Consider the following 47,055-nt stretch of genomic DNA (forward strand, 5'->3'; position numbering starts at 1 on the left):
CGACGCGCTGTCCATGGCCGACAACGTGATGACCTTCCGCTACCTCATCAAGGAAGTGGCCATCGACGAGGGTGTGCGCGCGACGTTCATGCCCAAGCCATTCGCCCAGTACCCGGGCTCGGCGATGCACACGCACATGAGCCTGTTCGAGGGCGAGGCGAACGCCTTCCACGATCCCGACGACCCGATCAACCTGTCGGAGACGGCGCGGGCGTTCATCGCGGGCATCCTCGAGCACGCACCCGAGATCAGCGCGATCACCAACCAGTGGGTGAACTCCTACAAGCGGCTCATCCACGGCGGCGAGGCGCCGACCGCCGCCTCGTGGGGCCGGTCCAACCGCTCGGCGCTGGTGCGCGTCCCGATGTACACCCCGAACAAGTCCTCCTCGCGTCGTGTCGAGATCCGCAGCCCAGATTCGGCATGCAACCCGTACCTGACCTTCGCGGTGCTGCTCGCCGCCGGTCTGCGGGGTATCGAGAAGGGCTACACGCTGCCTCCAGAGGCCGAGGACGACGTCTGGTCGCTCACCGCCGCTGAGCGGCGCGCCATGGGCTTCCGTGAACTGCCCGGCACCCTGGACGAGGCGCTGCAGGCGATGGAGCGCTCCGAGCTGGTCGCCGAGACGCTCGGTGAGCACGTGTTCGACTTCTTCCTGCGCAACAAGCGCAGGGAATGGGCGGACTACCGCAGCCAGGTGACGCCGTTCGAGCTGAAGGAATACCTCGGTTTGTGACCCGGTGTCGCGAACAGGCCGATAACGGCTACGTTTGCGCGTCTTTCCACCCGCCCGTGTGGGAAGACATGGGCGGCGAACTAAGTTGGACATATGGTCCGTCCGCCGACTGCTCGTTCAGCTGTTCCCGGTGTCGGTCGGCTCGGGTTGCTCGAGCCGACCGCCGCCCAGTCCTTGCGAGAGTTGGCGTGGGATAACGTCGACAGCATTCCGGTGCTGTGGGCCCTTTCGCGATCGCCGGATGCCGATCTGGCGTTGCTGACACTGATTCGGTTGCGCGCGGCGCTGGGTACGGGCTGGGCGGAACTGGATTCGCTGGTGCGGGCCGACACGTCGTTGCGCGGCAGGCTGTTCGCGTTGATCGGTTCGTCGAGTGCGTTCGCCGATCACCTGGTCGCCGATCCGGATGCGTGGCGGATCTTGCGGTGTGACAAATTGCCGAGTCGCGAGGAACTGATCGCGGATCTGCTTGCTTCGGTCGAAGCCGTGCCTACCGAAGGCCCGGATGCCACCGCCACGCTGTACCGGGCCACCATCTCCGGTCCGGATGCGATGGCCTTGCTGCGCAAGCGGTATCGCGATCAGCTGATGGTGCTCGCCGCGCTCGATCTCGCCGCTACGGTGGAGAACGAACCGGTCTTGCCGTATCAGGTTGTCGGTCGCCATCTCACCGACTTGGCCGACGCCGCGCTGACCGCAGCGCTGTCGGTCGCGGTGGCGCGGGTGTGCAAAGACGGGCCGGTGCCGGTGCGGCTCGCGGTCATTGCCATGGGCAAAAGCGGTGCGCGCGAACTGAATTACGTCAGCGATGTCGACGTGGTGTTCGTCGCCGAGCCCGCCGACGCCACCGCGACCAGGCTGGCGGCCGAGCTGATGAGCGTGGGCAGCGCGGCCTTCTTCGAGGTCGATGCGGCGCTGCGGCCGGAGGGCAAGGCGGGTGCCTTGGTGCGCACGCTGGACTCGCACATCGCGTATTACAAGCGGTGGGCGCGGACCTGGGAGTTCCAGGCACTGCTCAAGGCCAGGCCGATGACCGGCGACCTGGAGTTGGGGGAGCAGTATCGCGCCGCGCTGATGCCGATGGTCTGGACCGCGTCGGAGCGGCCGGATTTCGTGGCCGACGTGCAGGCGATGCGGCGCCGGGTGGAGGATCTGGTGCCCGCCGATCTGCGCGAGCGTGAGCTGAAGCTCGGGCGCGGTAGTCTGCGCGACGTCGAATTCGCTGTGCAGCTCCTGCAATTAGTGCACGGGCGCGTGGATGAAGCGCTGCATGCGCAGGGCACCGTCGAGGCGTTGACGGCGCTGGCCGCGGGCGGCTACGTCGGTCGCGACGACGCGGCCAATCTCACCGCCTCCTACGAATTCCTGCGGTTGCTCGAGCATCGCCTGCAACTGCAGCGACTCAAGCGAACGCACACCCTGCCCGCCGTCGACGACGAGGAAGGCATGCGCTGGCTGGCGCGCGCCGCGCATATCCGGCCCGACGGCAGGCAGGATGCGGTAGGCGTGCTCGGCAATGAAATTCGGCGTAATTCGGTGCGGGTGCGGCGATTACACGCCAAACTCTTCTACCGTCCGCTGCTGGAGTCGGTGGTCAAACTCGATCCCGACGCGCTGCGGCTGAGTCCGGACGCGGCGATTCGGCAGCTGGCCGCACTGGGTTACGTGGCCCCCGAACACGCGCTCGGACACCTGAAGGCGCTGACCGGCGGGATCTCACGCAAGGGCCGCATCCAGGCGCTGCTGCTGCCGACTCTGCTCGAATGGCTCGGCGACACACCGAATCCGGACGCCGGACTACTGGCCTACCGACGGGTGTCGGAGGGTCTCGCCGATCAGATCTGGTTCTTGCGCGAGCTGCGCGACGAAGGGGCGATCGCGCAACGGCTGATGATCGTGCTCGGTTCGTCGGAATATCTACCCGATCTGCTGATCAATGCGCCGGACACGATCCGGATGTACGCCGACGGTCCGGGTGGTCCGCTGCTGCTCAGTACGCAACCGGACGATGTCGCACGCGGAATTCTGACGGCGGCGGCACGTTACGACGATCCGAAACGGGCAGTGGCCGCGGCGCGTTCGCTGCGGCGGCACGAACTGGCCAGGGTGGCCTCGGCGGACCTGCTCGGCATGCTCGACGTACCGCAGGTGTGCCGCGCGCTGTCTTCGGTGTGGGTCGCGGTGCTGGAAGCCGCACTGCGCGCGGTGATTCGGGCCAGCGAGGCCGAAATCGGCGAGCCCGCGCCCGCCGATTTCGCGGTGATCGGCATGGGCAGGCTCGGCGGTCTGGAGCTGGGCTACGGCTCCGACGCGGATGTGCTGTTCGTCTGTGATCCGCGTCCCGGCCAGGACGAGACCAAGGCCGTGAAGTGGGCGATCGGTATCGCCGAGCGGGTGCAGCGGATGCTCGGCGCGCCGAGCACCGATCCGCCGCTGCAGGTGGATGCCGGGTTGCGGCCGGAGGGTCGCAACGGTGCACTGGTGCGCACCCTGGCCGCCTACGCCGCCTACTACGAGCAGTGGGCGCAGCCGTGGGAGGTACAGGCGCTGCTGCGCGCGCACCAGGTGGCGGGTGACGAGGCGCTCGGGGTGCGGTTCCTGCACATCATCGACAAGGTGCGCTATCCGGATGGCGGGGTGTCCTCGGAGGCGGTGCGCGAGATCCGGCGGATCAAGGCACGGGTGGATTCCGAGCGGCTGCCGCGCGGCGCCAACCCTGCCACCCACACCAAGCTCGGCCGCGGTGGACTGGCCGATATCGAATGGACAGTGCAGCTGATGCAACTGCGCTTCGCCCATGACGTGCTCGGTCTGCACAACACCTCGACGCTGCAATCGCTCGAGGTCATCGAGCAGACCAAGCTGCTCGACGCCGAGGATGTGGCGCTGCTGCGGGATGCCTGGCTCACCGCGACGAAGGCGCGTAACGCCCTTGTCCTGGTGCGCGGTAAGCCTGCCGATCAGCTGCCCGGTCCTGGCCGTCTACTATCGGCCGTCGCGCGGGTGGCGGGTTGGCCGAACGATGACGGCAGCGAATTCCTGGACAACTACATGCGGGTCACACGTCGTGCCAAGGCCGTCGTGGAGCGGGTGTTCGGCGGGTAGGTCGCGGCCGGCGGGAACGGTTGCTCAGCGGGGCAGTTCGATGTGCACGCGATCGGCGCGCTTGCGGCCCCACTCGTACAACGCCGTCAGCACGGGCACCAGGGTCCAGCCTTCCTCGGTCAAGCGGTACTCGACCTGGGGTGGGACGGTGTCGAAGACGGTGCGCTCGACCAGATTGTCGGCCTCGAGCTCCCGCAGCTGTTGGACCAGCATTTTCTCACTGGTGGAAGGCATCAACCGGCGCAGCTCGCCGTAGCGGTGTACACCTTTCTTGAGCTGGGCGAGAATCACCGGCTTCCATTTGCCGCCGATCAAGTCGACGGTCACCTCCACCGCACAGTTGTAGCGCTTCTGCACACCCATCTCTCGCCTCCGGTACTCACTAAAAAGTGCGTTCTTGTAACACTGTAATCATCCGGCTTTCATAGATGTCGTACCCGCGGCCCGCCGCATCAGCTACTACAGACATGGAGTCCAAATCCTATGAAGGTCATCGTTTTCGACCGTTTCAAGCCCGGTGTGACGATGGAGACCATCAACCCGTACCTGCCCGAAGAGGTCGCCAATGTGTGGCGGCTGTGGAAGGCGGGCATCGTGCGGGAGAACTACGCGCGCGCCGACGAGCCGGGCGTGGTCATCGTGTTCGAGGTCGACAGCGTCGAGGAAGCGCAGAAGTACGTCAACGACTTCCCGCTGACCAAGGCGGGGTATCTGGAATGGACCTACGTTCCGGTGCAGGCGCCGCTGCCGCTCGAGGCCTTGATGGACCCGAAGGTCGACGTCGACGAGCCCTACGACCGGACGAACTGAGTCCGTCATGAGACACGCATTCGGTCTCGATATCCCGCAAACCCTCGACGATGCCTGCGACCCCCGTCGCATGGCGTTGATCATCTACGACATGCAGGTCGGCATCGTCAGCCAGATCCCGGACGGCGACAAGATCGTCCAGGCCTGCGTGCAGCTGCGTGATGCGGCGCGGGCCAAAGGATTCCGGGTGTTCTACACTCGGCACATGTCGATGCCGTCGGCGGTCACCGGCGTATCCCAGTTGCGCATGGCGATGGCATGGCAGCGGCTGGACGATCCCGCCGAGGTGCGTTCGAGCTTCCCGCAGGGCTCGCCCCAATTCCAGCTCGTACCGGAGCTCACCCCCGGGCCCGACGAGATGGTCTTCGACAAGATCACCATGTCCGCTTTCGCCGCGACGCCGTTGGATATCGCATTGCGCGACTGCGGAATCGACACCTACGCGATTGCCGGCATCGCCATGGAGGTCGGCATCGAACCCACGGTCCGGCACAGCCTGGACCTGGGCTACTTCCCCGTTGTCGTGACCGACGCCTGCGGTGCGGGACACCCCGACGCCGCCGAACGTTCGCACACGACACTCGAATTCGCCGGAGGCTTGCTCAGTACCGATACCGCCACGTTCACGGCGGCATTGAGTCGACCTCGCGATTGACGCCGGGCAGGGCGAGACGCCGCCGTGCTGGGTTCGGCCACCAGTGGTCGGCCAGCACGGCGGCGTCGTGGCACGAGGGCTATCGCTGCGCGGTGTTCGAGGTCGGCGACCGAAAGCGGGAGACGAAATCGCGGATGGCGCGGCGGTCTTCGGAGTCGGGCGGTCGGTAACCGCTGTCGGCGGTAACCGAGATGGTGGACCCGGCGACTATTCGTAGGTCGGTCCAACAGTATGGCAGGACGAGCGCCTGGACAGTGTGGCCGTTGCTGCTCACCGTGATTCGCGTGGTGTAGCGCCCCGCGACCGCCGCGAGGTCTTCGGCGGTGTCGGCCGTCATGGCACCGACGGCGACGAATTCTTCGACGTACACAGCTGCATTCTCCACACAGAACCTCCACAAAGTCGACACCCTGCCCGCGCCGAGCGTACGTAGGGTTCGAGGCATGCGTACATGGATGGATCGGGCGCTACTCGGTGCGGGGTGGTGCGCGGTGTCGGCCGGAGTCGTCGGGGTGGCTCTGCACTTCGGAACGTGGCAGCGGCGCTCGGTGGTGCTCATTGCTTCCGGTGCGTCGTATCTGATGATCGGGGCCGTCGTCGGGCTGGTGCTGTTCTTGATCGCGCGCGGCTGGCGCAGTGCTGCTGCTGCGGGGGTGCTCGTCGCCACGGTGGCGTGGACCCAGCTGCCGATCTTCGTGCCGGACGGTCGGGCGGCCGGCGGGCCGGAAGTCGTGGTGATGCAGTCGAATCTGCTGTTCGGCGCGGCCGATGCCGACACCGTGGTGCGGGCGGTGCGCGACAATCGGGTCGATGTGCTGACCACCGAGGAGCTGACCGCGGACATGGTCGCGCGGCTTGCCGCGGCGGGACTCGCGCAGGACCTGCCGTATCAGTACCTGGAGCCGACTTCCGGTGGTGGCGGGACGGGGATCTACAGCCGATACCCGTTGCGCGACACCAAGAAATACGTCGGCTTCGTGCTCAACCAGGTGTCGGCGACGATGGATCATCCGCAGGCCGGAGCGGTCGCGGTGTTCGCGTTCCATCCGATTCCGCCGACGGTGGACTTTCCCGCCTGGAGTTCGGAGCTGCACAGCATCCGCGACATCCTCGACGCACAGCAGGGTCCGGCGATCGTCGGCGCGGATTTCAATGCGACGCGCGATCATTCGGCCTTTCGCGACTTGTTGCGCGGGCGCTTCGCCGCGGCCGCCGAGCAGGCAGGTGCGGGCCCGCTGCCCACCTATCCGACCGATTACCGGTGGGGCCCGGTGATCGGCATCGACCACATCCTGGTCGCCGACGCAGCTGCCGAGGAGTTGCACACACTCACCGTGCCGGGCTCCGACCACCGGGCCATGATCGCCACGATCCGGCTGAACGGCTAACGGCGCGTAGTGTTCTCGCCCGCGCGACGTATACACAGGGCGCGCTTGCGGCGATTATCATGTGAACGCTCGATGGCCGCGCGTCTGCGACACCGGCCGGAGGGGCGGGCTCGGCGGACGAGCCCCAGGATTCGGGGAGGAACCTGATGAAGACAACACGGCTGCGTTTCGGGGCGGTCGCCGTGCTGATGGTGGTCGGCGTCGCGCTGACCGGATGCGGCAGCGACACGGTCGGCGGCGCCGACATCGCGGCGAGCAGCGCCGACAACCCATGGGAGCTGGTCGGGTCGGCCTCTTCCTCGGGACCGAACGGACCGCGCACCGGTGTGCCGGACGCGCCGCTGACCGCGGTGAACGGCGACGGGGGAGCCATCGACAAGCTTGCTCTCAACACCATCGCCGACCTGGAGGACTACTGGAAGACCGAGTACGGCAAGACCTTTCCCGGCACCTTCACGCCGGTGAGCCGCTATCTCTCGTGGGATGCCAAGGCGCCCAAGGAGCAGGCGATCACGTTCTGCAAGTCCAGCACCTTTCACGTGGTCAACGCCGCCTACTGCGGCCTCGACCACACCATCGGCTGGGACCGCGGCGTGCTGCTGCCGAAGCTGAAGGAGAAGTTCAGTGAGATGGCGGTGGTGATGGTGCTCGCGCACGAGTACGGCCACGCCATCCAGGGACAGGCCACGATCGCGGGCTTCCTCACCTCTGCCATCGTCAAGGAGCAGCAGGCGGACTGCTTGGCGGGAGTGTTCCTACGTCATGTGGCGGAAGGCAATTCGGCCCACTTCACGCTGAACACGACCGATGGGCTCAACGCGGTGCTCGGCGCGACGGTCGCGGTGCGCGACCAGGATCCGGATAATCCGAAGAACGTGCACGGTTCCGCGTTCGAGCGCGTGACCGCCGTGCAGATCGGCTACACCGACGGGGCGTCGGCCTGCAAGAAGATCAACAAGGGTGAGATCAACGAGCGTCGCGGGAATCTGCCGAAGTCCTTCGAGGAGGACGAAGAGAACCATCAGCTTCCGGTCGACGTGGATTCGCTGACCAGCCTGAGTCAGGCGCTCGGCAAGATCTTCCCGCTCCCGAAGCCGCCCCAGTTCGATTACGCGGGTGTGGTGCGCACCTGCTCGAAGGTCACCACCACCGAACCGGTGTCCTACTGCCCGAGCTCCGGGAAGATCGGCACCGATGTGCCCGCTCTCGCCGCGCGCGGCGGCCCGATGACGGGGACAGGCGAACCGCTCTCGGCGGTCGTGGACGGTGACTACAACGCCTTCGCGATGTTCATCTCCCGCTATGTTCTTGCGGTGCAACAGGATCGCAAGCTCACGCTGACCGGCGCAGGCACCGCTGGACTGCGTACCGCGTGCCTGACCGGCGTGGTGACAACCAAGCTGAGTGAGCCGACCAGCGATCCGCACCTGTCGGCCAACGACCTCGACGAGGCGGTCTCCGGGCTGCTGGCCGACGGCTCGGTCGCCGCCGACGTGGACGGCAAAGTCGTGGCAGGCGGCTTCCAGCGGCTGGAAGCGTTCCGGATGGGCGTCCTCGACGGTGAGTCCGCCTGCCTGACGCACTACAGGTAGGTCCTAGCCGGAGGTCACTGCGCAGCGGCAGGCAGTGCACGCAGGGAGCTGAGGGTGTTCGCCATCGCGCGAGCGGCCTCGGCTCCCTTCGTCACGAAATGCTCGGTGAAGTAGGTGACGTGCTCGCTGTGCTCGTGGAAGTGGTGCGGGGTGAGCACCACCGAGAAGACCGGCACGTCGGTGTCGAGCTGCACCCGCATCAGGCCGTCGATCACGGCGGAGGCAACGAAATCGTGCCGGTAGATGCCGCCGTCGACGACCAACGCCGCCGCCACGATCGCCGCGTACTTGCCGCTCTGTGCCAAGCGTTTGGCGTGCAGTGGGATCTCGAACGCGCCCGGGACCTCGAAGACATCGACGGTGGCGGGATCGAAGCCGAGATCGGCGTACTCGGCGGCGAAGCCCTCGTATGCCTTGCCGACGATCGAGCTGTGCCACATGGCGCGAATGAACGCGATGGATCCGGTGCTAGTGCCCATAGTCGGATCCTACTTCCCGGTAACGTGCGCTTCCAGCCAGTCCACGACATCGCCGAGCACCTTGTCCTGCTCGGGCTCGTTGAAGATTTCGTGATACAGCCCGTCGTAGCGGATCACGGTGAGATCCTTCGAGGCCGCGCCTTCCTCGATGAGGGTGGAGCTGGACGGCGCGGCGATGGCGTCCGCGGTGCCGTGCAGCACGAGCAGCGGTACGGTGAGCTTGTCCAACCGCCCCTTGACCAGGGTCGTCGTGGTCAGGATCTCGGTGCCGGTGCGGGCCGGGAGTTTGCCTCGGAACACCAGCGGATCATTGTCATAGGCCCGGATCACCTCGGGGTCACGGCTGATCATCGACGAATCCAGCTTCAGCACACCGAGATTCGGCGTCAATCGAGACAGCACCGGGGCGAGCACGCGCTGCAGCGGATTGCCGATCGGGATGTCCAGCGGCGGCGCCGACAGCACGATACCCGCAACATCGATCGGTGCGCGGGTGGCCAGGTACAGCACGATGAGGCTGCCCATCGAATGGCCGATCAGGAAGCGCGGTACGTCGGGATGCTCGCTCCCGGCGAGGTCGAGCATGAAGGCGACATTATCGGCGGAGCCGTCCATCGAGCCGATGTTCGCATTGCTGCCCGCGGACTTGCCGTGCCCGATGTGGTCGAGCGCGTAGACGGCGAAACCGGAGGCCGCGAGCCGCTTTCCGACATGCGCGTAGCGGCCGGAGTGTTCGGCGACCCCGTGCACGAGCACGATCACAGCCTGTGTGACGGTGTCGGGCAACCAGGCGCGCCACGCGACCCGGCTGCCGCGTCCTTCGAATTCACCGGTGGCGGACTCGAGGCTGTCGGATGTCATGCGTCGGCTCCTGACGTCTGCGGCGGCGCGGTGATCGATGTGTGCGCGAAATGGTCGATCAGCCGCCGATTGAACTCGATGAGCCGAGCGTAGTTCACGTGGGAGATGCGTTCGTCGGTTCCATGGATCGTCGCGAGGTCGGCCTTGGTCAGCACGATGGGCGCGAAATTGCAGCGCGCGATGGCGAGATCGTTGTAATGCCTGGCGTCGGTGGCGCCGGGGACGATGCCGGTGGTCACCGCGATGCCGGGCACCACGTCCTCGGCCAGTCGGGCAATCAGTTCGAACCCCGCGCCGGGCACACCAGGCCTGGTCGGCTCCGAGGTCATGCCGACCAGATCGATGTGGACCCCGGCGTCATTCACCACCGTCCGGCAGTGTTCGAGCACCGACGCGACCGAATCTCCGGGCAGGATACGGAAATTCACCAGGGCCTCGGCCCGTTGCGGCAGCACGTTGGCCTTCACACCGCCGCTGATCACCGTGGGCGCGGTGGTGGTACGCACCAGCGCCTCGGTCTGCGGCGCCGCCGCCATCACCCGGGTGATCAGCGGCGTGGCAAGTCGGGCGAGGCCGAGCAGGCGGCGCCGGGAATCGGGCATGACATGCCGCAGCCTGGCCAGCATGTCGGACACCAACGGAATCAGGCGCAACGGCATCGGATGGTCCTGGACCCGGCTCACCGCGCGGGCGATGCGGCCGACCGCGGTCTGGCGGCCCGGCATGGACGAATGCCCGCCCACTTCCGACACCGACAACCGGATGGTGGCATAGCCCTTCTCGCCCAACATGATCGAGGCGACCGGACAATCCACGCCGTCGGCGACGCCGTCGGTGATCACGCCGCCTTCGTCGAGCAGCAGGTCCGCGCGCACGCCCGCGTCACGCAGCCGCTGCGCCATCCGCACCGCGCCCTGGTCGCCGAACACCTCCTCGTCGTGCCCGAAGGCCAGATATACGGTGTGTTCGGGCCGGATGCCCGCCGCAAGCGCGGATTCGACGGCCTCCAGGATGGCCATCAGGCGGCTCTTGTCGTCGATGGCACCGCGACCCCAGATGAACTCGTCGTCGACAACGCCCGCGAACGGCGGATGGGTCCAGCGCGCCGGGTCGTCGACGGGCACCACATCCTGGTGGGCGAGCAGGATCGCCGCCACGGTGTCCGGCGCGGTGCCCGCCCATCGGTAGAGCCTGCTGTGCCCGAACCGCTCCAGCTCCAATTCGTCGTGCACGAGCGGGAAGGACCGCTCCAGATGCTCGCCCAGTCGGGTGAACTCCGGGTCGTCGTCGGCGGGTTCGTCAGCGGACACCGTCACACAACGCAGGGCTTGCGCCAAGCGCTCGGCAACCAGCGCATCGACCGCGGTCGGGTTGATGGACGCGGCATCTTCGGTCATCGATCACCGGTCTCGTACAGCGGCAGGTTCATGGGCACCGTTGCATTGTTCAACAGACCGGGGGCGAGTGTGATCGTCTTCTCGGCGCGCCACTTGATCAGGGCCTCACTGACCCCGCCCGTCAGGTCGGGTCGCCGAGGCGCGCCGAGCAGCGGCAGGTCGAGCCGGGCCGCGGTCACCGTGACCGTGGTGTTCGCCGGGGTGTGCGACCACACATCGTCGACGACATCGGTGATCATCGCTCCGATTCGGTGACCCGCGGGCAGCGGCCAATCCTGGGCCAACATCCGGACCTCGGCGGTCTCCGACACCGGCGCGATGCCGCGGGTGATGATGGTGGCGCGCCCGTCCGGGGCGATGTCGTACAGCTCGACGGTGACAGTGGCCGCAGGCGGACCGACCAGCCGCAACGATGCCGTCGGCGCGCCGGCAAGGTGTTGGTCCTGGGCGAGCGGTTCGGAGACCGACCAGATCTCTCGATCGGGCCCCGGAATAATCCCACGGTCGGTGTAGACGCCGGGTCGCAGATCCACCGAGACCCGTCGCATGTCCTTCGGTGGCCACGCGGATTCCGAGCGCCAACCTCCGTCGTACTGGCCGACCCTGACGCGCGGACCCGGTACCTCGACGTCGCGGCCCGCGACATGCCTGTCGAAGAACGCGAGCAGTTCGGCGTCGAAATTCGGGGTGCCGCACTTCTCGTGGCAATCGCTGTGACTCCACTGGCCGAACCAGGCCCGGTGCTCGCCGGGGCCGAGCGCATCCCACACATCGAACACGCGGTAGGCCCTGGTGTTGTAGTCGAGGAACCCTTGGGCGAGAAAGAGCGGAATCGTGTTGCCGCGCAACTTGTCGACCAGATTGCGGTCGCGCCAGAACTCGGAGTTCACATTGTGGTCGGCGGTGTTCGCGGCGTACTGCGCGTAGCACTGCGGCGACAACTGCACGGCGTTGGCCTGATACTCGGGAGAGTCGTCCCAGCGGCCCGGCGTAGAGGCGACGAGCAGGTGTTCCAGGCCCACCTGGTCGGCCGGGCGGATGCCTCTGTCGAGGACCGGCTTACCGCTGAACTTCCACGACACACCCTGCATGTACAGGTAGGTGTACGGATCGACCGCAGACGCGAACGAGCCCACCGCGGCAAGGCCCTTCGGCTTGCCGGCAAGGCCCATCATGGCGGTCCACCCCTCATAGGAGACGCCGACCATGCCGACCTTGCCGGTCGACCACGGCTGGCTCGCCGCCCACTCCACCGCGCTGGTGACATCCGAACGTTCCCCTGGCCCACCGTAATCCGGGCATCCCGACGATCCGCCGAACCCACGCAGATCGACGATCACGTAGGTGTAGCCGGCGCGCAGGAACATGTCGACGGGGAGGAAGTCGATCGAGGGACCGTCCGTCAGGTGCGGGATGCTCAGATAGGCCAGGTGCGAACGATACGGGCTCACAGTGAGTACCACCGGGGTACGCGTGTCCTCGGAGATCCCGACCGGGCGCATGATGTCCGCGTGCAACCGGGTGCCGTCCGGCGCGGTGATATAGCTCTGCGTCCACGTGAACGGCAACCCGGCCGGATCGGCGGCCGACACCGGCGCCACCACCCCGAGTAGCAACAGCACCCCGACCAACACTCGCGACAACGCAGCGCCCACATTCACCTGAGCACTATCGACCGCTCCCGGGCGAGGTGTCCAGCCCCTGGAAGCAGGGTGCCGGTCACGCGGTCACGGCTGCAGCAGGCCCAGGACATTGCCGTCGGCATCGGTGACCGTGGCGATCAGCTTCCCGCCGCCTACGTCGGTGGGCTCCTCGCGCGCTTCGGCACCCGCCTCGACCAGGGCCGCGAGGTGCTTGTGGATGTCCGCGACGTGCCAGTAGCCGATCGGTCCCGTCATGCCCTTCTGCGCGCCGTTCGGATCGAGGCCGATGTCCTGGCCTGCCACCCGATAGCCGACGTAGTACGGGGTGTCGGCGATCGGCTGCGCGCCGAATAGCGCACTGAATAGGCTCTTCGCCTTGACGAGGTCGGTGACGGGGTACACGATGGTCTGCAGTCCTGCGATCATGATCGGCTCCTTGTGTTCGCTTGCCAGCGGATTTCCCGGTGTTCACTCCGGTTCGTCTACTTGACCGACCGAATCGGGAGAATGTGACATGGACGAGAATTTTCTTGCCGAGCGCTTCGAAGAGCATCGGACGCACCTGCTCGCGGTGGCCTACCGAATGCTCGGCTCGGGAAGCGAAGCCGACGATGCGCTCCAGGAAGCGTGGCTGCGGCTGAGTCGTTCGGACGCCGACGAGATCGACAATTTGGGTGGCTGGCTGACCACCGTGGTGGCGCGGGTCTGCCTGAACATGCTCCAGTCCCGCAAGACGCGGCGCGAGGAACCACTCGACGACCTGGAGCCGGTGCCGTCCGCCGACGGTCCGGAACAGCAAGCGGTGCTCGGTGATTCGATCGGACTCGCACTGCTGGTGGTGCTCGACACACTGGCGCCCCCGGAGCGGTTGTCCTTCGTCCTGCACGACATGTTCGCGGTGCCATTCGATGAGATCGCCCCGATCGTCGGCAAGAGTCCGGCGGCGGCACGGCAATTGGCCAGCCGGGCGCGGCGGCGGGTCCAGGGTGCGCGGGCGGCCGCCGACCGCGATCGGCAGCGCGAGGTCGTCGACGCGTTTCTGGCGGCGTCGCGCAGCGGAGAGTTCGAGCGGTTGCTGACACTGCTCGATCCGGATGTGGTGCTGCGCGTGGATGCCGCCGCCATGGCGACGGGCGCGGTGGCGGCGCTCGGTGCCGGCGCCGTGGCCGAAACCTTCTCCGGCCGGGCCGAAGCGGCGCGACTGGCGCTCATCGACGGTCGAGCGGGCGCGGTGTGGGCGGTGGGCGGGACACCGCGGGTGGTCTTCGACTTCACCGTGTCCGACGGTCGGATCGTCGCGATCGACCTGCTGGCCGATACGGAGACGCTCGGACTGATGGAGCTCGAAGTCCAGTAGGACTGGACTCGGCTGTGACCTGCGCTGTCACATCCGGGCCGTGCGAACGGTCAGGGGTGTGACGGCGCAGCACACTCGCGCCGCAGGAGCGAGGCGAGGAGAGCCGCTGTGCGCAATGCGCGATCGATCGGATACTGGACCACGACCGCGGTGACGGTCTTCATTCTGGCGTCGGGCGGTGTCGCCGACCTGGTGCACCGTGCCGACACCGCGAGTGGCATGACCGAACTGGGGTACCCGACCTACGTCATGACCATTCTGGGTGTGTGGAAAGTGCTCGGTGCCTTGACAATTGCCGCGCCGCGATTCCCACTGGTGAAGGAATGGGCGTACGCGGGCACATTCTTCGATCTGACCGGAGCGTTCGCCTCGCACATCGCGCACGGCTCCGGCGCGAACCACCTGTTCTACACCGGCTTCTTCGCACTGTGCGCAGTGGCGTCGTGGGGGCTGCGGCCCTCGAGTCGTAAGCTAGCGGTACCGGTCTTCCGCGGATTCGGACGGGTTGCCCAGACGCAGGCAAGGGACGCGCGGACAGCGGCGACGGGACAGCTGCCCCTGGTCGCGTAGCAGAGAGTTCGTCCGCGCGCGAAAATGGCCCGCCGTTCGATAGGACGGCGGGCCATTCTGTTGTTACGACATCTCAAGAATATCAGCCGACGAGGTTCTTGCGCAGTTGCAGGATGGTCCTGGCGTCGAGGCCGAGCCCCTGGGTCAGAAACTTCCCGAAGTCTCCGTAGTCCGCTTCCAGTTTGTCGACCGCCGTTTCCAGATAGGCGGCACGAACTTCCTGCAACGGAATCAGCAGATCGGGATTCTGCATCAGACCGGCTCGTTTCACGTCATCGCGCAGCTTCGCATCGGCCGCGGCCCGGAACTGATTCGACAGCAAATAGTCTTGGCGCGCAGTCTGTTCCGGCACGCCGACCGCCCGCAGGACCACGTAGGTCACCCAGCCGGTTCGGTCCTTGCCTGCGGTGCAGTGATAGAGCGTGGCCTTGTCGGTTGCCGCGAGATCCTTGATCGTCTGCCCGAATTTGGCCAGCGAGTCGGTATTGAAGAAGCTCCGATAGACCCCTGCCATGATCTCCTCGGCCCGTCCGTTGCCGAGCAATTCCTCCTGCCGCTGCGGATCGCGAGACTGGATCGCCTGCAGCATCTGCTGGAAAAGCCCGGTGTCATCGATCGGCCGCGGCACCTGCTGCACACCCGCCGGCAGCTTGTCGGGCCCCGAGAACTGGATCTCCGCGGGCGTCCGCAGATCGATGGCCGCCTTCAGGTTCAGGCTGCCCAGCTTCTGCACATCCGCAGGGGTCAGCTTGTCCAATGAATCGGCTCGAAAAGCTGTGCCTGACTTGACTATCGCCCCGTCATAGGTGCGATATCCGCCGATATCCCGAACATTTACCGCCCCCTGCAACTCGATCCGCGCCGCCGCCGCATCGACGGCGGGATCGGCAATCGCGGTAGGCGGCGAACCGGTTGCGGTCAGCGCGAATGTTGCCATGGCGGCGGTAATGAAAGAAACAATAGAAATCTTCATGGCGCGGGACAGTAGAACCAAGGCCGAGGTGTCTGCAGCTGTTCTCTCCGGTTTCGCCGCAACTGTCGCGCTCACCGAGATTCTGTTCCCGCTCAACAGGATTCCCATTCCAATCAACGGGATTCGTCCTGTCGCCGGAAGATTGAGCGCGCGTACGCGGAATATCCGTCACCTCTTGCGCTTTCGACCGGGCTTCCGGCCGACCGACTGCTGCTGTGTCGGCAGGACGGCGGCCGGCTTCGTCTTGGTTTGTCGTCGATGCAGCAGCCCGCCGGCCGGGGTTGCGCGCGCATCCAAGCCTAGAAACCCCTGCTCGGTGGTCAGACCAACCACCCGTTCTGTCGGTGGTGCTGGTAGTAGTCGCCCTCGTCGTCCAGATCATGCGGGGTGTGTAGCGCATCCCGATTAGGCTTGCGTGTTCCTGGAATGACGTGGCCAGTGGGACCCGCGGGAGCGGGCCGGGGCTGTGCTGGTTCGGGCGTGAACGTATGTGTCTGGGGCGCAGGAGGTTCGACTGCGTCGGGAACCGGGTAGAGCGCGTCCAGATCGGGGGCCTGTGGCGCCGTCTCGGATTCTCGAAGGTCTGGCTCCAGCGCATCGGATCGGGATTCGAACAGTGCCCGCGCCGCTCTTTGCGTCGCCTGAACGATCGCGGTCTCCAGTCGCATGACGGTGCTTCCACGAAAGACGCTCGGCGAAATATCAATGGTGGTAACGATTCCCATCGAATTCACCGTTGCCCGGACCGTTCGGTCGTTCGAAGCCCCATAGCCGCCGACCTCGCCACGAAGGGTGTCAGGACGTGATGCAGGAATCAGGGTCGCGGGCGACAGTTCCGGGTTCGCCTCCGCCAGGTCCGAGAAGTCCCTGCGGATCGCGGCGCTCGGCGCCGTCGCCTGTTTTCTGGACGGAGCTACCTTGCGGGTGGCTTGCTGGATGGCCGCAACCAGCGAGCCGGCGAGGTATTGCGGACTGCTACGTCGAAAGACTTCTGGAGCGAGGCGCACTGTCTTCACCGCCCCGGTCGCACTGACCACGACTTCGACCAAGCCGTCCTGGGATTGTGCTGTCGCGGAAATAGCAGACAGTTGTCTGTTTGCCTCTTCCAGTTCGGCCTTCCGTCGATCGATCTCGGCCAGCAGGGCCTGAGGGTTGAACTCGTCCACGTCGCACTCCCGCACCCGCATCTGTTGCCGTCGATGGTAGCCGTTGCTTGTGGCGTCTTACGCACCGTCCCTTGGGGATTGAGCGCGGTCGGATAGCATGTCTTGTTCTGCAACAAGATTGGGAGGGGCTAGTGGCCGACGTACTGAACGTGCCAGTGACCGAGGACTTCACGGCCTTCAACGCATTGCTGGCCGAACAGGCCGAGCACTTCGCGCCGATGATCGCCTGGGCCGGCAAGGAGTGCACGGAATCCGTTGGCTTAGATGGCCTATTATCGCTCTTGAAGCCGCATGTGCATGAGCCTGCGGATTTCTTCGCGGAAAAACTGAAACAATGTCAGTCCGGTATGGGGACAATCCAAGGGAAGATCACCATTGTCGACGATCGATTCGGCGCTCAGGATAGGGCCGGAGCCGCTGATATCGCGAAGCTTTTTCCCGATGACAGCTCTTCTTTTCCGGATATCTCCGCGGTACCGGGAGCGTCGTCACTAGGCAACTTCAATGACGAGAATGTCACGCTGAAGGTGCCCGAGAAGCCGGACTCGATCAACAAGGGCCTGCTCGGGCATCTGGTGGAGTACCGTAATCCCCTCAAGGCTGAGGGCATCGGTGGAAAATGGTCAGCGGTAATGGGTGGTAATCATCTATGGATCGCGGACAAGGCGTACAAGATGGTGACCGGGGACAGCCTCATAGATAAACTGTTCAAGCCCTTGGCCGGCGACTGGGATCGTCTCATGTATCTGCACGACGCATATGACACGCTGGGTGACGCGTGCTACACCGTCGCGGCGACATTGCGCAAGGGATCCTGGAAGCTAGGTGGGGAATGGCAAGGCGAGACAGGCAAGGCTTTCGACTCGTACATGTTCCGCTGGACTAGTGGCATCGGTGGCATAGGGGATGGGGCGAAGGTGGTTGCAAATGCTTATAAAGCGGGTTATGAGGCAATTGTAAATCTGGTGAGGGTCGTCGTATCCGCGATCGACCGAGCCATCAGTACCGCCATCAAGGCGCTGGCTGAAGAAGCTCTGAAAATGATCGCCGGCGACGCGGCAATCATCGCCGTCGGCGGCGGCCCGGAAGATCCGCTCGCGGATATTGTGGCCGCAGCATGGACTGCCTGGCGAATGGTCAAGATATATGAGAAAGTCAAGTTGGTGGTCGGTATCGTGGCGACGATATACCAGACTTATCAATTGATCGAGACGGAAGCCGCAAAGATTTGGGATGAAGCGAAGCATTCCATCGAAGGTTTAACCACCAACATAAGTATCGGCAGCGTGGTCGAGTATGTCGAACAGCGCGGGTTTGCGTTCGAAAAGAACGCTGCGTGGACGCCGATGCTCGGCGTCGGCCGGATGACGATGCTGCCTTCGGCGACGGGATAAAAGGTGCTGGAAAATATTTCCGAGTTCACAGTGGTCGCCAGACTTGGATTCCGCGAAACCACTTTTGACGTCATGGTCCCCGGATCCAGTAGGCCGGTGGCTCGAATTCATCGACGCGACAAGTTGTCATCATTGGTCTGGGGTGATGATCTGGATTGTGACCTGGGTGTGTATACCGGGCCGAATCTCGATTATCGGGTCGGTTCGATCAACTCCCGCTCCGCATACGACGCGGACGGTAGAAGTGTCGGATATGTCAATTCTAGGAAGACCCGTTTGGGTAGCCTCGGTCGTATTCGAGAATTGTGCCAGGACGGGTTTGGCACACTTGTCGGGAAAGAAGTCGGCGCCAGCGCGAAGTTTATGAGTCGGCGCGGATTGGATTTTGTTCCACTAGCTGGTCTCGCAACCACGATCGCCAAGGTTGATGTTCATTTTCGCGGCGATTCAAGCCCTGGCTTCGATATGGTGAAGCCCTTCGGCCGGGCGGGGACCAACTACTTTTCTGTGCACGATGCCCGCATCAATCGGCTCCTGATGCTCTGCTGTATTTTCGCGGAATAGGCGAGCGTCAGCGGGGCGGGGTTGATCCACGGACCACCGCAGGTGGTGAACACCTTCTCCAGCTCGGCCGTGAGCTCGGCGGCGGTGATCTACCGCGCGACGAGGTGCAGCGGCGATTCGCGAGCATGTTCATCGATCATCGACGCGATCTTCACCGCCTTCCCGTCGACGGTGGAGTCGAACTGGAAATCCAACGCCCACAACACCTTCGGTGCATCGGCGTCGATGCGTCCCTGCTCATCGCGAACGGCGCCGACATCGAGGTGGTGTAGGCACGGATGCACATGCGATCGCCTAGACCACATTGGACACCCACGGTCATCTGTGGCCGGATACAGGCGAGTCCACCCGCCGGGTGATCGCGGATGTGATCACCGAGCGGATGGACTCGATACTGTCTTCTGCGTACCGAACGCCCGAATCCGGCGCAACACGCAGTCGAGGCCTACACGTCGAAGTAGAGCTCGAACTCGTACGGGTGCGGGCGGAGGTTCACCGGGGCGATTTCCTGCTCGCGCTTGATGGAGATCCAGGTCTCGATCAGGTCCTCGGTGAAGACGTTGCCTTCGGTGAGGTAGTCGTGGTCCTGCTCGAGCTTGTCGATGACCGACGCCAGGCTGGTGGGGGCCTGAGGGATGTTCTTGGCCTCCTCCGGCGGGAGCTCGTAGAGGTCCTTGTCGACCGGAGCCAGCGGCTCGAGCTTGCGCTTGATGCCGTCCAGGCCTGCCATCATCATGGCGGCGAAGGCCAGGTACGGGTTGCCCGAGGAGTCCGGCGCGCGGAACTCGATGCGCTTGGCCTTCGGGTTGTTGCCGGTGACCGGGATACGCACGGCGGCGGAGCGGTTGCGCTGCGAGTACACCAGGTTGATGGGGGCCTCGTAGCCGGGAACCAGACGGTGGTAGGAGTTCACCGTCGGGTTGGTGAAGGCGAGCAGCGACGGCGCGTGGTGCAGGATGCCGCCGATGTAGTGGCGCGCCAGATCCGAAAGGCCCGCGTAGCCGGCCTCGTCGTGGAACAGCGGCTTGCCGTCCTTCCACAGCGACTGGTGCACGTGCATGCCCGAGCCGTTGTCACCGAAGAGCGGCTTCGGCATGAAGGTGACGGTCTTGCCTTCCTGCCACGCGGTGTTCTTCACGATGTACTTGAACAGCTGCAGGTCGTCGGCAGCCGAAAGCAGGGTGCCGAACTTGTAGTTGATCTCGGCCTGACCGGCGGTGCCGACCTCATGGTGGCCGCGCTCCAGCTCGAAGCCCGCTTCCTGCAGGTTGGTCGAGATCTTGTCGCGCAGGTCGACGTAGTGGTCGTACGGGGCGACCGGGAAGTAACCACCCTTGTTGCGAACCTTGTAACCGCGGTTGCGGGTGCCGTCCGGGTTGAACTCCGCGCCGGTGTTCCACGAACCCGAGATCGAGTCGATCTCGTAGAACGCGCCGTTCATCCCCGATTCGTAGCGGACCGAGTCGAAGATGTAGAACTCCGCTTCGGCGCCGAAGTAGGCAGTGTCGGCGATACCGGTCGAACGCAGGTACTCCTCGGCCTTGCGCGCGATGTTGCGCGGGTCGCGGCTGTAGGCCTCGCGGGTGAACGGGTCGTGCACGAAGAAGTTGAGGTTCAGGGTCTTCGCGGCGCGGAACGGGTCCAGTCGCGCGGTGCTGAAGTCGGGGAGAAGGAGCATGTCCGACTCGTCGATCGACTGGAAGCCACGGACGGAGGAGCCGTCGAACGCGAGCCCTTCCTCTGCGAGGTCGGTGGTGAACGCCTTCGCGGGGATCGAGAAGTGCTGCTGTACACCAGGAAGGTCGCTGAAGCGGATGTCGACATACTCGACTTCCTCGTCAGCGAGAAATTTGATGACCTCGTCGGCCGTGCTGAACGTCACTTGTACTCCTTACGGATCGGTTCCCAGCCCGTGTCGATTGCATGGGTTCGTCGCGACCAGACGCTATGGATGCGGTGTTTCCCGGCAGTCAAGGCTGTGTTTCGCCAGTGTTACACGTGCGGCTGGCCGGGTGGCGCTGACCACCCGGGCTCGAACAGCATGGTAATCCTCCCATCCCTGGCAACACTCACCGACCTGAACTCTGCTTATGCGGTGCCGGACGGTCGGCTGGGCGCGCTTATTGTGGGGGTATGGCACGCAGCACCGGATCATGGCTCTCGGGACCCCCGACAGACCCGGATGACCCGGCAACCCCTGAGTTCCCCGGTCAGCACCTCGGTCTGCCACAGTCTGGCCCCGCCTCGTTGCCCGGTATGGGACGTCGCATCGCCGCCCTGTTCGTGGACTGGATGATCGCGCTCGGGATCTCGCTGTTGATCGTGCGCGGCGGCTCGGCCTCCAGCCTCACCCTGCTGATCTGGTTCGTGATCGGTGTGGGTGCGGTCACATTGTTCGGTTACACACCGGGGCAGTACTTCCTTCGGCTGCGGGTGATCCGGGTCGATGCGCCGGTAGGTGTCGGTTTCGTGCGTGCGCTGGCTCGGCAGGCGCTGCTGGTGTTCGTGGTGCCCGCCCTGTTCACCGACGCCGACGGTCGCGGCATGCACGACCGCGCCACCGGGACCGCGGTCGCGCGCGCTCGCTGACGCGGCGTCACGTTACGACCCGCCCGCCGGGTGTCGAGACCCTCCGTCCGCGAGGTGATCGAGATGCTGCGTCGACGCGGCGGACTGCAGATGTCCGAAACCGCCGGGCAATGGCGGCCCCACGTCGTTAGGCTCCGCGGGTGTCACTGAATCCGGCCTTACTTGCCGTTCGTCTATTGCTCGAACTCACCGCCATCGCTTCCTTCGGGGTGTCCGGCTGGCTGGCCTTCGATTCGCCCTGGCGGTTCATCCTGGTGGTGGCGCTGCCGATCGTGGCCGCCGCGCTGTGGGGCACCTTTGCCGTTCCCGGCGACCCGAGTCGAAGTGGGGCGGCGCCGGTCGCGGTGGCTGGTCCGGTTCGCCTCGCGGTCGAGCTTGCTGTGCTGTTCGGCGGCGCCGCCCTCCTGTGGGCCGCGGGACTGCCGCGGTGGGCACTGGTTTCGGCAGCGGTGCTCGTGGTCTATCACCTGCTCGCCTACGACCGGATCACCTGGCTACTCACCAGAGAACAGTCGGCGTAACGGCGTCGGATAACCGAAGGGCCCGCGTCCGGATTCCCCGGACGCGGGCCTTTCGACATTCTTGCCGCTGGATCAGCGCCTGCGGATGCTGCGCTGCACGCCGCGCATCTTGGCGCCCGCGGGCATCGGGCCCTTCGGCAGTGCCGGGCCGCTGCGCGCGTTGAGGGCGCTGAGCCTGCCCTCGATGAGGTCCATGCGCTTGACGTCGATATTGCGAGGCAGCTTGGTGAGGTGGCGCTGCAGCTCCTTCAGCGATACCTGGCCCTCGTCGTTACCGATGATGATGTCGTAGATCGGCGTGTCGCCGATGAGTCGCGCGGTGCGTTTCTTCTCCTGCGCGATGAGCGATTTCAGCCGCTGTGGGGAACCCTCGCCGATCAGGATCACTCCGGGCAGGCCGATCACCCGGTGCACGGCGTCGAGCTGGGTGGTCGCGGCGATGCCGTTGCTGACCCGCCACTTGCCCTGCAGGTTCTCCAGCACCCACGCCCCGGCGCCCGCCTGGCCCTCGGCCTTGGCGTAGACGTTCTTCTGCACGCGCCGCCCGAAGATGATGAACGCCACGAGCACACCGAGCAGCAGACCGAGCGGCAGCAGGAACCACTGCAATCCGAAGATCAGGCCGATCACCAGGAACACGGCGGTGATGCCGACCACGGCGCCGATCATCAAGGGCAGCAGCAGCTTGTCTTCCTTGCGCTGCATCTGGAACGCCTGCCACAGTTGCCGGCGACGTTCTTTCGACTGCTGCTTGCGCGCCGCTTTCGCCGCGGCCTTCGCTTCCTTCGACGGTGTGCCGCCCTTGCCTACTGCCATGTGTCTCAGGATAGTGGCTGCGTACAGCCCGGTCGGCGGCGGGACGGGCGTGGTTGGAGTGATCGCGATGCGGCCTGCTCGCCGACACGAGATGATCGAGATCACAGAGGCCCGACCATCGGGCATTGCCCATGTGGTACGACGACGCATGCGGAGGCGCCTTCGCTGCCGTGGGTCACCGAGGCGCGGATCGCGCGAACAGTCCACCGGGGTTCGAAGGCGATGCACAAGGGTCGCTCCAGATCTGCGCCTGAACTGCGGCGTCGGAACCGGCGAGTGATCGCATTCGTCCGCCGCGGTGGCGTATGCCTGCCCTTGCGCCGCCAATACCCTGCTCTTGCAGTGCCTTTCGAATTTCCATTGAGCTTCGCATCGAATATCTTTGAGCGGTCGATAGCGTGGACGCGATGAAGGGTGGCCATCGATGCGGGTCATCAACGAGCGAACGGCGATACCAGGATCCGAGCAGCGCGTGCTCGAATGGATGCGAACCTGGACCGGGCATCGCATCATTGTGGGACTGGCGATTCCTGGGTGTGCTGTCCCGGAGCCCGGCGCGGGCCACGCGGCGGAAGCCGGCCTGGTGGTGATCACCCCGCAGGCAGTGGTCGTGGTCGGAGCGAAGGCGGCCGTCCCCGTCGCAGCCACCATCGGCTCGCTGACGCCCGCCGATAGGCGACAGCCCGGGTTCGAGGACGATCCGATCCAGGTGCGTGCGGACAGCAGCCGGTTCGATCAGATGACGAATGCCGTCTCCAGGCTGAAAGAACTGGTTCGCGAGCGCCATGCCGACGCCCATGTCGACGGGCTGATGGTCGTGGTGCCGCCCGAGGAAGCGGACATCACCTCGACTGTCGAATCGCGGCAGGGCGAATTCCCGGTGGTGCTGGGGTCGACTCCCGGCCAGCTGCGTGCGTGGTTCATCCGCACCGCGAACCGAAGGCTGATCTGGTCCGCCGAGGACGTGCACGCATTACTCGGTGACTTGCACATGTCCGATCTGGTCACCCGCGAAGACCTGGTCGCGGAGGGCTTTCCGTCACAGACCCGACCGGACGGGAGTTCGAGCGCAGCGCCGTTGCTGATCGCAGCCGATCCGGACAGCTCGCCGACCTCGCCGCTGCCCGCAACGGCGGCGGCCTCATCCGGCTCGGTGCGGTCGGCCGAACTCGACGACGTACCGGAGGAAGATCAGCCGGTGCCTGCCGCGGACCACTCGGAGTTGTCGCGGGAGGCGACCCTCCTGCGGGTGCGACCGGATGAATCGGAGCAGGTGACGCGGTTCGGGCCCCCGGTGCGACCGCTCGGCGATCAGAGCGCGCGCCGCTCCCTGTCCGCCCGCGTGGATCGCCGGACCGACGATGTATCCGACGACGCGGAGGCGGTGGTGTCGCATTCCGGTGCGAGTGCTCCGGCGGCGAGCTGCACGGACACGCAACTCGTCACCGAAGCACCCGGCGCGTGGTCGACCGTGGAGGGTCGACGTGCTCCGGACTCGAGTGGGCAGCAACGAGGGGCGCCCGCCGTGGTGCCGCCGCCATGGATCACGCCGGACACCGGGACGGAGCCGTCAGGGCGATCGTCGCTGATCGATGGTCAGCCGCCGTTGATCGTGCCCGATTCCGAGGTCGAGCCGCCGTCGCCGAGCACATTCGGTGCGGATCATCGCGTGTCGTCGACCGTCCACGATCTCGATGCGGATATGCCGCAGTCCTACCGAGCCCAGGTACCGGACCGGGACTGGCGTTACGAGAGGGAAGTCGATGCGGGCGATGTCGAGTCGCCGGAATCCGGCGGTCCGGAGTCGTCCTTCACCGGCCAATGGTCGTCGTGGATCGATGCCGATGCCGATGCCGATGCCGATGCCGATGCGTATGCCGATGCCGATACTCATGCCGATGGCTACGACTACGACTACGACGACGAATATGACGACGAATATGACGACGTGCTGCGCCCGGTCAGCGCACAGGCACCCTCCGAGAATTGGTTACCGCCACAAACCGCACCGGGACTGTTGCCAGGTCGAGCCAAGCCGGTCGTCAACGAACGTCGGCTCCGCATGCCATCGCTTCGACCTGCACTGACCATCCGTCGGCTTTTCCCAGCCCAGGCGACCGGCCCTGTGCGAGTCAACCGGCATCTTCCCCAGCAGCTGGCGGCGGTGGCTGTCATCGTGGGTGCCTTCGTCGCGCTGTGGTTCTTGGCATCCGCGTGTTCGTCGTCGCATCAGAACGCAGTAGTGCCGCCCCAGCCCACACCGACCACCGAGGCCGCCGTACCACCCGGACCCGTCGTCGAGACGGCAGAACCAGCACCTTTGCTCATGCCGCCGCTGTGCTTTCCGTACCCACCAGAGTGCTGACGCTGCCACCCGGCCGAGAGAGCATGGCGGCCGCCGCCGTTCGGGGCATTGAGCCTGTTGCTGATGGCCCGTCGGGGAGATCGGCTGCCGAGCTGCATGCGGGCGAGGCGCACGATGGACGGCCGCAAGAAATCGCAGCAGCGGGCTAGGTCAATTCGCAGCAGCGGGCTAGGTCCCGACCGTCGCCCGCCCGCGGACCGCGGTGGCAATCGACCGGGGCATTTGCTCGTGCCGAGTGTAGGTGCGGCTGAAGTCGCCGGTGCCGTGTGAGAGGGAACGCAGATCGATGGCATAGCGGCTGAGCTCGAGTTCCGGGACCTCGGCGTGGATGCGGGTGCGGCCGATGCCGTGCGGTTCGGTGCCCAGGACACGGCCGCGGCGGCTGGACAAATCGGTGAGGACCGGGCCGACATAGTCGTCGGTGACGACAACCCAGACCTCGTCGAGCGGTTCGAGCAGCGCGATGCCCGCCGCGCTCGCCGCCTCGCGCAGGGCGAGCGCACCCGCGGTTTGGAAGGCGGCATCGGAGGAATCGACCGAGTGGGCCTTGCCGTCGAAGAGCGTGACCCGCACATCGACAAGGGGATAGCCTGCCGCCACACCGCGCAACGCCTGTGCGCGGACGCCCTTTTCCACCGACGGAATGAATTGGCGTGGAACGACACCGCCGACCACTTTGTCGACGAATTCGATGCCGGACCCGCCGGGCAGCGGCTCCACCTCGATCTCGCAGACGGCGTATTGGCCGTGGCCGCCCGACTGTTTGACGTGCCTGCCGCGCGCGGTTGTCTTGCCCGCGAACGTCTCTCGCAGCGCGACCTTGTGATCGATCACATCGACCTGCACCCCGAATCGGGTGCGCAACCGTTCCAGCGCGACATCGCGGTGCGCCTCGCCGAGACACCACAGCACGATCTGGTGGGTGTCGGCGTTCTGCTCCAGCCGCACCGCGGGATCCTCGGCTACCAGGCGCGCGAGGCCGGAGGAGAGCTTGTCCTCATCGGCCTTGCTGCGGGCCTGAATGGCAATGGGGAGTAGCGGATCCGGCATCGGCCACGGTTCGATGAGCAGCGGCGCCGCCGTGCCGGACAGGGTGTCGCCGGTCTCGGCGCTGCTGAGTTTGGTGACGTAGGCGATATCGCCCGCGATCGCCTGCCCAAGCGGGCGCTGCTGTTTGCCGAACGGTGCGGTGACCCCGCCGATCCGTTCGTCGACATCGTGGTTCACGTGGCCGCGGTCCTCGTGCCCGTGACCGCATACGTGCACGGTGTCGTCGGCGTGCAGGGTGCCGGAGAAGACCCGGACCAGCGACACCCTACCGACATAGGGGTCCGATGCTGTCCGGATCACCTCGGCGGCCAGCACGCCCGCCGGGTCGCAATGCAGCGGCTGTCGCGCGGCGCCATTGGTGGTGGTGATCGCGGAGACGGCGTGCTCTGCTGGTGTCGGGAAGCCACCGGTGATCAGGTCGAGCAATTCGACGGTGCCGAGTCCCTGTTTGGCGCCTTCCGGCGCTTGCGCCCCGAACAGCACGGGATGGAAGCTGCCGCGGGCGACCGCGCGTTCGAGGTCGGTGACGAGCGTGGCGAGATCGATCTCCTCGCCACCGAGGTAGCGCTCCATGAGCGATTCGTCCTCGCTCTCGGCAATGATGCCCTCGATGAGGCGGTTGCGCGCTTCCTCCAACGCCGTCATCTGATCGGCGGATGGTTCGACCTGCGTGCATGCACCGGAGGAGTAGTCGACTACGCAGTGCGGCAGCAGCTCGACCAGCCCGGTGACCGGTCGATGACCATCGGGACTTTTCGGGCCGTACACCGGAAGATGCAGCGGCAGAATGTTTTCCGACGAACCGTCGCCGAGAACGGCGCGGCAGGTCTCGGTCATCTCGTCGAAATCGGCGCGTGCGGTGTCCAGGTGGGTGATCACGATCGCGCGCGGCATCCCCACCGCCGCGCATTCCTCCCACAGCGCGCGGGTCGCACCACTGACCGCCTCGGCGCCCTCCGCCGCGGAAACGACGAACAGCGCCGCGTCGGTCGCCCGGAGGCCCGCACGTAGCTCACCGACGAAATCGGCATAGCCGGGCGTGTCCACCAGGTTGATCTTGATTCCCGCCCAGGAGATCGGCACCACCGACAGCTGCACCGACCGATGCTGACGATGCTCGATCTCGTCGTAATCCGACAGGGAGGTGCCGTCCTCGACCCGCCCTGCCCGATTCACCGCCCCGGTCGTCAGCGCCAACGCCTCGACCAGCGTTGTCTTCCCCGACCCGCTGTGCCCGACCAGCACCACATTCCGGATGTCCTCCGGCCGCCCCGCGCTCACTACTCTGCCGTTGCCCCCGGCAGCTGCACTCGCCTTGTCCACTGTGTGTCTCGCTTCCTCGCCGACACCTGCCGTACATCGAGCTTCCCACCACCGGTCGCGCCGCGTCCACGGATCGGACGAACGCGCAGAAAAGGGGCCCGCAGGCAGGGCACATCGATAGACCACCGAACAAACGACTCGGTCCCCGCCCACCGGCGATTCTGCGCCGGAGTGCGGGGACCGAGTCAGGTGCGGTCGCTCAGGAACCGAAGCGCGCGAGGACCGCGCTCGCCTCCTGGGAGGCGGTGCCTTCCTTGGCGAGATGGGCCATGGTGGTGGGGATTTCACGGCCGTGGTGGGTCATCGCCTGGGTGTAGAGGCGGCCTGCGCGGTAAGAGGAGCGGACCAGGGGGCCCGCCATGACGCCCGCGAAGCCGATTTCCTCGGCCATCTTCGAGTGCTCGACGAATTCCTCGGGCTTCACCCAGCGGTCGACCGGGTGGTGCCGGGGGGACGGGCGCAGATACTGGGTGATGGTGAGGATGTCGCAGCCGGCCTCGTGCAGGTCGCGCATTGCCTGGGTGACCTCTTCCGGGGTCTCGCCCATGCCGAGGATCAGGTTGGACTTGGTGACCAGCCCGGCTTCGCGCGCCGCGGTCAGCACCGAGAGCGAACGCTCGTAGCGGAAGGCCGGGCGGATCCGCTTGAAGATGCGCGGCACGGTTTCCAGGTTGTGCGCGAGCACCTCGGGGCGTGAGGAGAACACCTCGGCCAGCTGATCGGGGTCGGCGTTGAAGTCGGGGATGAGTAGTTCGACGCCGGTGTTCGGGTTGAGTTGCTTGATAGCGCGGACGGTTTCGGCGTAGAGCCAGGCACCGCCGTCCTCCAGGTCGTCGCGGGCGACACCGGTGATGGTCGAGTAGCGCAGGCCCATCGCCTGAACGCTCTCGGCGACCCGGCGGGGCTCGTCGCGGTCCAGTGCGGCCGGCTTGCCGGTGTCGATCTGGCAGAAGTCGCAGCGCCTCGTGCACTGCTCGCCGCCGATGAGGAAGGTGGCTTCGCGATCTTCCCAGCACTCGAAGATGTTGGGACAGCCCGCTTCCTCGCACACCGTGTGCAGGCCCTCGCGTTTGACCAGTCCCTTGAGTTCGGTGTATTCCGGGCCCATCTTGGCCTTGGTGCGAATCCATTGAGGTTTGCGCTCGATCGGGGTCTCCGCGTTGCGCGCCTCGATGCGTAGCAGTTTGCGTCCTGCTGGTGCTGGTGCTGGTGCTGAAGCTGAGGTCACCGAACCGATGCTACGCCCGGTGTTTTCCCCCGCTGCTGCGCCATCGGTCTCCGCGGTCACGCGCCGACGCCCGGTGCGGGCTGCGGTGTGACGCGTGCGATGTCGTGCGCGGTCACCGGGAGTTCGCCGTCGAGCGCGCGGATGATCGCGTCGGTGACCGCGGGCTTGACCTCCGCCACCGTCACTTCGCGGCCGAGCTCGCGCGTCAGCGTGGTGACGCCTGCGTCCCGGATGCCGCACGGGATGATCGCCTGGAAGCCGTCGAGCGCGGAATTGCAGTTCAGCGAAATGCCGTGCAGGGCAACGCCACGCTGCACACGCACACCGATCGCGGCGATCTTGCGTTCGGCGAAGAACTCGGTCGCGGGCAGCCATACGCCCGACCGGCCCTCGATACGGCCGCAGGTCAGGCCGAGATCGGTACACACGGTGATCAGCGCCTGCTCCAGCCTGCGCACGTACTGCACCACGTCCACCGGTTCGGCGAGCCGCACGATCGGATAGCCGACGAGTTGGCCGGGCCCGTGCCAGGTGATCTTGCCGCCGCGATCGACCTCGACTACCGGGCTGCCGTCGATCGGCAGATCCTCGGCCTCGGTGCGACGGCCCGCCGTGTACACCGACGGGTGCTCGAGCAGCAGCAGGTGGTCGTTTCCGACGCCGTCGGCTCGCTCGGCGGCGATCGTGCGCTGCAGGTCCCAGGCACTGTGGTAGTCGATGAGTCCGAGATCCTTGACCACGATCGGGGTCGTATCGAATCGGGCGGACCACGTGGTGCGCGTGTCGTTCACGTCCTCGACGGTACGCTCAGCCGGCTCACAGGTTCTACCGGTGTGGTGTGGGGGATGCCACACGGTAGCCGGCTCGGTCATCGACTCTCCTACGACAGCTGCCCGAGACGGCAAGACACCGCTCGGGTAGATAGCTCGGGATCGGCAGGGCGCTAGAGCGGGTCGATAGGCAACGTCAATTGCATCAGTGTCAGGTCCATCCAGCGCTCGAACTTCCAGCCCACCTGTGGGAGTTCGCCGACGATGCGGAAGTCGAAGCGTTCATGCAGTGCGATCGACCCGGTGTTGCTCGATTCGATCGCGGCGATCATCGCGTGCACGGTGCCGCTGGCGCGCGCCCGCTCGACCAACGCGGTGAGCAGCGCGGTGGCGACCCCGCGCCGCTGGAATCGGTCCGCGACGTACACCGAGTTCTCCACCGAGAACCGGTAGCCGGACTTCGGCCGCCATTGGCCGTAGCTGGCATAACCGGCGACTTCGCCCTCGATGTCGGCAACGAGAATCGGCATTCCGGCGGCGGTGCGGGTCCGGAACCAGGCCTGCCGCTCGTCGAGGCCGACCTGCTCCTCGTCCCAAATGGCCGTGGAGGTGGCGATATTCGCGTTGTGGATCTCCAGCACCGATGGCAGATCGCCTTCGTGTGCGTCGCGGATGACCAGCACCGGTTGTGCCTGTAGTTCGGTCATCGCTCATCTCCCTCGCGGCCCAACGTCGCCGCGAGCGCGGCGCCGATGGTGTGGTGCTGGAATGGATAGCCCGCTTCCTCGAGTGCGGTGGGGATGGCCCGTGGGCCGTGCAGGATCGCCTCCTGCGCGAACTCACCGATCAGCGCGCGCAACGCGAACGCGGGCATCACCATCGGGGTCGGACGGTGCAGTGCCCGGCCGAGCGCGCGATTGAATTCGGCGTTGGTGACCGGCGCCGGTCCGACCGCGTTGATCGGTCCGGAAATCGTGTCGTCGGTGAGCGCGAAGATGATCGAGCCGATCTCGTCGTCCATCGAGATCCACGGCGTGTACTGTCTGCCGTTGCCGAGTCGGCCGCCGAGGCCGAGTGAATACAGTGGTTGCAGCATGCCGAGCATGCCGCCACTGTGCGACAACACCACGGCACTACGCAGTAGCACCGTGCGCACGCCCGCGGCAGTGGCGGGTTCGGTCGCGGCCTCCCAGTCGCGGCACAGGGTGGCGAGGAAACCCGCACCGGCGGGCGAGGTTTCGTCGACGACACGGTCGCCGGTCTCGCCGCCGTAGTAGTGCACGCCGCTGCCGTTGACCAGCACCGGAACACCCGCCGCTGCGACGGCGTTGGCGAGCACATCGGTCGGGGTGATTCGGCTGTCGCGCAGTTCCTGCTTGTAACTGCCATTCCAGCGCCTGCGCCCGATGCTCGCACCACACAGGTTGACCACCGCGTCCGCGCCGCGCAGGGCCCGCTCGTCCAATTCGGCGCGAGCGGGATCCCACACGTACTCGTCCGGGGCCGCGGCCGGACGACGCACGAGGCGGGCGACGTCATGCCCGTCGCGGCGAAGTGCCGCGACGAGCGCCGTCCCGATCAGTCCGGACGAACCGGCGATCACCACCTTCATGCGTGACAGTCCGACCTTCCCGAATTACAGGCCGAGATCGGCTTCGAACGCCGCTTCCTCGAGCCGGTGGCGGATCGTGGTCAGGAACCGACCCGCGTCGGCGCCATCGATGAGGCGGTGATCGTAGGTGAGCGGGAGGTAGCACATCGAACGGACGCCGATGGATTCGTTGCCCGTCTCGTCGGTGACGACCACGGGGCGCTTGACGATCGCGCCCGTGCCGAGCATGCCCGCCTGCGGCGGCACCAGGATCGGGGTGTCGAACAGTGCGCCTTGGCTGCCGATATTGGTGATGGTGAAGGTGCCACCGGCCAACTCGTCCGGCTTGAGGCCACCGGTGCGCGCGCGGTTGGCGATGTCCGCGATGGCACGCGCCAGCCCGGCCAGCGACAGATCGCTCGCGTTGTGAATCACCGGGGAGAGCAGACCCTGCTCGGTGTCGACGGCAATGCCGAGGTGCACCGATGCGTGGTAGGTGATCTCCTTGGTGCCCTCGTCGTAGCTCGCGTTGACGTTCGGGTGCACGCCGAGCGCCTCGACGACCGCCTTGGCGAAGAACGGCAGGAACGTCAGGTTGACGCCCTCACGCTCCTTGAACGAGGCCTTCGCGAGGCCGCGCAGTGCGGCGATCTTGGTGACGTCCGCCTCGTGCACCTGGGTCAGCTGCGCGGTGGTCTGCAGCGATTCCCTGGTCTTGGTCGCGGTGATCTGCCGGATACGGCTCGCCTTCTGCACGGTGCCACGCAGGTGCGCGAGCTGCGACTGTGCCGCGGCGGGTGCGGCTGCGGGTGCCTTGGCCGGTGCGGCCGCTGCGGGCGCCGACGGTGTGGCGGCCGGTGCCTTCTTGGCTTCCGCGGCGGCGAGCACATCCTGCTTGCGGATGCGTCCACCGACACCGGAACCGGTCAGCGCGGTCAGGTCGACGCCGTTCTCCTCGGCCAGCTTGCGGACCAGGGGAGTGACGTATGGGGTCGCGCCATTGCCGGAGGAGTCCGCGGCGGGCGCGGCGGCCACAGCGGCCGGAACCGGAGCGGGCTTGGGTGCCGCAGGTGCCGGGGCGGCGGCCGCGGGAGCAGGCGCGGGTGCGGGAGCCGGTGCTGGGGCCGGTGCGGGCGCTGGAGCCGCGGGTGCGGGAGCCGGTGCCGGCGCAGCCGGGGCCGCGGCGGCCGGAGACCCGGTGCCGACGACGCCGAGCTGTCCACCGACAGCGACGATGTCGTCTTCCTGCGCGGTGATCTCCAGCAGGGTGCCTGCGACGGGCGACGGGATCTCGGTGTCCACCTTGTCGGTGGAGACCTCGAGCAGCGGCTCGTCGACGGCGATCTGGTCACCGACGGCCTTCAGCCAGCGGGTGACGGTGCCCTCGGTGACCGATTCGCCGAGTTCCGGCATCTTGACCGGAGTACCCGAACCGGCGGCTGCCGCAGGCGCGGCGGGTGCCGCGGGTGCGGGTGCCGCGGGTGCGGGTGCCGCCGTGGCGACCGGCGTGGGAGCCGGTTGGGGCGCGGGCTCCGGTGCCGGGGCGGGTGCTTGCGCGGCTTCGGGTGCAGGAGCTGCGGCGGGCGCGGGGGCTTCACCGGCTTCGCTGATCACGCCGAGTTCACCGCCGACCTCGACCACATCATCTTCTTGGGCGACGATCTTCGACAACACGCCCGCGGTTGGCGACGGGATCTCGGTGTCGACCTTGTCGGTGGAGACCTCGAGCAGTGGCTCGTCGACCTCGACCGTGTCTCCTTCCTGCTTCAGCCACCTTGTCACCGTTCCCTCGGTGACGCTCTCACCAAGAGCGGGCATCTGGACGGAGAAGGCCATGTCCGTTGACTCCTCTGACTGCTCGACGGGTTCTACAACAGTTGATCTCTCTGCGAGCACGCATCGCGGGTTGCGATGAATGCTCGAAAGCCACCGATCATTGTGCGTGGCACCGGAGATCCGTGTGGTTCTTGTACCGCGTTCCATCCTTGCACCCGTCCGCTTCTCACGTAGCACAGGGCAGCGAACTGCACAGAGCTGGCAAGATGGGAAGACCGGTGACGAGCGATTCCCGGTGTCGGACAGGAGGTCGACTGCGGTGGGTTTGCTGGATCGTTTTCGGGGTGCCACAGCGCGGGGCAGCAGCGTTCTACGTGCGGGTTCCTCGCGTAGCGACGATGCCCGCTATCTGGCTCAGTGGGTGCGTACCCACACCGGGGTCGAGGGGTATATCGAACCGAAAACCACAGTGACCGACGTCACTGTCGTGCTTATTGCCGTTGATGGGGAATGGACGCGCCGGGTGGTCGGCGAGCGCGGAGCGCAGCGGCTTGCCGGAGATTTGCGCATCCCGGTCTACGACGTACGCAAAACTGGCTATCCGCAGCGGATGCGTGATTACGAGGCCAGGAAGCGCATCGAGCGACAGCGCGCGATGGAGCAGGATCTGCGCGATCTGTAGGTTTTGGCCCGCTTTTCGTTCAATATGTTCACCCGGGTGGCCCGTCCGAAGGTCGCCCGGTGCCCGCTCGCGGCGGATCGGGGGACCTTCGGACGGCGTCGGGATGACTACTCGGCGGCGATGTCTTCGATCACCGCGATGAGGGTGCGGACCGGTACACCGGTGCCGCCCTTGCCGATGTAGCCGAACGGGCCGCCGGTGTTGTATGCCGGGCCCGCGACATCCAGGTGCGCCCACTGCACACCCTCTGGCACGAACTCCTTGAGGAACAGTGCTGCCGAGAGCATGCCGCCCCAGCGGTGCGGCGCGACATTGGCCAGGTCGGCGATCTTCGAGTTCAGGTCCGCGCGCAGTTCCGTGGGAAGCGGCATGGCCCAGCCGTTTTCACCGACCTCGCGGGAGATCTTCGCGACCCGGTCACGGAACTCGTCGGTACCCATCACGCCGGGGGTCCTGGTGCCGAGTGCGACCATCTGGGCGCCGGTCAGGGTCGCCACGTCGATCAGGTAATCGGGTCGGTCCTCACCGGCCCGCACGATCGCGTCGGCGAGGATGAGACGGCCCTCGGCATCGGTATTGATCACCTCGACGGTGGTGCCGCCGTACTGGGTGAGCACGTCGCCGGGGCGCTGTGCGGTGGCCGATGGCATGTTCTCGGCCATCGGGACGGTCGCGGTGACAGTGATCGGCAGTCCGAGGCGGGCGGCCAGCAGCGTGGTGGCGACGACCGCGGCGGCGCCTGCCATGTCCGAGGTCATGTTCTCCATGTTCTGTGCAGGCTTGATGGAGATGCCGCCGGTGTCGAAGGTGATGCCCTTGCCGATCAGCGCGACCTTCTTGGGGCCGCCCGCGTAGGTGATCCGGACCAGTCGCGGCGGGCGCGACGAACCCTTGCCGACGCCGAGCACGCCACCGAACCCCCCTGCCTCCAAAGCCTGTTCGTCGAGCACCTCGACCTCGAGCCCGGCCGCCTCGGCCAGTACCTGCGCACGCGCGGCGAATTCGGCGGGGAAGAGATGGCTCGGCGGGGTGTTCACGAAATCCCGCGCGGTGGCGACGGCCTCGGCGACCAGTTGCGCCTTGATCAGCGCCGCCTCGCCGAATTCCGGCTCCGGCACCAGCAATTCGACTCTGGCAACCGGACGCTCGTCCGGCTTCGGCGCGGACTTGCCCGACTTGAACGGCGTGAACGCGTACGCGCCGAGGTAGAAGCCCTCGGCGGCGGCGCCGAGGTCGAGGCCCGAGAGGGTGGTCGCCACCAGCTCGGTCCCCGACAGCGCACGCGCCGCAACACCAGCCGAGCGGCGGATCTGCTCGGCGTCGACCTTCTCGGCGGCGCCGAGGCCGACCGCGAGCACGCTGGTCACCCCGTCCAGCCCAGCCGGCGCGGGCACCCGGGACAATTCCTCGGCCTTGCCCTTCGCGCCGACCGCGCCGAGCTGGTCCAGCAATTCCGCGCGGGTGTCGGCGTCGAGCACGTCACTGAACAGGTCATCGGGCGCGATCGCCGGGCCGTTCTCCGAGGAGGTCAATCCGATGACGAGCACATCGGTGTCGGGCCCGACGGTTTGGGTGCGAGCCAGTTCCGGTCCTAGTGAACGATCTGCAACAGCGGTCATGAGCACAGGCTATTCGGTGGGCGGCAGGTGGCGCATCGCGACGCCGTCGAGCAGCAGGTAGTCCGGTCTCCAGCAGGGCGTCGACATCGAGATCCAGGCCGGTGGGAGCGTTGGTGAAGAGTCGGTGCAGCACTGGTCGGGTGGTCGGGTCCAGGAGTTCCAGGAGCTCGCCGTGGCGCGCGTCCGACCAGGCGCGGAGTTCCACACCGCCGATCAGGTCCGCCCGCTCGGAGCGCCACAGCGGTGCGAGGCCCTGGACCAGACCGGAGACCGACAGGTAGATCGCGAGCATTCGCTCCGGCGGCAGGCCAGGGCGGTCCAGGGTCGACAGGGTGCGTTCCGCGATGTCGAACAGGGCGGGCCCCAGTGGAGGGCGGGTGCGCGCGAGGACTGTCAGCATCCAGGGGTGCCTGCCGTAGAGCCGCCACTCTTCGCTGGCCTCGTGCGTGAGCCGGGCTCGCCAGTGCGTCGAATGTGCCGGAGGTGGCGGGATTTCGGCGAGCACGAGTTCGGCCATCGCAGCAAGCAGCGCCTCGCGGTCGGATGGCGGTACAGGCACGCTGTCGCGATTCCCAGTTCGCCTGCCAGGCGGCTCATCGAGAGCCCATCGATGCCGTTGTTGTCGGCTACCTCGACGGCGGCGCGCACAATGCCGACGGTGGTGAGGTGGGCGGGTCGCGCGGTGCGCCGCGGCGCGATCACAGCATCGCGACGTGATCGGTAGGCGCGGGCCTGACACGACCGCGAGCAATAGCGGCGGCGGCGACCCTTCGTCGGCTGCAGGAGCTGCCCGCCCGCAGGTCGCGCACCTCATCACGGTTCCCCATGTCGACACACGAATCAGTGTGACGAAATCCCGGCAAAACCCATGTGCTGTCCATATCTTGGCGATGGCACACACTATTGGCGAGCATGAGGACAACAGATGAAAACAACGTTGACGGTCCGGCGCGGCGACCTCGGCCGACGCGATGCGCTGATCGAGGCCTTCGTCGCGGGCTGCGTGGACGAGGCGGTGAGTGCCTGGGTGCTGGAAGGGTATTCGGCCGAGCAGTTCCAGGCCGGCTATGTGCCTGCCTTGATCGACCGCGCATTGGGCGAAGACGAGGTATGGACCGCGGGGCTCGGCGACGAGATATGGGCGGTGTCGGTCTGGCAGGCCGTCACGTCGGCGACGCGGTTCGAGTCCGAAGCCGCCGAAGCCAGGGAACGCGCCGACGCGCTGCCCGACCTGCGCCCGCTCCAGCGCGCAGCCACCGTGATGGAACTGCTGGCAGACGAACATCCTCGTGAGTTCCCGCACCGCTATCTCCAGGTGATCGTCACGGCGCCACAACACCGCGGTAAAGGCGCGGGCGCCGCGATCCTCGGCGACCGGTTGAAAGCCGCCTCCGATGCGGGGGTGCCGGCATTCCTGGAAGCCAGTACCGAGCGTTCCGCCCGGCTGTACACCCGTTGCGGTTTCGTGCGTGACAGCGTGACGCACACGCTGCCCGAGGGTGGACCGACGTTGATCCCGATGCGGTTTCGGGGCTGAACACGCGGGCCGGACCAACAGCGGGTGGCACGGGCCGGAGAGAGAATCCGACCGGGTTAAGCTCCCGTGGTGACCGATACGAACCTGCTGCAAGGCCCGATCCATGGTGTTCACGTCGAGCTCGGAGCGAGTTTCGCGCCGTTCGGCGGGTGGGAAATGCCGGTGTCGTACGCGGGCACGGTTGCCGAGCATCAGGCGGTCCGCACAACGGTCGGATTGTTCGATGTCAGCCACCTCGGCAAGGCGACCGTGCGCGGTGCAGGCGCTGCCGAGTTCGTGAATTCGGCGCTCACCAACGACCTCGGCCGTATCCGTCCGGGCAAAGCGCAGTACACGTTGTGCTGTGCGCCCGACGGCGGCGTGATCGACGATCTGATCGCCTACTACGTCAGCGATGACGAGATCTTCCTGGTGCCCAATGCCGCCAACACCGCCGCGGTGGTCGCCGAGTTGCAGAAGGTCGCGCCCGAGGGCATCACGGTGACCGACGAGCATCGCGAATACGGGGTGTTCGCGGTGCAGGGTCCGCGGTCGACCGAGGTGCTGGCGGCACTCGGGTTGCCCACCGACATGGAGTACATGGCCTACTCCGATGCCGAGTGGGATGGTCGACCGGTTCGGGTGTGCCGCACCGGCTACACCGGTGAACACGGCTTCGAACTGCTGCCCCGCTGGGCCGATGCCGAGCCGTTGTTCCGTGCTCTCGTCGAGCAGGTACGTGCCGCCGATGGTCAGCCCGCCGGTCTCGGCGCCCGCGACACCCTGCGTACCGAGATGGGTTACCCGCTGCACGGACACGAACTGTCACTGGAGATTTCGCCGGTGCAGGCGCGCACCGGCTGGGCCGTCGGCTGGAAGAAGCCGGAATTCTGGGGCAAAGCCGCACTGGAGCAGGAGAAGTCGGCGGGACCACGCCGAATCCTGTTGGGCCTGAAGGCACTCGACCGCGGCGTACTGCGCCAGGGCCAGACGGTGTTGCGCGACGGCGAACCGGTCGGCGAAACCACCTCGGGTACCTTCTCGCCCACCTTGAAGATCGGCATCGCCCTGGCGCTCCTGGACACCGAAGCCGACCTGGAGCCCGGCACCGAGGTAGAGGTCGATGTCCGCGGTCGTCGCCTCCGCTGCGAAATCATCCGCCCGCCCTTCGTCGAAACCAACACCAAGTAGCACCGCGTGGGCGGCAATCGGGTCGTCGCGGACGCGGCGCCCGGTATGTCGTGGTCCGAGTCCGCCATTCATCGAAACCAGCGCATCACCTGTGTCCGTACTGCTGAGGTGCGGGCCGGATGATCGGTCCGCCGGCACTCCACGGCGCGTGCCGTTGCCGATCGGATGGGTTCGGATGTGCGTAGGCCGCGGTCTGGGATTGCCGGGACGCATTGCGGCAGCATCGGACGTTCACACCCCCGGCGTACGGCGTGTCGGGTGACAAGTTGCTATGTGAGCGGGCCGAAAAGAGGTTGTCTGCGCAGGCATGCGGAACAGGCGTGCACCGGCGAATCGGCGCCCGATAGGATCGGGCGCATGACCGTTGCCGCACAGTTCACCCGTGTTCCGCATCCCGCGCCCACCTCGGCGCAGCGGGTACAGGAGATCCTCGCGGCACCCGGGTTCGGGCGCTTCTTCACCGACCACATGGTGTCGATCGACTACACCGAGGACGAAGGCTGGGGCAACGCCCGCATCGAGCCGTACGGGCCACTGCCCCTGGATCCGGCGACGATGGTGTTCCACTACGGCCAAGCCATCTTCGAGGGCCTGAAGGCCTACCGTCAGAGCGACGGCAGCATCTCCTGCTTCCGCATCGACGCGAACGCCGCACGGTTCCGTAAGTCCGCGCGCCGGATGGCGATGGCGGAATTGCCGGAGGAGCTGTTCGTCGAATCGGTGCGGCAGTTGCTGGAGCTCGACGGTGGCTGGGTGCCGGCAGCGGGCGGCGAGGAGTCGCTCTACCTGCGCCCGTTCATGTTCGCCACCGAGGCAGGTCTCGGTGTGAAGCCCGCGACGGCCTACAAGTACCTGTTGCTCGGTTCGCCCGCGGGCGCGTACTTCCCGCGCGGCGTCAAGCCGGTGCGGGTGTGGCTGTCGACCGAATACGTGCGCGCGGCGCCCGGCGGAACCGGTGAGGCCAAGGTCGCAGGCAACTACGCCGCCTCGCTGCTCGCCCAGGCGCAGGCCTCCGAAAAGGGCTGCGACCAGGTGGTCTGGTTGGACGCCTGCGAACGCCGCTACGTGGAGGAAATGGGCACCAACAACCTGTTCTTCGTCTTCGGCTCCGGCTCGGATGCGCGCCTGGTGACCCCGGAACTGTCCGGTTCGCTGCTGCCGGGCATCACCCGCGATTCCCTGCTCACCCTGGCCGCCGACGCGGGCTACCCGGTCGAGGAGCGCAAGATCTCGGTCGAGGAATGGCGCAAGGGTGCCGAATCCGGTGAAATCACCGAGGTTTTCGCCTGCGGCACCGCCGCCGTGATCACCCCTGTCGGCTGGGTCCGCTCCGCCGACGACGAATTCGCCATCGGCGGAGGCGAACCCGGCGAGGTCACCATGGCGCTGCGCGACACCCTCACCGGCATCCAGCGCGGTACGTTCGCCGACATCCACGGCTGGATGCGCAGCATGTGACCCGCGGACCCACCTGGGTCCGCAACCAGCACCAGCCGATCACGCCGACCACCATCTCCGTAACCGTGGTCGGCGTACTGCAGCTGAGCCCAACGTCGCCATGTCTCAGCGACCGCGGGGTCCGCTGGGTCAGTATCCTTGTGCCGCTCGGTTCAACAGGTTTTCCTGCCCGCTGCCGATGAACGGGACATGGCGCGGCGCCGCTTCGCGCTGTCCGCCGCAATGTCCCACTGGTCGTGAGCGCGAGTCTGTGGGCGGCACACCGTGGTGGTCGGTGCGCGTGTTGTCGCGACCGGGTGCCGCTCGGGGGAGGCTCAGCTGGGCATGAACATGTGCCATTCGTCGAGGGTTTTGGGGCGCATGACGTAGTTGGCGTCTTTGACCGAGGCGAGGGGGGCCGAGGGTTCTTGGGAGTACCAATGGCCGGGGTAGACGATGGGGTTGCCGGGGAGGTCTGCGAGGTAGCGGAGGCTGCGGAACATTTCGTCGGAGTCGCCGCCGGGGAAGTCGGTGCGGCCGCAGCCGTCGACGAAGAGGGTGTCGCCTGCGATGAGGCGGTCGTCGAACAGGAAGCACTGACTGCCGGGGGTATGGCCGGGGGTGTGCAGGAGTTCGATGTCGAAGGCGCCGACGGTGACCTTGTCACCGTGCTGGTGGCCGGTGAGCTCGCTGGGTGCGATGCCGGTGACGTTGGCGACCCAGGACAGTTCCTCGGCATTGACATGCACTGGAACACTTGTCTTTTCGAGCAGCTCGCGCACTCCGCGCAGGGTGAATCCGAGCATGGTGCCGCCCACGTGGTCGGGGTGGTGGTGGGTGGCGAGCACGCCGGTCAGTCGCAGCCCGTCGCCCTCGGCGATGTCCACCAGGTCGCCCGCCGCATACGCCGGATCGACCACCAGGCATTCCCCGGTCTCGCGATCGCCGATCAGATAGGCGAAATTCCGCATCTGCGTCGCGATCGGATCACCTACGGCGAAGTCCCGCCCGGACAACAACTGACGAAAATACAGGCGCTCGGAAGACATACCGCACACCTTATTGCCCGGCCCCGACGATTCGTGCGGCGCGGCCGGAAAAATTCCAGTGACCCAGACTGTGTCAGGCGTCGAGTGCGAGGGCGGCCGCGGTCAGGGTGACCGAGATCTCCAGGATGGCACCGAGGATGTCGCCCGAGAGGCCGCCGAATCGGCGGACACAGTGTCCGACCAGCAGGGCCGAGATGGTCAGTGTGAGCAGGACGACGAGGGGTCCGAGCCACCGATGTCGGGGGACGACCGACAGACCGGCGATGATCGCGGCTGCTGCCCACACCATGACGATGAGTCTGGATTGGGTTCCCGCGACGAGCGCCCCGAATCCGGCGTCGGGTGCGGCATCGATGCCCTGCCTACATGCGAGCACCACGGCGATCCGGCCGACGACCACCGCGAGAATCACTCCGAACCAGCGCTCGGTGTGCGCCAGCGCAGCGAACGAAAATGCCTGGATGCCAATGGAGAACACGACGGCGGCGACTCCGAAGGGCCCGACGCCGCCGGACTTCATGATCTGCCGTGCACGTTCGGGCGGTCCGTAACTGCCCAGTCCGTCCATGGTGTCGGCGAGGCCGTCCAAATGCATGCCCCGTGTGATCAACGCCAGTGCCGCGACCACGAGTAGCCCGGCCAGCGGCGCGGCCGCCCCCGCCCAGATCAGTGCCCACAACAGCCCGGCCGCCGCGGTGCCCAGCACACCACCGATCAACGGCGCCAACGCAATTGCCTGCCCGGCCGTCGCGCGGTCCACGGTGTCCGGCCCCTGGACCGGCACCACCGTCAGCCAGGAAACCGCCAGTCGCAACTCGTTCATCCGCACCGACCCGGCCGCGATTGCCTGCCACTCATTTCGTCAGATCCGGCTTCGCGTTCGGTGATTGGTGCACCGAGCCGTCGGCGTCGGGGGAGAGGCCTGCACTGCTGTCGGATGCGCCGGACGGGGCCGCGGTGCCCGCGGATCCGCCCGCATCGTCGTCGTCCGCGGTCGCGCCGGACACGATGGCAGGGCTGTCCGCCGCAGCAGGTTCGGCCGTGCTGACTCCCGCTTCGGCGAACGTTGCCATGTCGGCGAGGGCGGCGACGGCGGCGCGCAGGACGGGGAGGGCGGTGAGTGCACCGGAACCTTCGCCGAGGCGCATGTTCAGGTCGAGTAGTGGTTCGAGGCGCAACCGGGTGAGCGCCAGGGTATGCGCGGGTTCGGTGGAGCGATGGCCGGCGAGCCACCAGGCGCAGGCGCCCGCGGCCAGGTCTTCGGCGACCAGTGCGGCGGCGGTGACGACCACGCCGTCGAGGATGACGGGGGTACGGCGGGTGGCCGCCTGGGCCAGGAACCCTGCCATGGCGGCGAAATCGGCGCCCGCGGCAACGCGCAGCAGCTCGACGGGATCCTTGGCGACGGGGCGGGCACGGCGCATGGCATCGCGAATCGCGGCGACCTTGCGCGCCCAGCCGTCATCGTCGACGCCGGTGCCGCGCCCGACCGCGGCGACCGGTTCGGTGTCGGTGAGAGTCGCGATGAGCACCGTCGCGGGCGTGGTGTTACCGATTCCCATGTCGCCGGCGATGAGCAGGTCTGCGCCCGCGTCGATTTCCTCGTCCGCGATCGCGATGCCCGCCGCGAGCGCCGCCTGTACTTCCTCGGCGCTGAGCGCGTCCTCGCGATCGATGGCCCCGCTGGATCGGCGCACCTTGTGCTTGCCGATCTGCGGATCGGTGTCGGTGTCGACGGAGATATCGGCCACCCGGACGGTCGCGCCCGCCACCGCGGCGAGCGCGTTCACCGCGGCCCCGCCGCCGCAGAAATTGGCGACCATCTGCGCGGTCACCTCGCTCGGATACGCCGACACCCCGTGCTGCGCGACACCGTGATCGCCTGCGAACACCACGACGCGGGCCCGCTCGAACTGCTTCGGCGGGCACACGCCTTGACATGCCGCTACCCAGTTGCCCAGCTCCTCGAGCCGTCCCAGCGCGCCACCGGGTTTGGTCAGCTGCGCCTGCCGCTGGTGCGCCGCGGCCCGAATCTGCGCGTCAGGCGCCGCAACCGGTCTGAATCCGTGTGTCACTGTCGAGCCTTTCGCCGGTCAGAGCAGTTCGTTCCTACGCCGCCTCATACTGCCCGCCCCGGGTGTCGCCGCGCACATCGCCCGGTTCCCATTATTTGAGGTGGATCGGCAGGCCCGCGACGATCAGGAAGGCTTCGTCGCAGATGGCGGCGAGGCGCTGGTTGAGGGTGCCGATTTCGTCGCGGAACAGGCGACCGGATCGGGTGGCGGGGATGACGCCCATCCCGACCTCGGGGCTGACGATCACCAGCCGGTGCGCATAGGCCTCGACCGCCTCGACGAATGCGTCGGTGTCGGGCGCGATGGTGCCGCGGGGGGACTCCCAGGCGGCACGGGCGTCGATGCGTGCGGTGAGCCAGGTGCCGACATCGTCGATCAAGGTGGCACCGGCTGCGGCAGCGCTCGCCGAATCGATGAGAATCGCTGTGGGATCGGCGCTTTCGACAACCGTCCAGTCGGCAGGCCTGCGGTCGCGATGCCGGGCGATGCGCTCGGCGAAATCGAGATCGGCGGGATCGAGGACCGCGGTGGCGAGATAACGCACCGGTCCGGTGTCGGCCGCCAGCGTTTCCGCGAACGCGGATTTACCGGACCGGGCTCCGCCCAGGACCAATGTCCTGCGGGTGCGGCGCACGCGTCTGGGAGTGGGTGAGCTGTCCGACACGTGCGCAACCGTATCAACGAGACCGCGTCATCAACGAGACCGCGTCATCAACGAGACCGCGTCATCAACGAGACCGCGTCATCAACGAGACCGCGTCATCGACGAGACCGCATCGCGCCTGGTCTGCCCGGCTGATAAGGCCGGGCGTCGCGACCGGTATGCCCGATGGCGGACCGGCGCCGAGCGTGGGAGGGCGATTACGCGCTGTCTGCTTCAGCGGTCGGATTTCCACCGAAGCGGCGACGGTACTCGGTGGGGGCGATGCCGACGATGCGTTGGAAGTGGTGACGCAGCAGGGCACCGGAGCCGAAACCGGCTCGAGCGGCGATGTGTTCCAGGCCGTCGTCGGTGTCTTCCAGGAGGTGCTTGGCGTAGAGGACGCGCTGGTTGGTCAGCCATTTCACCGGGGTGGTTCCGGTCTCGGCGGCGAAGCGGCGGGCGAAGGTTCTCGTCGACATCACCGATCGGGCGGCGAGATCATCGATGGTGTGCTGGAGTTCGAGGTGCTCGCTCATCCATTGCAGCGTGGCGCTGAGGCTGTCGGACGTGCATGCGGCAACGGGGCGCTCGATGAACTGGCGTTGCCCGCCATCGCGTTGCGGCGGCACCACCATGCGTCGCGCGATGCCGTTGGCGGCGGCGCTGCCGATCTCTCTGCGCACCAGGTGCAGGCAGGCGTCGATGCCCGCGGCGGTGCCCGCGCTGGTGATCAGGTTGCCCTCGTCGACGAACAGGACGTCCGGGTCGACGGTGGTCTCGGGGAACATTTCGGCGAGCTGGTCCACATAGCGCCAGTGCGTGGTGCACTTGCGGCCGTCGAGTAGCCCGGCCGCACCGGCGAGGAACGCGCCCGAGCAGACCGTGAGAATGATCGCTCCCGCGCCGGCGGCCGCCTGGACGGCTTCGACGATGCGCGGATCGAGCCCGGGGCCGAGTAAGGACGCGTGGAATGCGGGAATCGCCACGAGGTCGGCTCCGCGTAGTTCCGCCAATCCGTACTCCGGCGTGATGGTGACGCCGGGGGTGGTGGAGTGCAAGGGTTTGCCCGGTTCGGCTCCGCACACCCGGAAGTCGAAGGCAGGCAGTCCGTCGGAGGTCCGGTCCAAGCCGAAAACCTCACAGACGACCCCGAATTCGAACATGGCGAGGGGGCCGGTGGTGACGACGGCGACCTTGGACAGCATGGACTCAGTGTAACTGGCTGAATCTTTACGAACAATGTCAGTACAGCCACTTTCGGCTGAAAGTAGGCGAGCGCAAAATTACTGCCATGATTACTTTTCTCGTTCTCCTCGCCGCCATCGTCGGTTTCGCGATCGTCATCGCGCGAGATTACGGCCACTTCGGATCGTCGAACATCGTCGACCGCGACGCCCAGCGTCAACAGGCCGAACTGTCCGCGATGCTCGACCGGATGTCGCATCACCTATGAAACTGGGCGAAAACGCCAAGCTCGCGCTGCCGACAGCAGACTGGCCCGGCGCTACACGCGCCGGGCCAGTCTGCTGTGTGCTGTCGGGTTCTACGCCTTATACAGCGTCGCCCGGGGTGACCCGCGGTTTCGGCGCCCGCATCTTGCGGATCTGGGACGCGCGCACGAAGGCGTACCAGCCGAGTCGGTAGCCGGTGTCGGTGCTATCGGGGAAGCGCTCGCGGACCCGGTTGTTCACGATCCGGCCGAGCAGGAAGCCCTCGGCGATCATGAATGCCATCATGACCAGCATCGCCAGGGTGACGATGGTCTGCAGCGCGGGCGCGACGAACATCGACAGGATAAGCACCAGTGCCATCGGCATGAACAGGCCGACGAGGTTGCGCCTGCCGTCGACGATGTCACGGACGAACGCGCGCACCGGGCCTTGATCGCGTGGCAAGAGGTATTTGTCCTCGCCCGCGAGCATCCTGGCGCGCCGCTCCTGGGCGGCGAGACGCCGCTCGGAGGAGGCCGCTTTGCGGTCTTCCCTGCTGCCGCGAGTGGCCTTGCGCCGGGCGCGGGCCTCCTTCGCGGTCAGTGGTGCGGGCGCGACCGGACCGCGCCGCTTGCCTTGCGCGTCACGACGTTTCGGAGTGGGACGGCCCTTGCCCTCGGTGGCCGGGGCCGCCGTCCGGGTGGAGCCCGCGGCCGAGCCGCCGTCCGAGCCCGCCGTCACTGCGGCGCTCTCGTCGGTGGTGCTGGACTCGCCGCGACGGAACAATTTCACAGCGACCAGGCTATTCGATGCGGTACTCGGCAGGAAATGCGGTCGGTTCCGCGAGCGTGCGAGGTGTGTCCGGCGTGCCGCCGCTCACAGAACCCAGTCGTGTGCTCCGAGCGCGGGCGAGGATGGCAAGATAGGGAATAGCAGCCTGCGGAACGGTGTTGACAGCCACGAGCCGTGTGCTGTTCACGGGTTGAACACAGCTGTCCCTAGGAGAGTTCATGACTGTGCAGAACGAGACCGAAACCCACGGTGCGACGCTGACCGAGGCGGCCGCGCTGAAGGCAAAGGCGCTGCTCGACCAGGAAGGTCGCGACGACCTGGCACTGCGCATCGCGGTGCAGCCCGGTGGTTGTGCCGGCCTGCGCTACCAGCTCTTCTTCGACGACCGCTCGCTCGACGGTGACCTCGTCGCGGACTTCGGCGGCGTCACGCTGGCGGTCGACCGGATGAGCGCCCCTTACGTGCAGGGTGCCTCGATCGATTTCGTCGACACCATCGAGAAGCAGGGCTTCACGATCGATAACCCGAACGCCACCGGCTCGTGCGCCTGCGGCGATTCGTTCAACTGAGGACGGAGAGCGGCTTCTCCCTCTGACGAGGCTGGGCTCGCACGCATCCGGGCGCACCATCGGTGCCGCCGGATTCGCGTGGCGAGCCCACCGTCGGTTGTGGGGAAGTTGAGCCCACCGTTGCCGAGTAATCCCCCTAGACACCCGGGCCGCTGTTGATGTTCGACGGATGTTGTTGTTGATACGGTGAAGTCGTCGCCGGGTGTTCTACCTCGGCGTGTCTTCCTGTCGACAGCTAAGGACCGCGAGCCTCGTGACTATCGCAGTATCGGCATCGATTGCCACCGACCACCTGATGCGTTTCCCCGGACGGTTCGCCGACGCATTGTTGGCCGACCAACTCGACCATGTGTCGCTGAGCTTCCTCGTCGATGATCTGCAGATCCGCCGCGGTGGGGTCGCGGGCAATATCGCCTACGCCATGGGCCTGCTGAACCGGACGCCGCTGCTGGTCGGCGCCGTCGGCGCCGATTTCGCCGAGTACCGCGCCTGGCTGGAAGCCAACGGTGTCGACTGCAGCGGTGTGAAGATCTCCGACCGGGCGCATACCGCACGGTTCGTCTGCACCACTGACGACGACATGGCGCAGATCGCGTCGTTCTACCCGGGCGCGATGAGCGAGGCCCGCGATATCAATATCGGCGACCTCGCTCAGGAACACGAGTTGAACCTGGTGCTCATCGGCGCCAATGATCCCGACGCCATGCTGCGGCACACCCAGCAGTGCCGCGAGCTCGGCATCCCGTTCGCCGCCGATCCATCCCAGCAGCTGGCCCGCCTCGACGGCGATCAGGCCATCCAGCTGATCGACGGCGCCGCTTACCTTTTCACCAATAAGTACGAGTGGGCGCTGCTGCTGCAGAAGACCGGGCTCAGCGAAGAAGAGGTCGCGCGCCATGTCGGCATCCGTGTCACCACGCTCGGCTCGAACGGCGTGCAGATCGTCGACCGCGACGGCACCGAGGTACGGGTGACAGTGGTCCCGGAGACGAACAAGGTCGAGCCGACCGGCGTCGGCGACGCCTTCCGCGCCGGGTTCCTCACCGGCCACACCGGGGGCTTGAGCCTGGAGCGCAGCGCCCAGCTCGGTTCGCTGATCGCCGTCCTCGTCCTGGAGACCATGGGCACCCAGGAGTGGACCCTGAACAAGGACGATGCCCTGGAGCGCCTCACCAAGGCGTACGGCATCGAAGCCGCCGACGAAATCGAGCCCCTGCTGTAGGCCGGTCCCGGCTCACCCGGCTCACCCGGCTCACCCGGCTCACCCGGCTCACCCGGCTCACCCGGCTCACCCGGCTCACCCGGCTCACCCGGCTCACCCGGCTCACCCGGC

47 protein-coding genes (1 of these 47 running past the window's edge) are annotated in these 47,055 nt (G+C 66.6%); 20 read left to right on the plus strand and 27 right to left on the minus strand.

Annotation, left to right across the window (positions count from 1 at the left end):
- Both glnA (AB0M74_RS20610) and AB0M74_RS20615 read left to right on the plus strand, forming a co-directional pair.
- Positions 1–736, plus strand: partial view of a type I glutamate--ammonia ligase gene (gene glnA, locus AB0M74_RS20610; RefSeq protein WP_366527872.1) — the 3' portion only. 602 nt of this gene lie to the left of the window's left edge; the window shows 736 of its 1,338 coding nt (coding positions 603–1,338); its start codon lies beyond the left edge, outside the window; it ends in the stop codon at positions 734–736.
- Positions 737–829: 93 nt separating this feature from the next.
- Positions 830–3,841: a bifunctional [glutamine synthetase] adenylyltransferase/[glutamine synthetase]-adenylyl-L-tyrosine phosphorylase gene (locus AB0M74_RS20615; RefSeq protein ID WP_366527873.1), complete on the plus strand. Its 3,012-nt coding sequence runs from the start codon at positions 830–832 to the stop codon at positions 3,839–3,841.
- A gap of 24 nt (positions 3,842–3,865) precedes the next feature.
- On the opposite strand, the gene AB0M74_RS20620 is transcribed toward AB0M74_RS20615, so the two are convergent.
- On the minus strand, positions 3,866–4,204 hold the full coding sequence (locus AB0M74_RS20620) for a helix-turn-helix domain-containing protein (RefSeq protein ID WP_366527874.1): 339 nt from the start codon (positions 4,202–4,204) through the stop codon (positions 3,866–3,868).
- A 120-nt stretch (positions 4,205–4,324) separates the two neighbouring features.
- Here AB0M74_RS20620 and AB0M74_RS20625 point away from each other — a divergent pair, with 120 nt between their 5' ends.
- Both AB0M74_RS20625 and AB0M74_RS20630 read left to right on the plus strand, forming a co-directional pair.
- Complete coding sequence (locus tag AB0M74_RS20625; protein WP_366527875.1) at positions 4,325–4,651, plus strand: hypothetical protein; 327 nt, start codon at positions 4,325–4,327, stop codon at positions 4,649–4,651.
- A 7-nt stretch (positions 4,652–4,658) separates the two neighbouring features.
- Positions 4,659–5,306: a cysteine hydrolase gene (locus AB0M74_RS20630; RefSeq protein WP_366527876.1), complete on the plus strand. Its 648-nt coding sequence runs from the start codon at positions 4,659–4,661 to the stop codon at positions 5,304–5,306.
- A gap of 79 nt (positions 5,307–5,385) precedes the next feature.
- On the opposite strand, the gene AB0M74_RS20635 is transcribed toward AB0M74_RS20630, so the two are convergent.
- Positions 5,386–5,691, minus strand: a complete 306-nt coding sequence (locus AB0M74_RS20635) for a hypothetical protein (RefSeq protein ID WP_366527877.1) — start codon at positions 5,689–5,691, stop codon at positions 5,386–5,388.
- Positions 5,692–5,749: 58 nt separating this feature from the next.
- Between AB0M74_RS20635 and AB0M74_RS20640 the strand changes: the two genes are divergently transcribed.
- Both AB0M74_RS20640 and AB0M74_RS20645 read left to right on the plus strand, forming a co-directional pair.
- On the plus strand, positions 5,750–6,694 hold the full coding sequence (locus tag AB0M74_RS20640) for an endonuclease/exonuclease/phosphatase family protein (RefSeq protein WP_366527878.1): 945 nt from the start codon (positions 5,750–5,752) through the stop codon (positions 6,692–6,694).
- Positions 6,695–6,840: 146 nt separating this feature from the next.
- The gene (locus AB0M74_RS20645) at positions 6,841–8,286 is read left to right on the plus strand and encodes a metallopeptidase (RefSeq protein ID WP_366527879.1); all 1,446 of its coding nucleotides are present in this window, start codon (positions 6,841–6,843) and stop codon (positions 8,284–8,286) included.
- 14 nt (positions 8,287–8,300) lie between these two features.
- Here AB0M74_RS20645 and AB0M74_RS20650 read toward each other — a convergent pair whose 3' ends face one another.
- The 5 genes from AB0M74_RS20650 to AB0M74_RS20670 form a co-directional block, all read right to left on the minus strand.
- Positions 8,301–8,765, minus strand: coding sequence for a 6,7-dimethyl-8-ribityllumazine synthase (locus AB0M74_RS20650; RefSeq protein WP_366527880.1), 465 nt, complete (start codon positions 8,763–8,765; stop codon positions 8,301–8,303).
- Positions 8,766–8,774: 9 nt separating this feature from the next.
- On the minus strand, positions 8,775–9,626 hold the full coding sequence (locus tag AB0M74_RS20655) for a lysophospholipase (RefSeq protein ID WP_366527881.1): 852 nt from the start codon (positions 9,624–9,626) through the stop codon (positions 8,775–8,777).
- A complete protein-coding gene (locus tag AB0M74_RS20660; RefSeq protein ID WP_366527882.1) occupies positions 9,623–11,023 on the minus strand; it encodes a M20/M25/M40 family metallo-hydrolase in 1,401 nt (466 codons plus the stop codon). The genes AB0M74_RS20655 and AB0M74_RS20660 overlap by 4 nt, the downstream gene beginning before the upstream one ends.
- Entirely contained in the window at positions 11,020–12,684 is a 1,665-nt protein-coding gene (locus AB0M74_RS20665) for a CocE/NonD family hydrolase (RefSeq protein ID WP_366527883.1), read from the minus strand. The genes AB0M74_RS20660 and AB0M74_RS20665 overlap by 4 nt, the downstream gene beginning before the upstream one ends.
- A 66-nt stretch (positions 12,685–12,750) precedes the next feature.
- The gene (locus AB0M74_RS20670; protein WP_366527884.1) at positions 12,751–13,092 is read right to left on the minus strand and encodes a VOC family protein; all 342 of its coding nucleotides are present in this window, start codon (positions 13,090–13,092) and stop codon (positions 12,751–12,753) included.
- Between the two features lie 88 nt (positions 13,093–13,180).
- Here AB0M74_RS20670 and AB0M74_RS20675 point away from each other — a divergent pair, with 88 nt between their 5' ends.
- On the plus strand, positions 13,181–14,023 hold the full coding sequence (locus tag AB0M74_RS20675; protein ID WP_366527885.1) for a sigma-70 family RNA polymerase sigma factor: 843 nt from the start codon (positions 13,181–13,183) through the stop codon (positions 14,021–14,023).
- Positions 14,024–14,131: 108 nt separating this feature from the next.
- A complete protein-coding gene (locus AB0M74_RS20680; protein WP_366527886.1) occupies positions 14,132–14,593 on the plus strand; it encodes a DoxX family protein in 462 nt (153 codons plus the stop codon).
- 82 nt (positions 14,594–14,675) lie between these two features.
- Here the strand turns inward: AB0M74_RS20680 and AB0M74_RS20685 are convergent, their stop codons facing one another.
- A complete protein-coding gene (locus tag AB0M74_RS20685) occupies positions 14,676–15,566 on the minus strand; it encodes a tyrosine-protein phosphatase (protein ID WP_366527887.1) in 891 nt (296 codons plus the stop codon).
- Between the two features lie 320 nt (positions 15,567–15,886).
- Positions 15,887–16,732, minus strand: coding sequence for a YbaB/EbfC family nucleoid-associated protein (locus tag AB0M74_RS20690; RefSeq protein ID WP_366527888.1), 846 nt, complete (start codon positions 16,730–16,732; stop codon positions 15,887–15,889).
- A 131-nt stretch (positions 16,733–16,863) separates the two neighbouring features.
- Between AB0M74_RS20690 and AB0M74_RS20695 the strand changes: the two genes are divergently transcribed.
- Together AB0M74_RS20695 and AB0M74_RS20700 are read left to right on the plus strand one after the other, a co-directional pair.
- On the plus strand, positions 16,864–18,126 hold the full coding sequence (locus tag AB0M74_RS20695) for a hypothetical protein (RefSeq protein ID WP_366527889.1): 1,263 nt from the start codon (positions 16,864–16,866) through the stop codon (positions 18,124–18,126).
- Between the two features lie 3 nt (positions 18,127–18,129).
- Entirely contained in the window at positions 18,130–18,690 is a 561-nt protein-coding gene (locus AB0M74_RS20700) for a hypothetical protein (protein WP_366527890.1), read from the plus strand.
- 89 nt (positions 18,691–18,779) lie between these two features.
- Here AB0M74_RS20700 and AB0M74_RS20705 read toward each other — a convergent pair whose 3' ends face one another.
- Positions 18,780–18,974: a hypothetical protein gene (locus AB0M74_RS20705; RefSeq protein ID WP_366527891.1), complete on the minus strand. Its 195-nt coding sequence runs from the start codon at positions 18,972–18,974 to the stop codon at positions 18,780–18,782.
- Positions 18,975–19,135: 161 nt separating this feature from the next.
- Positions 19,136–20,572: a type I glutamate--ammonia ligase gene (gene glnA / locus AB0M74_RS20710; protein WP_366527892.1), complete on the minus strand. Its 1,437-nt coding sequence runs from the start codon at positions 20,570–20,572 to the stop codon at positions 19,136–19,138.
- A 251-nt stretch (positions 20,573–20,823) separates the two neighbouring features.
- On the opposite strand from glnA (AB0M74_RS20710), the gene AB0M74_RS20715 reads away from it, so the two are divergent.
- Both AB0M74_RS20715 and AB0M74_RS20720 read left to right on the plus strand, forming a co-directional pair.
- Complete coding sequence (locus AB0M74_RS20715; RefSeq protein ID WP_366527893.1) at positions 20,824–21,279, plus strand: RDD family protein; 456 nt, start codon at positions 20,824–20,826, stop codon at positions 21,277–21,279.
- Between the two features lie 140 nt (positions 21,280–21,419).
- On the plus strand, positions 21,420–21,800 hold the full coding sequence (locus AB0M74_RS20720) for a YrdB family protein (RefSeq protein ID WP_366527894.1): 381 nt from the start codon (positions 21,420–21,422) through the stop codon (positions 21,798–21,800).
- A gap of 72 nt (positions 21,801–21,872) precedes the next feature.
- Here AB0M74_RS20720 and AB0M74_RS20725 read toward each other — a convergent pair whose 3' ends face one another.
- Entirely contained in the window at positions 21,873–22,616 is a 744-nt protein-coding gene (locus AB0M74_RS20725) for a DUF4191 domain-containing protein (protein WP_366527895.1), read from the minus strand.
- 424 nt (positions 22,617–23,040) lie between these two features.
- On the opposite strand from AB0M74_RS20725, the gene AB0M74_RS20730 reads away from it, so the two are divergent.
- Positions 23,041–24,981 carry a hypothetical protein gene (locus tag AB0M74_RS20730; RefSeq protein WP_366527896.1) on the plus strand — a complete coding sequence of 647 codons (1,941 nt, stop codon included), beginning with the start codon at positions 23,041–23,043 and terminating at the stop codon, positions 24,979–24,981.
- A 168-nt stretch (positions 24,982–25,149) separates the two neighbouring features.
- Here AB0M74_RS20730 and AB0M74_RS20735 read toward each other — a convergent pair whose 3' ends face one another.
- From AB0M74_RS20735 to sucB, 6 genes are all read right to left on the minus strand, one after another.
- Positions 25,150–27,312 carry an elongation factor G-like protein EF-G2 gene (locus AB0M74_RS20735; protein ID WP_366527897.1) on the minus strand — a complete coding sequence of 721 codons (2,163 nt, stop codon included), beginning with the start codon at positions 27,310–27,312 and terminating at the stop codon, positions 25,150–25,152.
- Positions 27,313–27,553: 241 nt separating this feature from the next.
- The gene (gene lipA / locus AB0M74_RS20740) at positions 27,554–28,582 is read right to left on the minus strand and encodes a lipoyl synthase (RefSeq protein WP_366527898.1); all 1,029 of its coding nucleotides are present in this window, start codon (positions 28,580–28,582) and stop codon (positions 27,554–27,556) included.
- A 56-nt stretch (positions 28,583–28,638) separates the two neighbouring features.
- The gene (gene lipB, locus AB0M74_RS20745; protein ID WP_366527899.1) at positions 28,639–29,373 is read right to left on the minus strand and encodes a lipoyl(octanoyl) transferase LipB; all 735 of its coding nucleotides are present in this window, start codon (positions 29,371–29,373) and stop codon (positions 28,639–28,641) included.
- 152 nt (positions 29,374–29,525) lie between these two features.
- A complete protein-coding gene (locus AB0M74_RS20750) occupies positions 29,526–30,059 on the minus strand; it encodes an N-acetyltransferase family protein (protein ID WP_366527900.1) in 534 nt (177 codons plus the stop codon).
- Positions 30,056–30,964, minus strand: a complete 909-nt coding sequence (locus tag AB0M74_RS20755; protein ID WP_366527901.1) for a TIGR01777 family oxidoreductase — start codon at positions 30,962–30,964, stop codon at positions 30,056–30,058. The genes AB0M74_RS20750 and AB0M74_RS20755 overlap by 4 nt, the downstream gene beginning before the upstream one ends.
- 24 nt (positions 30,965–30,988) lie before the next feature.
- Positions 30,989–32,779 (minus strand): 2-oxoglutarate dehydrogenase, E2 component, dihydrolipoamide succinyltransferase, encoded by a 1,791-nt coding sequence (sucB, locus tag AB0M74_RS20760; RefSeq protein ID WP_366527902.1) that lies wholly within the window; start codon positions 32,777–32,779, stop codon positions 30,989–30,991.
- 265 nt (positions 32,780–33,044) lie between these two features.
- Between sucB and AB0M74_RS20765 the strand changes: the two genes are divergently transcribed.
- Positions 33,045–33,401, plus strand: coding sequence for an oxidoreductase (locus AB0M74_RS20765; RefSeq protein ID WP_366527924.1), 357 nt, complete (start codon positions 33,045–33,047; stop codon positions 33,399–33,401).
- A 107-nt stretch (positions 33,402–33,508) separates the two neighbouring features.
- On the opposite strand, the gene AB0M74_RS20770 is transcribed toward AB0M74_RS20765, so the two are convergent.
- The 3 genes from AB0M74_RS20770 to AB0M74_RS20780 are packed head-to-tail and all read right to left on the minus strand — an operon-like array spanning position 33,509 to position 35,722.
- Positions 33,509–34,984, minus strand: a complete 1,476-nt coding sequence (locus AB0M74_RS20770) for a leucyl aminopeptidase (protein ID WP_366527925.1) — start codon at positions 34,982–34,984, stop codon at positions 33,509–33,511.
- Positions 34,893–35,525, minus strand: a complete 633-nt coding sequence (locus tag AB0M74_RS20775; protein ID WP_366527926.1) for a TetR/AcrR family transcriptional regulator C-terminal domain-containing protein — start codon at positions 35,523–35,525, stop codon at positions 34,893–34,895. The genes AB0M74_RS20770 and AB0M74_RS20775 overlap by 92 nt, the downstream gene beginning before the upstream one ends.
- Positions 35,414–35,722 (minus strand): TetR family transcriptional regulator, encoded by a 309-nt coding sequence (locus tag AB0M74_RS20780; RefSeq protein ID WP_366527903.1) that lies wholly within the window; start codon positions 35,720–35,722, stop codon positions 35,414–35,416. Before AB0M74_RS20780 ends, AB0M74_RS20775 begins: the two co-directional genes overlap by 112 nt.
- A gap of 223 nt (positions 35,723–35,945) precedes the next feature.
- Here AB0M74_RS20780 and AB0M74_RS20785 point away from each other — a divergent pair, with 223 nt between their 5' ends.
- The 3 genes from AB0M74_RS20785 (at position 35,946) to AB0M74_RS20795 (ending at position 39,185) form a co-directional block, all read left to right on the plus strand.
- Positions 35,946–36,557 carry a GNAT family N-acetyltransferase gene (locus AB0M74_RS20785; protein WP_366527904.1) on the plus strand — a complete coding sequence of 204 codons (612 nt, stop codon included), beginning with the start codon at positions 35,946–35,948 and terminating at the stop codon, positions 36,555–36,557.
- Positions 36,558–36,626: 69 nt separating this feature from the next.
- Positions 36,627–37,727, plus strand: a complete 1,101-nt coding sequence (gcvT, locus tag AB0M74_RS20790; RefSeq protein ID WP_366527905.1) for a glycine cleavage system aminomethyltransferase GcvT — start codon at positions 36,627–36,629, stop codon at positions 37,725–37,727.
- Positions 37,728–38,084: 357 nt separating this feature from the next.
- Positions 38,085–39,185 (plus strand): branched-chain amino acid aminotransferase, encoded by a 1,101-nt coding sequence (locus tag AB0M74_RS20795; RefSeq protein WP_366527906.1) that lies wholly within the window; start codon positions 38,085–38,087, stop codon positions 39,183–39,185.
- A 314-nt stretch (positions 39,186–39,499) separates the two neighbouring features.
- Here AB0M74_RS20795 and AB0M74_RS20800 read toward each other — a convergent pair whose 3' ends face one another.
- The 5 genes from AB0M74_RS20800 to AB0M74_RS20820 form a co-directional block, all read right to left on the minus strand.
- Entirely contained in the window at positions 39,500–40,213 is a 714-nt protein-coding gene (locus AB0M74_RS20800; protein WP_366527907.1) for an MBL fold metallo-hydrolase, read from the minus strand.
- A gap of 73 nt (positions 40,214–40,286) precedes the next feature.
- Positions 40,287–41,036, minus strand: coding sequence for an adenosylcobinamide-GDP ribazoletransferase (locus AB0M74_RS20805; protein WP_366527908.1), 750 nt, complete (start codon positions 41,034–41,036; stop codon positions 40,287–40,289).
- A gap of 31 nt (positions 41,037–41,067) precedes the next feature.
- Positions 41,068–42,288 carry a nicotinate-nucleotide--dimethylbenzimidazole phosphoribosyltransferase gene (gene cobT, locus AB0M74_RS20810; RefSeq protein WP_366527909.1) on the minus strand — a complete coding sequence of 407 codons (1,221 nt, stop codon included), beginning with the start codon at positions 42,286–42,288 and terminating at the stop codon, positions 41,068–41,070.
- A gap of 91 nt (positions 42,289–42,379) precedes the next feature.
- Positions 42,380–42,952, minus strand: a complete 573-nt coding sequence (locus tag AB0M74_RS20815) for a bifunctional adenosylcobinamide kinase/adenosylcobinamide-phosphate guanylyltransferase (protein ID WP_366527910.1) — start codon at positions 42,950–42,952, stop codon at positions 42,380–42,382.
- Between the two features lie 197 nt (positions 42,953–43,149).
- Positions 43,150–44,136, minus strand: coding sequence for a helix-turn-helix domain-containing protein (locus AB0M74_RS20820; protein ID WP_366527911.1), 987 nt, complete (start codon positions 44,134–44,136; stop codon positions 43,150–43,152).
- An 86-nt stretch (positions 44,137–44,222) separates the two neighbouring features.
- Between AB0M74_RS20820 and AB0M74_RS20825 the strand changes: the two genes are divergently transcribed.
- Positions 44,223–44,384 (plus strand): hypothetical protein, encoded by a 162-nt coding sequence (locus tag AB0M74_RS20825; protein WP_366527912.1) that lies wholly within the window; start codon positions 44,223–44,225, stop codon positions 44,382–44,384.
- Positions 44,385–44,481: 97 nt separating this feature from the next.
- On the opposite strand, the gene AB0M74_RS20830 is transcribed toward AB0M74_RS20825, so the two are convergent.
- The gene (locus tag AB0M74_RS20830; RefSeq protein ID WP_366527913.1) at positions 44,482–45,153 is read right to left on the minus strand and encodes a DUF3043 domain-containing protein; all 672 of its coding nucleotides are present in this window, start codon (positions 45,151–45,153) and stop codon (positions 44,482–44,484) included.
- A gap of 218 nt (positions 45,154–45,371) precedes the next feature.
- On the opposite strand from AB0M74_RS20830, the gene AB0M74_RS20835 reads away from it, so the two are divergent.
- Both AB0M74_RS20835 and AB0M74_RS20840 read left to right on the plus strand, forming a co-directional pair.
- Complete coding sequence (locus tag AB0M74_RS20835) at positions 45,372–45,722, plus strand: iron-sulfur cluster assembly accessory protein (protein WP_328411298.1); 351 nt, start codon at positions 45,372–45,374, stop codon at positions 45,720–45,722.
- 253 nt (positions 45,723–45,975) lie between these two features.
- Positions 45,976–46,944 (plus strand): carbohydrate kinase family protein, encoded by a 969-nt coding sequence (locus tag AB0M74_RS20840; protein WP_366527914.1) that lies wholly within the window; start codon positions 45,976–45,978, stop codon positions 46,942–46,944.
- Positions 46,945–47,055 lie beyond the last annotated feature (111 nt).

The sequence above is a fragment of the Nocardia sp. NPDC051463 genome (assembly GCF_040681975.1).
Lineage (GTDB): Bacteria > Actinomycetota > Actinomycetes > Mycobacteriales > Mycobacteriaceae > Nocardia.

What these genes read in the sequence shown, in the direction of transcription:
- AB0M74_RS20750 (WP_366527900.1), bottom strand. Translation starts at nt 30,059, where the DNA reads ATGACCGAACTACAGGCACAACCGGTGCTGGTCATCCGCGACGCACAC.
- AB0M74_RS20645 (WP_366527879.1), top strand. Translation starts at nt 6,841, where the DNA reads ATGAAGACAACACGGCTGCGTTTCGGGGCGGTCGCCGTGCTGATGGTG.
- AB0M74_RS20725 (WP_366527895.1), bottom strand. Translation starts at nt 22,616, where the DNA reads ATGGCAGTAGGCAAGGGCGGCACACCGTCGAAGGAAGCGAAGGCCGCG.
- AB0M74_RS20755 (WP_366527901.1), bottom strand. Translation starts at nt 30,964, where the DNA reads ATGAAGGTGGTGATCGCCGGTTCGTCCGGACTGATCGGGACGGCGCTC.
- AB0M74_RS20795 (WP_366527906.1), top strand. Translation starts at nt 38,085, where the DNA reads ATGACCGTTGCCGCACAGTTCACCCGTGTTCCGCATCCCGCGCCCACC.
- AB0M74_RS20620 (WP_366527874.1), bottom strand. Translation starts at nt 4,204, where the DNA reads ATGGGTGTGCAGAAGCGCTACAACTGTGCGGTGGAGGTGACCGTCGAC.
- sucB (WP_366527902.1), bottom strand. Translation starts at nt 32,779, where the DNA reads ATGGCCTTCTCCGTCCAGATGCCCGCTCTTGGTGAGAGCGTCACCGAG.
- AB0M74_RS20650 (WP_366527880.1), bottom strand. Translation starts at nt 8,765, where the DNA reads ATGGGCACTAGCACCGGATCCATCGCGTTCATTCGCGCCATGTGGCAC.
- AB0M74_RS20715 (WP_366527893.1), top strand. Translation starts at nt 20,824, where the DNA reads ATGGCACGCAGCACCGGATCATGGCTCTCGGGACCCCCGACAGACCCG.
- AB0M74_RS20660 (WP_366527882.1), bottom strand. Translation starts at nt 11,023, where the DNA reads ATGACCGAAGATGCCGCGTCCATCAACCCGACCGCGGTCGATGCGCTG.
- AB0M74_RS20625 (WP_366527875.1), top strand. Translation starts at nt 4,325, where the DNA reads ATGAAGGTCATCGTTTTCGACCGTTTCAAGCCCGGTGTGACGATGGAG.
- AB0M74_RS20805 (WP_366527908.1), bottom strand. Translation starts at nt 41,036, where the DNA reads ATGAACGAGTTGCGACTGGCGGTTTCCTGGCTGACGGTGGTGCCGGTC.
- AB0M74_RS20820 (WP_366527911.1), bottom strand. Translation starts at nt 44,136, where the DNA reads ATGCTGTCCAAGGTCGCCGTCGTCACCACCGGCCCCCTCGCCATGTTC.
- AB0M74_RS20615 (WP_366527873.1), top strand. Translation starts at nt 830, where the DNA reads ATGGTCCGTCCGCCGACTGCTCGTTCAGCTGTTCCCGGTGTCGGTCGG.
- AB0M74_RS20655 (WP_366527881.1), bottom strand. Translation starts at nt 9,626, where the DNA reads ATGACATCCGACAGCCTCGAGTCCGCCACCGGTGAATTCGAAGGACGC.
- AB0M74_RS20785 (WP_366527904.1), top strand. Translation starts at nt 35,946, where the DNA reads ATGAAAACAACGTTGACGGTCCGGCGCGGCGACCTCGGCCGACGCGAT.
- AB0M74_RS20825 (WP_366527912.1), top strand. Translation starts at nt 44,223, where the DNA reads ATGATTACTTTTCTCGTTCTCCTCGCCGCCATCGTCGGTTTCGCGATC.
- AB0M74_RS20685 (WP_366527887.1), bottom strand. Translation starts at nt 15,566, where the DNA reads ATGAAGATTTCTATTGTTTCTTTCATTACCGCCGCCATGGCAACATTC.
- AB0M74_RS20800 (WP_366527907.1), bottom strand. Translation starts at nt 40,213, where the DNA reads ATGTCTTCCGAGCGCCTGTATTTTCGTCAGTTGTTGTCCGGGCGGGAC.
- AB0M74_RS20835 (WP_328411298.1), top strand. Translation starts at nt 45,372, where the DNA reads ATGACTGTGCAGAACGAGACCGAAACCCACGGTGCGACGCTGACCGAG.
- AB0M74_RS20630 (WP_366527876.1), top strand. Translation starts at nt 4,659, where the DNA reads ATGAGACACGCATTCGGTCTCGATATCCCGCAAACCCTCGACGATGCC.
- AB0M74_RS20640 (WP_366527878.1), top strand. Translation starts at nt 5,750, where the DNA reads ATGCGTACATGGATGGATCGGGCGCTACTCGGTGCGGGGTGGTGCGCG.
- AB0M74_RS20730 (WP_366527896.1), top strand. Translation starts at nt 23,041, where the DNA reads ATGCGGGTCATCAACGAGCGAACGGCGATACCAGGATCCGAGCAGCGC.
- AB0M74_RS20675 (WP_366527885.1), top strand. Translation starts at nt 13,181, where the DNA reads ATGGACGAGAATTTTCTTGCCGAGCGCTTCGAAGAGCATCGGACGCAC.
- AB0M74_RS20670 (WP_366527884.1), bottom strand. Translation starts at nt 13,092, where the DNA reads ATGATCGCAGGACTGCAGACCATCGTGTACCCCGTCACCGACCTCGTC.